The sequence below is a fragment of the Barnesiella sp. B2-R-119 genome, assembly GCF_023656675.1.
GTDB lineage: Bacteria > Bacteroidota > Bacteroidia > Bacteroidales > Barnesiellaceae > Barnesiella > Barnesiella intestinihominis.
In genome coordinates this window covers 1-57,671 of the sequence record NZ_JAMOKL010000004.1, presented here as the reverse complement: position 1 = coordinate 57,671, position 57,671 = coordinate 1, and the positions used below count along the sequence as shown (strand labels likewise).

The 57,671-nt window shown below is 44.2% G+C and carries 45 protein-coding genes (1 of these 45 running past the window's edge); 23 read left to right on the top strand and 22 right to left on the bottom strand.

Features of this window, described 5'->3' with window-relative positions:
• The 6 genes in view from murC to serS are tightly spaced (at most 28 nt apart) and all read left to right on the top strand, a layout consistent with a single transcriptional unit that may run on beyond the window.
• Positions 1-267, top strand: the 3' end of a protein-coding gene (gene murC / locus NBH06_RS08665) for a UDP-N-acetylmuramate--L-alanine ligase (RefSeq protein WP_250793855.1). 1,104 nt of this gene lie to the left of the window's left edge; the window shows 267 of its 1,371 coding nt (coding positions 1,105-1,371); its start codon lies beyond the left edge, outside the window; it ends in the stop codon at positions 265-267.
• Complete coding sequence (locus NBH06_RS08660) at positions 264-998, top strand: cell division protein FtsQ/DivIB (RefSeq protein WP_250793853.1); 735 nt, start codon at positions 264-266, stop codon at positions 996-998. Before murC ends, NBH06_RS08660 begins: the two co-directional genes overlap by 4 nt.
• Before the next feature lie 19 nt (positions 999-1,017).
• Positions 1,018-2,430, top strand: coding sequence for a cell division protein FtsA (locus NBH06_RS08655; RefSeq protein WP_250793852.1), 1,413 nt, complete (start codon positions 1,018-1,020; stop codon positions 2,428-2,430).
• Positions 2,431-2,442: 12 nt separating this feature from the next.
• A complete protein-coding gene (gene ftsZ, locus NBH06_RS08650; protein WP_021892382.1) occupies positions 2,443-3,669 on the top strand; it encodes a cell division protein FtsZ in 1,227 nt (408 codons plus the stop codon).
• Between the two features lie 28 nt (positions 3,670-3,697).
• Positions 3,698-4,147 carry a GatB/YqeY domain-containing protein gene (locus NBH06_RS08645; RefSeq protein ID WP_021892381.1) on the top strand — a complete coding sequence of 150 codons (450 nt, stop codon included), beginning with the start codon at positions 3,698-3,700 and terminating at the stop codon, positions 4,145-4,147.
• 26 nt (positions 4,148-4,173) lie between these two features.
• Positions 4,174-5,445, top strand: a complete 1,272-nt coding sequence (gene serS, locus NBH06_RS08640) for a serine--tRNA ligase (protein WP_008863200.1) — start codon at positions 4,174-4,176, stop codon at positions 5,443-5,445.
• Positions 5,446-5,558: 113 nt separating this feature from the next.
• Here the strand turns inward: serS and NBH06_RS08635 are convergent, their stop codons facing one another.
• Entirely contained in the window at positions 5,559-6,200 is a 642-nt protein-coding gene (locus NBH06_RS08635; protein WP_250793851.1) for a ribonuclease H1 domain-containing protein, read from the bottom strand.
• A 139-nt stretch (positions 6,201-6,339) separates the two neighbouring features.
• Here NBH06_RS08635 and NBH06_RS08630 point away from each other — a divergent pair, with 139 nt between their 5' ends.
• From NBH06_RS08630 to purN, 7 genes are all read left to right on the top strand, one after another.
• Positions 6,340-7,020: a tetratricopeptide repeat protein gene (locus NBH06_RS08630; RefSeq protein ID WP_250793850.1), complete on the top strand. Its 681-nt coding sequence runs from the start codon at positions 6,340-6,342 to the stop codon at positions 7,018-7,020.
• The gene (locus tag NBH06_RS08625) at positions 7,017-7,574 is read left to right on the top strand and encodes a shikimate kinase (RefSeq protein WP_250793849.1); all 558 of its coding nucleotides are present in this window, start codon (positions 7,017-7,019) and stop codon (positions 7,572-7,574) included. The genes NBH06_RS08630 and NBH06_RS08625 overlap by 4 nt, the downstream gene beginning before the upstream one ends.
• Before the next feature lie 68 nt (positions 7,575-7,642).
• The gene (locus tag NBH06_RS08620; protein WP_250793848.1) at positions 7,643-8,839 is read left to right on the top strand and encodes an alanine dehydrogenase; all 1,197 of its coding nucleotides are present in this window, start codon (positions 7,643-7,645) and stop codon (positions 8,837-8,839) included.
• A gap of 167 nt (positions 8,840-9,006) precedes the next feature.
• Entirely contained in the window at positions 9,007-10,851 is a 1,845-nt protein-coding gene (locus NBH06_RS08615; protein WP_008863205.1) for a 2-oxoacid:acceptor oxidoreductase subunit alpha, read from the top strand.
• A 3-nt stretch (positions 10,852-10,854) separates the two neighbouring features.
• Positions 10,855-11,871: a 2-oxoacid:ferredoxin oxidoreductase subunit beta gene (locus tag NBH06_RS08610; RefSeq protein WP_250793846.1), complete on the top strand. Its 1,017-nt coding sequence runs from the start codon at positions 10,855-10,857 to the stop codon at positions 11,869-11,871.
• Positions 11,872-12,100: 229 nt separating this feature from the next.
• On the top strand, positions 12,101-13,966 hold the full coding sequence (locus NBH06_RS08605; protein WP_250793844.1) for an SLC13 family permease: 1,866 nt from the start codon (positions 12,101-12,103) through the stop codon (positions 13,964-13,966).
• A 10-nt stretch (positions 13,967-13,976) separates the two neighbouring features.
• Positions 13,977-14,549 carry a phosphoribosylglycinamide formyltransferase gene (purN, locus tag NBH06_RS08600; protein ID WP_250793836.1) on the top strand — a complete coding sequence of 191 codons (573 nt, stop codon included), beginning with the start codon at positions 13,977-13,979 and terminating at the stop codon, positions 14,547-14,549.
• Between the two features lie 608 nt (positions 14,550-15,157).
• On the opposite strand, the gene NBH06_RS08595 is transcribed toward purN, so the two are convergent.
• From NBH06_RS08595 to NBH06_RS08575, 5 genes are all read right to left on the bottom strand, one after another.
• On the bottom strand, positions 15,158-16,261 hold the full coding sequence (locus NBH06_RS08595; RefSeq protein WP_250793835.1) for an Mrp/NBP35 family ATP-binding protein: 1,104 nt from the start codon (positions 16,259-16,261) through the stop codon (positions 15,158-15,160).
• Positions 16,262-16,270: 9 nt separating this feature from the next.
• Positions 16,271-17,047: a tRNA (guanosine(46)-N7)-methyltransferase TrmB gene (trmB, locus tag NBH06_RS08590; protein WP_250793833.1), complete on the bottom strand. Its 777-nt coding sequence runs from the start codon at positions 17,045-17,047 to the stop codon at positions 16,271-16,273.
• A 27-nt stretch (positions 17,048-17,074) separates the two neighbouring features.
• The gene (locus NBH06_RS08585) at positions 17,075-18,577 is read right to left on the bottom strand and encodes a leucine-rich repeat domain-containing protein (protein ID WP_250793831.1); all 1,503 of its coding nucleotides are present in this window, start codon (positions 18,575-18,577) and stop codon (positions 17,075-17,077) included.
• A 240-nt stretch (positions 18,578-18,817) separates the two neighbouring features.
• Positions 18,818-19,162 (bottom strand): hypothetical protein, encoded by a 345-nt coding sequence (locus NBH06_RS08580; protein ID WP_021892369.1) that lies wholly within the window; start codon positions 19,160-19,162, stop codon positions 18,818-18,820.
• Positions 19,163-19,211: 49 nt separating this feature from the next.
• Entirely contained in the window at positions 19,212-19,907 is a 696-nt protein-coding gene (locus tag NBH06_RS08575; RefSeq protein ID WP_008863213.1) for a LexA family transcriptional regulator, read from the bottom strand.
• Positions 19,908-20,190: 283 nt separating this feature from the next.
• Here NBH06_RS08575 and NBH06_RS08570 point away from each other — a divergent pair, with 283 nt between their 5' ends.
• Entirely contained in the window at positions 20,191-20,511 is a 321-nt protein-coding gene (locus NBH06_RS08570) for a hypothetical protein (protein WP_021892368.1), read from the top strand.
• 143 nt (positions 20,512-20,654) lie between these two features.
• Here NBH06_RS08570 and gap read toward each other — a convergent pair whose 3' ends face one another.
• On the bottom strand, positions 20,655-21,665 hold the full coding sequence (gene gap, locus NBH06_RS08565) for a type I glyceraldehyde-3-phosphate dehydrogenase (protein ID WP_008863215.1): 1,011 nt from the start codon (positions 21,663-21,665) through the stop codon (positions 20,655-20,657).
• A 324-nt stretch (positions 21,666-21,989) separates the two neighbouring features.
• On the opposite strand from gap, the gene mscL reads away from it, so the two are divergent.
• The gene (gene mscL / locus NBH06_RS08560; protein ID WP_250794220.1) at positions 21,990-22,433 is read left to right on the top strand and encodes a large-conductance mechanosensitive channel protein MscL; all 444 of its coding nucleotides are present in this window, start codon (positions 21,990-21,992) and stop codon (positions 22,431-22,433) included.
• An 82-nt stretch (positions 22,434-22,515) separates the two neighbouring features.
• Here the strand turns inward: mscL and NBH06_RS08555 are convergent, their stop codons facing one another.
• Both NBH06_RS08555 and panB read right to left on the bottom strand, forming a co-directional pair.
• On the bottom strand, positions 22,516-23,568 hold the full coding sequence (locus NBH06_RS08555; RefSeq protein WP_250793829.1) for an acyltransferase: 1,053 nt from the start codon (positions 23,566-23,568) through the stop codon (positions 22,516-22,518).
• Positions 23,569-23,649: 81 nt separating this feature from the next.
• Positions 23,650-24,468 (bottom strand): 3-methyl-2-oxobutanoate hydroxymethyltransferase, encoded by an 819-nt coding sequence (gene panB / locus NBH06_RS08550; RefSeq protein WP_250793827.1) that lies wholly within the window; start codon positions 24,466-24,468, stop codon positions 23,650-23,652.
• A gap of 232 nt (positions 24,469-24,700) precedes the next feature.
• Between panB and NBH06_RS08545 the strand changes: the two genes are divergently transcribed.
• Positions 24,701-24,994, top strand: coding sequence for a hypothetical protein (locus tag NBH06_RS08545; RefSeq protein WP_250793825.1), 294 nt, complete (start codon positions 24,701-24,703; stop codon positions 24,992-24,994).
• Between the two features lie 7 nt (positions 24,995-25,001).
• Here the strand turns inward: NBH06_RS08545 and NBH06_RS08540 are convergent, their stop codons facing one another.
• From NBH06_RS08540 to NBH06_RS08480, 13 genes are all read right to left on the bottom strand, one after another.
• A complete protein-coding gene (locus NBH06_RS08540) occupies positions 25,002-25,271 on the bottom strand; it encodes a hypothetical protein (RefSeq protein ID WP_250793823.1) in 270 nt (89 codons plus the stop codon).
• 133 nt (positions 25,272-25,404) lie between these two features.
• Positions 25,405-27,684: a family 20 glycosylhydrolase gene (locus NBH06_RS08535; protein WP_250793821.1), complete on the bottom strand. Its 2,280-nt coding sequence runs from the start codon at positions 27,682-27,684 to the stop codon at positions 25,405-25,407.
• Between the two features lie 35 nt (positions 27,685-27,719).
• The gene (locus tag NBH06_RS08530) at positions 27,720-30,302 is read right to left on the bottom strand and encodes a glycoside hydrolase family 3 C-terminal domain-containing protein (protein WP_250793819.1); all 2,583 of its coding nucleotides are present in this window, start codon (positions 30,300-30,302) and stop codon (positions 27,720-27,722) included.
• An 80-nt stretch (positions 30,303-30,382) separates the two neighbouring features.
• On the bottom strand, positions 30,383-32,578 hold the full coding sequence (locus NBH06_RS08525) for an alpha-N-acetylglucosaminidase (RefSeq protein ID WP_195634446.1): 2,196 nt from the start codon (positions 32,576-32,578) through the stop codon (positions 30,383-30,385).
• Between the two features lie 25 nt (positions 32,579-32,603).
• A complete protein-coding gene (locus NBH06_RS08520) occupies positions 32,604-33,440 on the bottom strand; it encodes an endonuclease/exonuclease/phosphatase family protein (RefSeq protein ID WP_195634447.1) in 837 nt (278 codons plus the stop codon).
• A gap of 105 nt (positions 33,441-33,545) precedes the next feature.
• A complete protein-coding gene (locus NBH06_RS08515; protein WP_250793817.1) occupies positions 33,546-34,637 on the bottom strand; it encodes an endonuclease/exonuclease/phosphatase family protein in 1,092 nt (363 codons plus the stop codon).
• Positions 34,638-35,769: 1,132 nt separating this feature from the next.
• Positions 35,770-37,068 carry a T9SS type A sorting domain-containing protein gene (locus tag NBH06_RS08510; protein ID WP_250793807.1) on the bottom strand — a complete coding sequence of 433 codons (1,299 nt, stop codon included), beginning with the start codon at positions 37,066-37,068 and terminating at the stop codon, positions 35,770-35,772.
• 179 nt (positions 37,069-37,247) lie between these two features.
• Complete coding sequence (locus tag NBH06_RS08505) at positions 37,248-39,053, bottom strand: RagB/SusD family nutrient uptake outer membrane protein (protein ID WP_250793805.1); 1,806 nt, start codon at positions 39,051-39,053, stop codon at positions 37,248-37,250.
• A gap of 21 nt (positions 39,054-39,074) precedes the next feature.
• Positions 39,075-42,554: a TonB-dependent receptor gene (locus tag NBH06_RS08500; RefSeq protein WP_195492375.1), complete on the bottom strand. Its 3,480-nt coding sequence runs from the start codon at positions 42,552-42,554 to the stop codon at positions 39,075-39,077.
• A gap of 191 nt (positions 42,555-42,745) precedes the next feature.
• Positions 42,746-44,335 carry a beta-N-acetylhexosaminidase gene (locus tag NBH06_RS08495; protein ID WP_250793796.1) on the bottom strand — a complete coding sequence of 530 codons (1,590 nt, stop codon included), beginning with the start codon at positions 44,333-44,335 and terminating at the stop codon, positions 42,746-42,748.
• A gap of 10 nt (positions 44,336-44,345) precedes the next feature.
• Positions 44,346-46,757: a hypothetical protein gene (locus NBH06_RS08490; protein WP_250793794.1), complete on the bottom strand. Its 2,412-nt coding sequence runs from the start codon at positions 46,755-46,757 to the stop codon at positions 44,346-44,348.
• Between the two features lie 70 nt (positions 46,758-46,827).
• On the bottom strand, positions 46,828-47,856 hold the full coding sequence (locus tag NBH06_RS08485; RefSeq protein WP_250794218.1) for a FecR family protein: 1,029 nt from the start codon (positions 47,854-47,856) through the stop codon (positions 46,828-46,830).
• Between the two features lie 64 nt (positions 47,857-47,920).
• The gene (locus tag NBH06_RS08480) at positions 47,921-48,562 is read right to left on the bottom strand and encodes an RNA polymerase sigma-70 factor (protein ID WP_008863235.1); all 642 of its coding nucleotides are present in this window, start codon (positions 48,560-48,562) and stop codon (positions 47,921-47,923) included.
• 263 nt (positions 48,563-48,825) lie between these two features.
• Here NBH06_RS08480 and NBH06_RS08475 point away from each other — a divergent pair, with 263 nt between their 5' ends.
• The 7 genes from NBH06_RS08475 to NBH06_RS08445 all read left to right on the top strand — a co-directional run bounded on the left by NBH06_RS08475 (position 48,826) and on the right by NBH06_RS08445 (position 57,466).
• Complete coding sequence (locus NBH06_RS08475) at positions 48,826-52,578, top strand: GH92 family glycosyl hydrolase (protein WP_250793792.1); 3,753 nt, start codon at positions 48,826-48,828, stop codon at positions 52,576-52,578.
• A 239-nt stretch (positions 52,579-52,817) separates the two neighbouring features.
• Positions 52,818-54,236, top strand: a complete 1,419-nt coding sequence (locus NBH06_RS08470; protein ID WP_046411095.1) for an MBOAT family O-acyltransferase — start codon at positions 52,818-52,820, stop codon at positions 54,234-54,236.
• Between the two features lie 10 nt (positions 54,237-54,246).
• Complete coding sequence (locus tag NBH06_RS08465) at positions 54,247-55,224, top strand: SGNH/GDSL hydrolase family protein (protein WP_195342586.1); 978 nt, start codon at positions 54,247-54,249, stop codon at positions 55,222-55,224.
• Positions 55,202-55,804 (top strand): SGNH/GDSL hydrolase family protein, encoded by a 603-nt coding sequence (locus NBH06_RS08460; protein ID WP_195492354.1) that lies wholly within the window; start codon positions 55,202-55,204, stop codon positions 55,802-55,804. The genes NBH06_RS08465 and NBH06_RS08460 overlap by 23 nt, the downstream gene beginning before the upstream one ends.
• Positions 55,801-56,421, top strand: a complete 621-nt coding sequence (locus NBH06_RS08455; RefSeq protein ID WP_046411089.1) for a hypothetical protein — start codon at positions 55,801-55,803, stop codon at positions 56,419-56,421. The genes NBH06_RS08460 and NBH06_RS08455 overlap by 4 nt, the downstream gene beginning before the upstream one ends.
• The gene (locus NBH06_RS08450) at positions 56,421-56,987 is read left to right on the top strand and encodes a GNAT family N-acetyltransferase (RefSeq protein WP_046411087.1); all 567 of its coding nucleotides are present in this window, start codon (positions 56,421-56,423) and stop codon (positions 56,985-56,987) included. Before NBH06_RS08455 ends, NBH06_RS08450 begins: the two co-directional genes overlap by 1 nt.
• A gap of 17 nt (positions 56,988-57,004) precedes the next feature.
• Positions 57,005-57,466 (top strand): alanyl-tRNA editing protein, encoded by a 462-nt coding sequence (locus NBH06_RS08445; RefSeq protein WP_250793782.1) that lies wholly within the window; start codon positions 57,005-57,007, stop codon positions 57,464-57,466.
• Positions 57,467-57,671 lie beyond the last annotated feature (205 nt).

The window sequence follows — 57,671 nt, the reverse complement described above, 5'->3', positions numbered from 1 at the left end:
GATTTCGCTCCACAGTTTGCCGAGGCGCTGTCCCTTGCCGACGAGGTTTTTCTGTTAGACATTTATCCGGCGAGAGAGTTACCGATACCGGGCGTAACTTCGAAACTTATTTTTGACAAGATAACATGCAGAAATAAAGAACTTTGTTTGCGTGAAAAGTTGTTAGAACGGATAAAAGAGTGTAACTTTGACATTTTATTGACGATGGGGGCCGGCGATATAGACCGTTTGCTTCCTGAAATAGCGGCAATCGTAGAGTCGAAATGAAAGTACTGTTGAGATTTTTGTTGATGGTAGTGTTGGTATCCTATCTGTTTGTCTCGTTCTTTTTTTTACGCTCCTATGCAGCGGAGGATAAATGCAGGGACTTACAAGTGGAGATAACCGACAGTGCTGTATTGCATTATATCTCACCGGCCGATGTATATAACTATATCGAGGATTTCGAGATGGATCCTTGCGGGAAGCCTTTGGGAGGAATCGATACTGAAAAGATGGAGCGCACACTTATGTCGAACGGGGTGTTGGGCTCGGTCGAATGTTATAAGAAAGTAGGCGGAACCGTGTGTGTGGAAGTGACACAGCGTGTCCCGGTCATGCGGGTGATGGCTGACGACGGAAATTACTACGTCGATGCAGAGGGGCAGCGCATGGCTGTCAGGACTCAATATCAAGCGCATCTACCTCTGGTGACGGGACGAGTGGACAGCGTGTTGACCTATCGGGATATGTTGCCGTTGGCTCGGTATATTTATAATCATCGGTTTTGGAATGCTCAAATTGAACAAATTTATGTCAATGAGCGTCATGAAGTAGAGTTGGTTCCCAGAGTGGGAGGCCAAACCATTTTGTTGGGCTCGGTACAGGATTTTGAAACGAAATTGGATAACTTGATGCTGGTTTATAAAAAGGTATTCAGTAAAGCCGGTTGGGCGATGTACGATACGGTTTCGTTGAAATTTAAGAATCAAGTTGTTTGTACTCGAAAGAAAAAATGAAATAAAAGTAACAATATATATGGATACGGAAAGATACATAGTAGCTGTCGAGATAGGAAGCTCGAAGATTACAGGCGCGATAGGAACTCGTTCTCTGAAAGGAGTCGTTACTGTGCTGGGAGTAGATACCGAACCATTGACCGGGAGTGTGAAGCGGGGTTTCATCGTTAATCCCGATGAAGTTTCATCGAAAGTGAAACGTTTGATACGGAAATTGAATAACCGTATAGGCGCTTCGAAAAAAATCAAACAGGTGTATGTGGGAATCGGGGGACAATCTTTACATGCCGAAGACCACATGATAAGCCGAGATTATCCCGAAGGAACTCCCATTACGGAGGACATTATCAAACGCTTGCAGGAGGAAGCCCGGGAAATGCCTATTGCCGGAGCCGATATATTGGAGGTCGTTCGTACCGGAGTACTTGTCGATGATAAACCTAAATCGGGCAGAGAAGAAATCGAGGGCTCGAATCTGAAAATGAGTTTGAAGTTGATCGTGGCTCGTGACGATTTGAAAAAAAATGTGTCCCGTTGTTTCTCTGGCGAGCCTTCGGTAGTGCGCTATGTTCCTACTCCGTTGTCTACTGCTTATGTGGCGTTGAGTAACGAAGACCGCCAAGCCGGAGTCATGTTGGTCGATTTCGGTGCGGAAACGACGACAGTTTCGATTTATAAGGACGGGCTTTTGCGCTATCTTTCTACGATACCGTTAGGAGGGTATAACATTACCCGCGACATTATGACATTGAAAGTTACCGAACCGGAGGCCGAGTCGTTTAAAGTGCGGTTAGGCTCTGCTAAGGTAATGGGCGAAGAATCGAACATTACGCTTCGGGGAGAGAGTTCGTCTGAAATAAAAAGTTTGGATTTGTCGAAGGTCGTCAAAGCTCGTATCGAGGAGATCGTGGCCAATGTCAATGCTCACTTCGAGTATGCGAAATGTGACCGTAAAAGTCTAGGAGCCGGTATGGTGATTGTAGGAGGCGCATCCAAACTGTCCAATCTGGCGGAACTTATCGCAGAGAAGTGCGATATTCGTGTGAGGAAAGGAGCTCTTCGTCAGGATATGTTGTTAGATGTAGCTTCCCAATCGAAGAGTGCCGACTATTTGCAGATTCTGGGGTTGCTTTATTGCGGAAAAGAGAATTGCGTCGAAGTCTTACCTAAGGTTGTCGATGAGCCGGAAGACGAGCCGCATGAAGAAGTAAAGCCGTTGAGCCCAAAGGAGAAAAGGGCGCAAGAGAAGGCACAGGAGAAAGCAGAACAAGAGCGTCGGAAACGGGAAGCCGCAGATGCAAAGCGAGAAGAAAAGGAACGTAAGAAGCGAGAAAAAGAGGAGAAAGTGAAGGGGCCGGGGCTCTTCGGAAAATTGAAAGAGATGGTGAAGAAGGCCGAAAACCTGCTCGATGATGAAAACGATAATTTTTAAATGGAGAACATCATGAACGAATTAGATATAAATAATCCTCAGTTACCCGATTTTATTGTTCCCGGAGCTGATGAAAAAAAACAGGACGAACCGGCAAAGATTAAAGTAATAGGTGTCGGCGGAGGCGGAGGAAATGCCGTGAACCATATGTACCATCAAGGTATAGGTGGTGTCAGTTTTGTTCTTTGTAATACCGATGCGCAAGCGTTGCGAAATTCGCCTGTTCCTGTAAAAGTGCAGTTGGGGGCTAAGGGTGAGGGAGCCGGAAACATTCCGGAGGTCGCTAAGAAATTGGCCGAAGAGAGTGCCGCCGAAGTCGAAGCCTTGTTCGACGATAATACACGCATGGCCTTTATTACGGCCGGAATGGGCGGAGGAACCGGAACGGGAGCCGCTCCCGTGGTTGCCCGTATTGCTAAGGAGAAGGGTGTGCTTACAGTGGGCATCGTGACAATACCGTTTCTCTTTGAAGGAGAACCGAAAATATTACAGGCTTTCGCCGGTGTGGAGGAAATGCGGAAGCATGTCGATGCTTTGTTGGTGATCAATAACGAGCGGTTGTGTAAGATATATCCCGATCTTTCTTGGACGACCGCTTTCGCCAAAGCGGACGATTCGTTGTCGAATGCAGCCCGGAGTATAGCCGAGCTGGTGTCGAAAGATGGAAAAATCAACCTTGATTTCGCCGATGTACGCACGACACTGAAAGACGGAGGAGCTGCTGTAATCAGTACCGGATCTGGCGAGGGTGAGCACCGCATGAGCCGTGCGATCCAAAACGCACTGACTTCTCCTCTTTTGAAAGAGAGCGATATTTATGGAGCGGAACGAGTACTGTTCAATCTCTATTTTTCACCCGAAGAGGGGGAGGAGCTTCGTATGCAGGAGTCCAAAGAGTTGAGCGAGTTTATGTTGCGTTTCAAGAAGAAAGTAAATGTTATTTGGGGATATACTCACGATTCTTCTTTGGGCAAGGCCGTGAAAATTACCATTTTGGCTACGGGATTCGAGGTATCTGACTTGACGTTCAAAGGAGAATATGGCGGTGATGCCGACGAGCATATCGCTCAATCGCAATATATTGTTTTGAAACCCGATCAACTCGATGATAACGATTTGTTAGAAAAGTTGGATAAGACACCCGCTTATGACCGTCCGAAAGATTTTCGCGATAATTTCGACGGTTCGGAGAAAAAAGAGGAGAGTAACGGTAGTGGCCGTCGTACCATAAGGTTTTAATCGAAAACTATAAAATAGATATAGGATTATGAATTTATTCGATCAGGTCAGCAACGACATTAAAAGTGCCATGCTGGCAAAAGACAAAGTGAGATTGGAAGCCCTGCGGGGAATTAAGAAAGAGTTTTTAGAGGCAAAAACAGCCAAAGGCGCCGACGGAGAATTGACGGACGACATGGCGATGAAGATATTGGCAAAGATGGTGAAGCAGAGGAAGGAAAGCGCTCAGATTTATACCGAGCAGAATCGTCCCGATTTGGCCGAACCGGAATTGGCCGAAGCTGCTGTCATAGAAACCTATTTGCCTAAGCAGATGACCGAGGAAGAGTTGACCGAAGCGTTGAAAGCGATTATCGCTCAGGTAGGAGCTACTACTCCGCAAGAGATGGGAAAGGTGATGGGAGTAGCTACCAAACAGTTGGCAGGGCGTGCCGATGGCCGCGCTATTTCTGCGAAAGTAAAAGAACTGTTGGCTTAATACAGAATAAATATTAGAATTGAACTATGCTTACACTAAGTGTTATTAAGGAGAATCCCGAAGAGGTGATTCGTCGTTTGGCAATTAAACATTTCGATGGCAAAGAAGCTATAAATCGGGTTCTTGAATTGGATAAAATACGTCGGGCATCTCAGGCCGAGTTGGACGGGAAGTTGGCCGAATTGAAAGTTTTGGCGGCTCAGACCGGACAACTTATGAAAGCCGGCAAAAAAGAGGAAGCCGAAGCTGTGAAAATGAAGACAGCAACCATTAAAGAGTCTACCAAAGAGTTGGAAGAGTCGATGGTGTCGGCAGAAAAGGAGATTACCGATATTTTATTGACTGTTCCCAATTTGCCGTATGCCGGAGTGCCCGAAGGCCGTACTGCCGAAGACAACATTGTGGAAAAGACCGGCGGAGTGATTCCCGAACTTCCCGCCGATGCGCTTCCACACTGGGATTTGGCCAAGAAATACGATTTAATCGATTTCGAGTTGGGTGTGAAGATTACCGGTGCAGGATTTCCTGTGTATAAAGGCAAAGGCGCTCGGTTGCAACGGGCTTTGATTTCGTTCTTTTTGGATGCCGCTCGCGAGGCCGGTTACCTCGAAATACAACCTCCTTATGTCGTGAATGCCGCTTCCGGTTACGGTACAGGGCAATTACCCGACAAAGAGGGTCAAATGTATCATTGCAACGAAGACGATTTGTATCTTATTCCCACAGCCGAAGTTCCGGTGACGAACCTCTACCGTGACGTGATTTTCAATGAATCGGATCTACCGATTAAGAATACGGCTTATTCGGCTTGTTTCCGTCGTGAAGCCGGTTCGTACGGAAAAGACGTGAGGGGATTGAATCGTCTGCATCAGTTCGATAAAGTGGAGATTGTGCAGATACAACACCCCGACCATTCGTATGAAGCTTTGGAAGAGATGAAAGCTCATGTACAGAGTTTGGTGGAACGTCTCGAATTACCGTGGCATATTTTGCGTTTGTGTGGCGGCGATATGAGTTTTACCTCGGCCATAACATTCGATTTCGAAGTATATTCCGCCGCACAGAAGCGTTGGTTGGAAGTCAGCTCGGTATCCAATTTCGAAAGCTATCAGGCCAATCGGTTGAAATGCCGTTATCGTGGAGCCGATAAGAAAACGCATTTGTGCCATACGTTGAACGGCAGCGCTTTGGCATTGCCCCGTATCATGGCAGCCTTATTGGAGAATAACCAGACCCCCGAAGGTATAAAGATACCCAAAGTGTTGGTTCCTTATTGCGGGTTCGATATTATCGATTAAGGATCGATTAAATCGTATATAAAACGGGGCGGTATGATTTTTTCATACCGCCCCGTTTTATTGAATCCGGAAAATAACAGGGTTCTTTTGTTTGTATCTTGTAACCGTTCCTTTTACTTTCTGCCGAAATCGGCGGGGATTTCGCCCCACTTCTCGGTATCCCATTTGATGATGGCATTGGCATAGACGTGAGTATGTAGCCAGCGTTCTGCCCGTGCGATAAGGTCGAATATGGGAGCATTGGCTGCGTTGGGGGCTAGTTTGGTCTTGCATTTTTTTTGTTTAATCCATAGTATGGCATTACGGCTGTCGGAATAGATGGGTATATCGGAGTCTCGCTGTTGCAAGTAGGCCAACCCATGAACGAGGGCGAGGAACTCTCCTATGTTGTTTGTCCCTTGCTCCAAAGGGCCTACATGAAACAGTTCGATTCCCGATTTCGTGTCTACTCCCCGGTATTCCATTTTTCCGGGATTTCCGCTACAAGCCGCATCGACCGATAGACTGTCGGCGATAACCGAAGGGGGTAAGATGGGAGCAGACAGTTTGTCTCGGGAGTGTTCGCCTATTTTACGAATGACATCGAAATAATCGTCGGGGGCATTGCGGAAGGCTTCGGTAGCGGCTTCCAGACTGTCGAAACTTTTGTATTTCGCTCCTTTGAAATTGTCGACTTGTTCTTTGCATTCCTCCCAAGAATCGAAAATTCCACGGGCACGCCCTTCCCATACGACATAATATTTGTATTTGGCCATGATTCGGTTATCGTTATAAATGACGGGTACAAAAATATAAAAATTGTCGTATCTTTACGCACGTTAGCGGAGATAAGCCGGTGCGATGTTTCTTTTATATTGCCGATAAGCCGATTCTCCGTGGCATAATCGAATAGCGATGAGAAGAATTGGTATATACGGAATTTTATCGGTAGTCTTGTTTGGCCTGATCGGGTGTGCTCCCGGCAAGAGCGACAAGGAGGAAAGTGTGCGTTTATATAAAGAAGCGATAGTTTTGCTGGGGAGCGATTCCGTGACTATCGATGATTGTCTGGCAGCCCAGAGATTATTGGAACAAGCTCTTGATGCCGATAGCGAAAATATAGATGTATATTTCGGGAAGGTGTTGAACGAGTTGAATTTGTGGCGTCCGGACAGTGCTTACCGGACAGCTTCGACCGCTATCGAAAAAATAGGAGAAACGGGGAAAAACCGTATGAAGGCTTATTTTTATACGGTAAAAGGGTTTATCGCTTATGACCGGGGTGACGAGGCAGATGCCGAGAAACAACTGTCGGAAGCCTTGTTTTTGTATGAGAGTTATTTAACGGAGGATCCGGCGAATATGGACTATTTGTTGAACAAATCGGTCTTGTTATCGGGATTGGAGGGGAAACAAACGGCTTTGGACTTTATTGCAAAGTCGCCTTTGAAAGAAGCAGATAAACAGGCGTTGATTCACTCTTTGTCGGAGTTTGAATTTCGACAGTTCGGAGAGACTTGGAGAGCGAAGCATGATGCTCTGGTCGCTAACGGACTGACAGAGACAAATACGATATCGAATACTTTTAAGAAATGAAGCCTTTGTTTTTGGTTGGATACATGGCGGCAGGCAAGACAACATTGGGACGCCGGGCGGCTCAGCTTTTGAATGTCGAGTTTATCGACCTCGATGATTATATCGAATCTAGATACAGGAAACGGATATCCGATTTGTTTGCCGAACGGGGAGAAGAGGGTTTCAGGGATATAGAGCGTCGTATGTTGCATGAGGTAGCGGAGTTTGACAATGTGTTGGTCGCTACGGGCGGAGGTACACCCTGTTTTTTCGATAACATGGAGTACATGCGTCACCGGGGAGTCACGATTTATTTGGCCGCTTCTGTACAGACGTTGTGCAGACGCTTGTCCCATGCAAAAGTAAAACGCCCGTTGGTGGCGGGTAAAACGCCGGAGGAACTGTATGAGTACATTACCGAGATGTTGAATCGTCGCGAGTCTTATTACCGGCAAGCCGATTATCGTTTCGATGCCGACGGGTATGAATCGCTCGATTCGGTCGACGAGGCTGTGCATCGGCTGGCTGTCTTGATGCAAAATCCTGCTTATGGAGATGGAGCCGATGAAATATAAATATATAATTCTGGTTTTTACCGAAGTATATTTGTAAATTCGTCTTTATAAATTTAAACTTCGTGGTTATGGCTGGTAGCTTTGCTTGTAAATCGAATGTAGGGGTCGCACCCCAAGAACAATTGTTGGGAACGATGGCCGGTAACAGACGTTTTTCCATAGGGTTACCGGCGGAACATAACGGAGGGGAAAAACGATTCCCTCTGACGCCCGAGGGGGTTGCCTTGTTGACCAAAGAGGGGTATCGCATTTTTGTGGAAAGCGGAGCCGGCGAGGGTATCAAGTATTCCGATTTACATTATACCGAGGCTGGGGCGCAAGCGACAGCAGCCTCAGAAGTTTTCAGATGCGATGTCGTTCTTAAAATTACTCCGTTGAATGAACAGGAGGCTGCTATGATACGTCCGGGGGTGTTTCTGCTCACGTTGTTGCAGCCTCAATATCAATCGGCTTCGGTCGTGCGCATATTGATGCAAAAGAAAGTTACGGCAGTTGCGATAGATTTGATAACCGATGAGCGAGGCCGTTATCTTTTTGCCGATATATTAGACGAAATTGACGGTCGTGCAGCCATTGTGTTGGCTTCGGAATTGTTGAGTAACCGGAGTGGAGGAAAGGGTGTTCTGTTGGGGGGTATCCCGGGGGTCGCCTCTTCGGAGGTTTTGATTATAGGAGGAGGTCTTGCAGGCCGTGCGGCGGCTCGTGCCGCTTGTGGATTGGGTGCTTTGGTGAGGGTATTCGATAATGATTTTTATCGTTTAAAAGCTACTCAGTTGGAAGTGAGTCCTTCTATCTTTACTTCCAATATGCACCCTCATGTTTTGGAAAACGCCATGCGCTCGGCCGATGTGGTTATTGGCACGGAAGTGCCGGAGGGAGGCCGTTTAGGAGTAAGCTATATCGAGATGATGAAACGAGGGGCATTGTTGTTCGATTTGTGTATGGATAAAGGAGGCTGTTTCGAAACGTCGAGTTGTAGCGAGGCTCCTTGTAATAAAGTGTATGAGCAATGCGGCGTTTTGCATTATTGCTTGTCGAGCGTTGGATCTGCCGTTGCCCGAACGGCATCGATGGCGTTGAGCAATTTATTAGTTCCGGTATTGATCGATTTGAATGACCCTGCCATGCTCTATGGCCATATAAAGTCGGACGAAAGGCTTCGGAATGCCGTGTATTTGTTCGGTGGAAAGTTGACTTATAAGGAGTTGAGCATACGGTTGGGATTGCCTTATTATGATATGGCTCTTTTTATGTCGATGTTTTGAAAAGATGCTTTGTTTTTATCGGAACAGCTTTTAAAATAATGAATAGATAGGGAACTTACATATTTCTATGAAAATATTTCAAATGCTTACAAAAAAACACTATCTTTGCTAAAATAGTAATATTGGAATTGAAATATATCATGTTGGATTAAAATTGTAATATAAACATGACGGAAAAAACAAAAGTGAAAGTATTGGAAGAAGTCGTGGTACGATTTTCCGGCGATTCCGGTGACGGAATGCAATTGGCCGGGAATATCTTTTCCAATGTTTCGGCCGGTATCGGTGATGAAATTTCTACATTCCCCGATTATCCGGCAGAGATACGTGCTCCGCAAGGAACGTTAGGGGGAGTGTCTGGTTTTCAAGTTCATATAGGGAAAGGTGTTCACACTCCGGGAGACTTGGCCGATGTATTGGTTGCCATGAATCCGGCAGCTTTAAAAACAAATGCTCGCTATGTGAAAAAAGGCGGTGTGGTGATTATTGACTCGGATAGCTTTCGGGCCAGCGATTTGGAGAAAGCGGCGTTTACGACGGACGATCCCATTCAAGAGGCGGGCCTTTCTCATGCACAAATCGTTCCGGTAGCGATTACCCAAATGGTGAAAGATTCATTGGCCGATTCAGGCTTGGACAACAAGTCTATCGTACGGTGTAAAAATATGTTTGCCTTAGGGCTTGTCTGTTGGTTGTTCGACCGTCCTTTGGAACAAGCTCAACATTTATTGAAAAATAAATTTGCCAAGAAACCGGCTATTTACGAGGCTAATGCCAAAGTTATGCGCGACGGGTATAATTATGGGAACAACATACATGCTTCGGTTTCGACTTATCGAGTGGAGTCTGCACAAGTGAAGCCCGGTATTTATACCGATGTGAACGGAAATACGGCTACCGCATGGGGTTTGATAGCCGCATCTGAAAAGTCGGGATTGCCTTTGTTCTTAGGAAGTTATCCCATTACCCCGGCCACAGATATTTTGCATGAGTTGGCCAAGCGGAAAGATTTAGGGGTAAAGGCCATTCAAGTGGAGGACGAGATAGCCGGTGTTTGTACGGCTATCGGGGCTTCGTTCGCCGGAAATTTGGCAGTGACTTCCACGTCGGGGCCCGGTTTGGCATTGAAGAGCGAGGGTATAGGTTTGGCCGTTATGGCGGAATTGCCTTTGGTCATTATCGATGTTCAGCGAGGTGGGCCGTCCACGGGATTGCCGACGAAAACCGAGCAGACCGACTTGTTGCAGGCTCTCTACGGTCGCAATGGGGAGAGTCCGGTGGTAGTGGTGGCAGCCTCTACACCGACCGATTGTTTCGATATGGCATTTCAAGCGGCTAAAATCGCTTTGGAGCACATGACTCCCGTTATCTTGTTGACCGACGGATTTATTGGAAATGGCTCTTCGGCATGGCGTATTCCGGAAATCGATGAATATCCGGAGATAAAGCCCAATTATGTCATGCCGGAACAACAAGGTACGTGGAAACCATACGACCGTAACGAAAAATCCGTACGTTATTGGGCGAAACCCGGAACAGAGGGATTCATGCACCGGCTCGGAGGATTGGAAAAGGATTATAAGACTAGCGCAATTTCTACTGACCCCATCAACCATGAAAAGATGGTTCGTGCCCGGCAGCAGAAAATCGACGGTATAGCCACCGATATTCCTTTGTTGAAAGTGTCGGGCGATTCTTCTGCCGATTTATTGGTTGTCGGTTGGGGCGGAACCTACGGACATTTGTATTCTGCCGTGGAAGCTATGAATGCAGAAGGGAAACCTGTGGCTTTCGCTCATTTCAATTATATCAATCCGTTGCCCGCGAATACCGAGGAGATATTACGGCGATATAAAAAAGTGGTCGTTTGCGAGTTGAATAACGGGCAGTTTGCATCGTATTTGTCAGGGAAAGTTCCGGGTGTGAATTTCTTGCGATATAATAAAATTCAGGCACAGCCGTTCATGGTGAGTGAGTTGATGGCGCATTTTTCAAAGCTTTTGGAGGAATAGGATATGGAAGAACAAAAGGAATATACGGCAAAGGATTTTAAAAGCGACCAGTATGTACGTTGGTGTCCGGGTTGTGGAGACCATTCTATCGTGGCTGTGTTGCAGAGAGCTATGGCGACATTGGGAGTGCCTCCCCACGAAACGGTGGTGATTTCGGGTATCGGCTGTTCGTCGCGTTTGCCTTATTATATGAATGCCTATGGTTTTCATACGATTCATGGTCGTGCCGCAGCTGTGGCTACCGGGGTGAAGACGGCTAATCCCGATCTGATGGTATGGCAGATTTCGGGAGATGGCGACTGTCTGGCTATCGGTGGGAACCATTTTATTCATTCGGTACGTCGGAATGTGGATATCAATGTGGTCTTGATGAATAATAAGATATACGGTTTGACGAAAGGCCAATATTCCCCGACGAGCGATCGAGGTTTCGTTACTAAATCGTCTCCTTATGGAACGGTGGAAGATCCTTTCATTCCGGCAGAACTCGTTTTTGGGGCGAGAGGAACATTTTTCGCTCGTTCGCTCGATGTGGAGATGTCTGTTTCGCAAGAAGTATTGGTAGAAGCTGCCCGCCATAAAGGAACGTCGGTGGTGGAGCTGTTGCAGAATTGTGTGATTTTCAATAATAATATTCACAGTTATGTGGCTGATAAAGAGTTCCGTGCCGACCGGACTGTTCATTTGCGTCATGGTGAAAAGATGATTTTCGGGAAAGACAATAATCGAGGCCTCGTGTTGGACGGTTACAAATTAAAGGCTGTGACTATCGGGGAGAACGGTGTGACTCTCGATGATATTTTGGTACATGATGCCAAGTCTCCCGATAATTTCTTACATCAAAGTCTTGCGATGATGGACGGACATGAACTGCCTTTGGCGATAGGTGTGATTCGTAATGTGGAGGCTCCCGTATATGACGAAGAGGTGGATAGACAAGTAAAAGAGGTAACCTCGAAAGTACCTTATTCCTCCTTGCGTGAATTTTTGTTGACCGGGGAGACTTGGGAAGTGAAATAATGTATTTTCTCCAAAAGGGTAATAGCACCCGAAAGACTGTCTGTATAGCCTTTCGGGTGCTATTGTTATATGTTTGAGAGACAATTCTTTTTAAGAAATTCAGAGCTTGACTGCCTTGAAAAATTTTCTTAGATTTGTGTGGATAAATTGTGAAATAAGGGAATATGGATTGATTCATGATTGTTATTCCTGTCAAGAAAAGATATAGGTGTATTAAAAAATTGGTTGAATGGTTGTAACGTTAGTAATTTTAGCTTTATCGGCAGTGTTTTTCGTGAGTGGTAAAATTCGCTCTGATGTGGTAGCCTTGTGCGCTTTGGTTTTATTGCTGCTTTTCCACATTCTTACTCCCGATGAGGCGTTGTCTGGATTCTCCAATTCGGTCGTGATTATGATGATCGGTCTTTTCGTAGTAGGTGGTGCGATATTCCAAACCGGGTTGGCAAAGATGATAAGCGGAAAGATATTGCAGTTGGCAGGCAAGAGCGAGACAAGGCTTTTTATTTTGGTCATGCTGGTTACTTCGGCTATTGGAGCTTTTGTGAGTAATACGGGTACGGTGGCCTTGATGCTGCCTATTGTCGTGAGTCTGGCTGCCAACGCTCATATAAATTCGAGTCGCTTGCTTATGCCTTTGGCTTTTGCCAGCAGTATGGGAGGTATGATGACGTTGATAGGTACTCCACCGAACCTTGTTATACAGAATGCCTTGACCAATGCCGGTTTTGAACCGCTTACTTTCTTTTCTTTCTTGCCGGTCGGTTTGATTTGTGTTTTTGTAGGAATGGTCGTATTGATGCCTTTGAGTAAAATTTTCCTAACCAAACGGGGAACCGAAAAGTCTGATAGTAAAAACAAGAATAAATCTCTGAACGAGTTGGCAAGGGAATATCAGCTTTCCGAAAATTTGTTTCGGATACAAATCCCCGAAAAATCGATAGTCGCCGGTAAAACGATTGTCGAGTTGAATATTCGCCAACAATATCATTTGAATATATTGGAGGTACGGCGTACTGTTTCGTCGCAGTCCCGGTTGTTGAAAACGGTCAATCAGAAATTGGCCGATCCGGGTACTGTATTACGCTCCGGCGATGTGTTGTATGTGAATGGCGATTTCGAAAAAGTGAGGGAGTTTGTTTCTCGATTTTCTTTGGTATTATTGGATGCCCATACCATCGAAGACGGTAAGGGTAACTTGACTTCCGATTTGGCTTTTTATGACATAGGTATCGCCGAGATTGTCTTGATGCCCTCGTCACGTTTGTTGAAACAGACGGTCGGAGATTCGGGATTTCGGGAAAAATTCAATGTCAATGTATTGGGCATAAGGAGAAAGAACGATTATATATTGCATGATTTGAAAGATGTGAAGATGTTGTCGGGCGATGTTTTGCTCGTGCAAGGTACATGGAAGGATATAGCTCGGTTGAGTTCGGAAGATTCCGATTGGGTGGTACTCGGCCAGCCGTTGAGCGAAGCCGCGAAAGTTACTCTCGATTATAAAGCACCGATTGCTGCTGCGATTATGCTTTTAATGATTCTTATGATGGTGTTCGATTCTATACCAGTAGCTCCGGTTACGGCTGTGATGATTGCTGCGATACTTATGGTATTGACCGGTTGTTTCAGGAATGTGGAGGCAGCCTATAAAACAATTAACTGGGAGAGTGTCGTTCTTATCGCCGCCATGCTTCCCATGTCGTTGGCTCTGGAAAAGACGGGAGCATCGGAATATATATCGAATAGTTTGGTTAGCGGTTTGGGCGGTTACGGGCCTTTGGCTTTAATGGCTGGTATCTATTTTACGACTTCATTGATGACGATGTTCATCAGTAACACGGCAACAGCCGTTTTATTGGCTCCTATCGCCATGCAATCCGCATTACAGATCGGAGTGAGTCCTTATCCGTTTTTATTCGCTGTTGCCGTGGGGGCGAGCATGTGTTTCGCTTCTCCGTTTTCTACGCCACCCAATGCGCTGGTTATGCCTGCCGGTCAGTATACTTTCATGGATTATGTAAAGGTGGGTTTGCCTTTACAGATTATTATGGGGATAGTTATGATTTTTATTTTACCTTTGTTATTCCCATTTTAAAGAAGAATTTATGTCCCGAAAAAAGTGTCTTGCCGTATTTGCCAGTGGAACCGGCAGTAATTTCGAAGCGATTGTGACTGCTTGCGAGCAGGGTAAGATCCCGGCCGAAACAGTGGCTTTGGTTTGCGATAAACCTTCGGCTCGTGTCGTAGAACGAGCTTCACGTCATGGTGTGAAGTCTTTCACTTTCGACCCTAAGTCTTTTGCTTCTAAGGTCGAAATGGAGACCGTCATTGCCGATTTTCTCGATGAGAACGGGGTGGATTTGGTTTGTTTGGCCGGGTATATGCGGATTATTTCGGATACATTGTTATCGCGTTACGACGGTAAGATTATTAATATACACCCTTCTTTGCTCCCCGCTTTTCCCGGAGCTCGTGCCGTAGAACAAGCTATGGAGTACGGGGTGAAAGTGTTCGGAGTAACTATTCATTATGTGGACCGTACGGTAGATGGCGGACGGATTATCGCCCAACGGGCTATCCCGTACGAAGGAAACGATATCGATGAGTTATTCGGACTCATTCATGCGGTCGAACATGAACTTTACCCGGAGACGATCGCTCGGTTGTTGTCTGTTTAATGTTTGCAACGAGTCTATGTTCAGTAGAAAATTCATGGGGATAGACTTGAATGTTGATGAATGAGAGGGACTTAATCCGCTAGCTATGAGGAGAAACGTTTCCGGTTAGGTTGAGCTTGTCCGGCTTTTGGAGAGGATAGTTTGCTATTGACCTCCTCCATTGCCGTGCCCCGTAGCCTTACGGGGTGTGGCATTAGCCATATAGGTGAGGTGTCACGAAGTGACGGAGGAGCTGGAAACAGTATTTCATCAGTCGGTTTATGTCGGGTCTTTAACCTCCTCGCCCTGTGGGCACTCCCCCTATATTCCCTTACGGGAACACAGGGGGGAGAGGTTGAGATGTATTCCTTTTTCTCCCTTGCTTCGATTTTATGAGCTACACAGAGAGAAAGGGGTGAAAGTGTCGTTTTGAACAGCTTTTTACCCTTTCGGAACTTTGTGGGTATTCTCCCTTCTCCCCAGCCGTGTTTCGTAGCATTATGGGGTGTTCTGTGAAATAGTATAGGGGGAAACACTGAACAATCCCCATTGATTATCGATTGAGCCCAAATCTATATAAACAAAGAGCCGCTATAAATTTTATAGCGGCTCTTTGTCGTATGGGCTTTTTATTTATGAACTTCTACCCGTTGTGTAGAGGGTTTAGTTGCATTGCGCTCCTCTGTGGCTTTTACGACGGCTTCGGCAAGTTGCTTGAAAGCTAATCCGGTAATGGTATCGTCGAGTGCCACGGGGTGTCCCGCATCACCGCTTTCGCAGATACTTTGTACAATAGGTATTTGTCCCAAAAGAGGAACTCCGGTTTCTTGGGCCAGTCGTTTTCCTCCGTCTTTACCGAACAGGTAGTATTTGTTTTCCGGGAGTTCGGCAGGAGTGAACCAACTCATGTTCTCGACCAATCCCAGTATAGGGACGTTTACTTTATCTCCGGTAAACATACTGATACCTTTGCGGGCATCGGCCAAAGCAACCTCTTGCGGAGTGGTTACTACAATCGCTCCGGTGATAGCGAGTATCTGTACCAAAGTGAGGTGTATATCGCTGGTTCCCGGTGGCAAATCGAGTACAAAATAGTCGAGTTCGCCCCATGCGGCATCGGTGATGAGTTGTTTCAAAGCGTTACTTGCCATTCCTCCTCGCCAGAGTACGGCATCGTTTTTACGAACAAAAAAACCGATGGAAAGAATCTTCACGCCGTATCGCTCGACCGGGAGAATGAGATCGCGTCCTCCGATATTCTCGGTATAGACTTCGGTGTCTTCGATATTGAACATCGTGGGAGCCGAAGGGCCGAATATGTCGGCATCCAGCAGCCCGACTTTATACCCTTGACGGGCCAACGCCACAGCTAAATTGGAGGCTATGGTAGATTTACCAACGCCGCCTTTTCCCGATGAAACGGCAATGATATTCTTTACATCGGGCAAGGGATTCTCGGGGTTCGGACGAGCTGTTTGTCTTGCCTTTACAGCTATATTTCCTTTGATATTTACTTCTGGACTTACGAAAGTGAGAATGGCAGTTTCGGCGGCTTTCACGACCGATCGGATAAAAGGATCGGTCGGCTTGTCGAAAATGATGGAGAAACTTACTTTGTTACCGTCGATACGAATGTCGTCTTCGATCATTTCATTAGCGACCAAATCTTTCCCGTTGCCCGGGTAACGCACTTTGGCGAGTGCGTCGAGTATTAGTTTCGGATATAGTTGCATATTGTCGTGTTATTTTGATGTTGTATTTTCTTGACTACTTTGTTTACCGTTACGTTTTCCCCGGTTGAAGCTCCGGTATGTGTCGTAAGGAATATCAACGTCGGGTTCGATGAATTGTTCACGGGGTTGGCAGACGAAACGAATATATTTGATATTCATGCCCCGTTCGAGCCACTGTTGCTCGTAGAAAGTTTTTATTTCCAGTATGTCGTCGGTTATTCCCGAATGGTAGAGATCGTCGGTCGAAACCTGTACGGGATAGCCGTTTGCTTTTACCATTTCACAAGTATAGGTGTACATGAACGGACTGTCGCTTTTCAGATGGATCAAACCTTCGGGCGATAGAATATTTTGGTATAGTTGCATAAACCGGGTAGAAGTGAGCCGCTTTCTCACTTTTTTCATTTGCGGGTCGGGGAAGGTAATCCATATTTCTGATACTTCACCTTTGGCAAAAAAACGATCGATCAACTCTATGTTGGTACGAAGAAAGGCTACGTTATTTATTCCTTCTTCGAGGGCCTGTTTGGCTCCACTCCACATGCGGGCTCCCTTTATATCTATTCCTATAAAGTTTTTTTGCGGGTAACGTTTTGCCAGACCTACGGCATATTCGCCTTTTCCACAGCCCAATTCAAGGACTATCGGATTTTCATTTTTGAAGAATTGTTTTCCCCATTTGCCTTGCATCTCAAATCCTTTTTCTTGTAGTGCAGAGAAAGGATATTGGAATACATGTGGGTAGCCTTGCAGGTCGTCGAATTTTTTCAGTTTATTTTTTCCCATTTTGAAATGAATATCGACAGGTTCTGGTTAATTGACTCTTCCTAATTTTAAATGATAGTATTTTCTTGATTCTATTTGTACAGAAAGGATAAATACTTCTCCCGAATACGATTGAGTATCAATTTTCGCTTCGGTCGTTTTGCCTTGTTTTTGATATATTGTGCGTCCGTCGATTGTATACAGGGTTATGCGGTGCATGGGTTCGTACGAATTTACGATGAGTATTTTTTGTTCGAAATATGCTTTCAACGCCTTGTCGTCGATTTGTTGCTCATCTACCTCGGATAAATAACGAATGTCAAACTCTTTCCATTGAGGCGTGTTCAAATAGAGAGATAGACTTTCGTCGGGGATTCCCAGCCGGCAATCTTTTTGCGGAACATTTCGAAAGACATTTTCTCCCAGTATCGGAGGCTCGGTCGGATAGGATAACATAACATTCAATCTCGTGCAATTATCGAAGGCGTGGTCTCCGATGGTCTTGACTGTCGACGGTATTTTTGCGGAAAATAAATATTTCATGCCATAGAACGGCCATCGACCTATTTTTTCAGTTCCTTCGGGCAGGAAGGAAAGTCCTGCTATTCTACTGCATCCGGCAAATGCATAATCGCCTATGGTTCGGACAGACTCTGGTAGAATACAGTCGGTGAGCGATGTGCAATAATAGAATGCGCCTTCTCCTATTTCTGTTATGGTATTGGGGGCTTGTATGGAGAGTAGTTTTGTACAATGGTCAAAGGTGTAAGGGGGCAGGTTTTCCAATGGACATTCTTTTATATCGACCTCTGTTAACGAGATACAGTGGGAGAAACAACCTTCGCCCATAGATTCTAGTTTTTGAGGGAGTGTTATTCCCGTCAGAGACGAGCATCCGGCAAAACATTCTTTGCCGATAGATTGTAACGAGGCGGGTAGGGTTATCGAGGATAAGGCGGTACAGTTGAGAAATGCTTGGTTTCCTATCGAACGAAGGACAGACAGGGAGAGGTCTATTCCAGTAAAAGAGGTGCATTGTTTGAATGCATATTCGCCTATTTTTTCCAATGTCTGTGGTAACGATGTGTTCAAAGAGAAACAGTCGCAAAAAGCGAATCCTGCTATTTCTTGTAAATTGTTTCCCCAATCTATGTTTTTTAGTTTAGGACAGCCTGCGAAAGCGCCTTTTCCTATTTTTTCGGTATTCCGGGGGAGCCGTACGGTCGTTAACTCTTGAAATCCGAAGAATGTGTTTGCCGGAATACAGTTGGCATCGAAACGGGTTTGATTTCCGAGGTAAATATCTCGACTTTCGAATGCATCTATCGTACAATCTGCAAGGTCTATGCCGGTTAAGTGAAATAGGGAGTCGTTTATGAAAGCAAAATCGCGAACGTCGATTGTTCCTGAGACGGTTAGATTCGTGATTGTCCGATGCTGTTCTCCGATGAGAGATTGTAGTTGTCCCGCTTCGGTGTGACAATTGTAATTTGTCGCCTGCAAATGTTTCCCGACGGATAGGAACAGAACGATATATAACAACTTTCTCATTGGAGTGACGGCGGGTTTGATTGTTTTATAAAAATAGAGAGAGATAGGAATAAGATAAAACGGACAAGCTCGTTTTTTATACCAAGTCGCACCCTATTTTTGTATTTGCAAAGATAGTATAAACGAATGTAGAAACAAATTTTATTTGTCGGGTCGGTATGTTCGGGTGTTTTTGTTTTGACAGACAGAATGTTGAGCCTGAATTTTTGAAAAAATGGAGACTATATTTGGGGGTAATCTTTAATCTCTTGATATGCGATAATGTGCGCCGCAGTCGAGTATGAAATCCAGTACATCTTTGAAAAGTTCTTCTACATGAGACGGCACAAATACATACGACGTGTCGCCGCAATGTTTGCATATGGTTTGGGGTAAGTCGGTTAATTTTACATTGAGTTGTTCCGACATAGCCATTGCTTCGTCTTTTTCGATTATCGCATAGGTATGATGTTGTACATTTTTATAATCGTAAAAGGTCAGACAGATGACCAGACTTTTAGTGTAGTTGAATCCGACCGTAAGTGTCGACCAAGTGTCGAAGTCCTCGTGGGACATGGCGATGGTTATTTCTTCCAATGTTGACATAATTTTCGTGAATGTATTGTGGGCGAGCTATATATATTTCTCGTAGTCATTAAATGCGGCTGTCTATGCGTATAATGTTTTCGACAATGAACAGATCGCAAATTTCTTTTTTCTCGATTTCGATGTCGTCGTATTCTTTGTTTTCACTGCGTAGGATAACCCTATCGGGATTATCGTGTTTACGAATATATTTGACCATGCGGTAATCTTCCAGCAATATGACGTAGATTTGCCCCCAGAAGATAAGCTGGGGATTTTTTATTTCGCGGATTGCGATCATGTCACCATTGTTAATAACGGGTTTCATGCTGTCTCCGCTTACTTTGACAATGCTGCAATCGGGATTGATGAAAGGAACGTCTATACTGCCGATTACCAAATCCTCGGTAAACATGCGATCCCGCGCCAAATTACCGGCGGTTACGTCCAGACCGTATACTTTCGCCCCATTTCTTGCTTCTGGTATAATCGCTTCCGAGGGAAGAGTTAATGTGCGTATATGAGAGTGTGCATCGTTGTCTGAGGGACGAAACATATATCCTTTACCCGTACATAGCCATTCTTTCGATACGCCCAAGTCTGCGACGATTCTGTTGATAAGTGAGTCGCTGACAGGTAGTTTTCCGGTCAGGTGTTTCGAGAAGTTGGACGCATCGATCGATATGCGTTTGGCAAATTCCGACTGGGTTACTCCAAAGTTTTCCATCAATGTCTTGATTCTCTCTATTTTAGCTTCATTCTCCATAGTCGTTCACTTTTTTATTTTCATAATATGGTAAAATTACCATAAATAATTTGCTTTTCAATAAAAGTGGTAGTATATTTGTGTGGTTTTATTACCAAAGCAAAGGTATAAACTTTTTTTGAAAAACAAAATAATAGATTAGTAATTAACATAGTTAGCCATGTTCCATCGGGGTATATTGCCTATAAAAATTGTAAACAAAAGGAGGAGATACACAGACAAAACGGGTAAATGCAGTGTGAATATACCCTGATGGAAGTGTGCTAACAGAATAGGAGAAGTTATGAGAACGATTGAATGGGAAGCTCCGGCTTTGGCATCATTAGCGGCAGCACATTGGTTGGTAGCTTATGAACGGGAAAATTCGCCACGAAAGAGGGTGAGGTATGAGAATGAAATAGAGTTCGACGGAGTGGCTTATATGTTGATGTGTGAAATCGAATTAGTGGAAAGAGAACATAAAGCGGTGTCGATGATGTGCGGTATAGAGCCTCAATATACCGATATGCCGGTAAGAATTATTGGAAATATGGGAAAGGCCATCGGCGAGATTTTGCCTGTGCTGAATAACTTTTTGGATAGTTACGGTGTTATATATGTATGATATAAACAGAGGGGTGATCCGAAAGGTGTGGCGTGGTATAAGAAGGATACTTTCGGGGTATATGACGAGGGTGTACCTGTCGGATTAAAGAAAAAGGCTGAACAAACTGTTCAGCCTTTTTCTTTTTTATCGGAGAAATAGAATTATCCGTTAACTTTTGCCATGTGGGCAATCAAATCGAGTACTTTGTTAGAATAACCGATTTCGTTGTCATACCAAGAAACGACTTTTACGAATGTGTCGGTCAGAGCTATACCAGCTTTTGCGTCGAAAATAGAAGTGCGAGTATCACCCAAGAAGTCAGAAGATACAACAGCGTCTTCGGTATAACCGAGAATGCCTTTCAATTCGCCTTCGGAAGCCTCTTTCATAGCAGCGCAGATTTCTGCATAAGTAGCCGGTTTAGCCAAGTTAACTGTTAAATCGACAACCGAAACGTCCAAAGTCGGAACACGCATAGACATACCTGTCAATTTTCCGTTCAAAGTGGGGATTACTTTTCCTACGGCTTTGGCAGCTCCCGTAGAAGAAGGAATGATGTTGCCAGAAGCGGCACGACCACCACGCCAGTCTTTCATAGAAGGACCGTCAACCGTTTTTTGAGTAGCGGTAGTAGAGTGAACGGTAGTCATCAAACCATCGAGAATACCGAATTTGTCGTTCAATACTTTGGCGATAGGAGCCAAGCAGTTGGTTGTACAAGAAGCATTGGAAACGAATTGAGTACCTTTAACGTAAGTATTTTCGTTAACACCGCAAACGAACATAGGAGTATCGTCTTTGGAAGGAGCGGACATAACTACGTATTTAGCACCGGCTTCGATATGAGCTTGAGCTTTTTCTTTGGTCAAGAAAAGACCGGTAGATTCTACAACATATTCAGCACCTACTTCATTCCATTTCAAATCGGCAGGATTTTTTTCGGCTGTAACACGAATAGTTTTTCCGTTTACAATCAATTGACTTTTTTCAACATTCGCTTCGATAGTTCCATCGAATTGTCCGTGCATAGTGTCATATTTCAACATGTATGCCAAATAGTCAACCGGGCAAAGGTCGTTAATACCTACGATTTGGATGTCGTTTCTTGTTTGTGCTGCACGGAAAACGAAACGTCCGATGCGGCCAAAACCATTGATACCTACTTTAATCATTGTAATAAAACTTTAAGTGTTTATTGAATAAAAAATAACATCTTACTTTTTTCTTCTTTTTTTGTTCTGCTTTCTTAAAAACATTTACATTTGTAATATTGTTTAACAACCACAAGGTGTCGCACAACAACTCATCAAAGCAAGCAGCGCAATCAAAAAGGCAATTTTGTATTTCATACAAGTATATTTTGTTCCTAAAATTGCGATGCAAAGGTAAATATTTTTTTTGAATACAATGTATGTGAATGTGAAAATAAAAGAAAAATTTCTTTATTTGCATTGTGTTGAGTTTGAGTAATCTATCTAATATTAATAACTCGTACTATTATGAAAAGTTCATTTTTAGCAGACTTTAAAAAATTTGCCATGCGAGGCAATGTCATCGACATGGCTGTCGGTGTAATTATCGGTGGCGCTTTTGGAAAAATCGTATCTTCGGTTGTCGCCGATATCATCATGCCACCTCTCGGGTTACTGATCGGCGGTGTCAACTTTACAGATTTAAAATGGGTGATGAAAGGGCCTGAAGTAGTCGATGGGGTAGAACAGGCTGCGGTTACACTTAATTATGGTAATTTTTTACAAGCAACCTTCGACTTTTTGATTATTGCTTTTTCTATTTTCTTGTTTATTCGACTTTTGACGAAGTTAACGGAAAAGAAAAAGGAAGAACAAACGGCTCCTGCTCCTGCTCCTGCCCCGGCTCCTTCCGAAGAGGTGAAATTGTTGTCGGAAATTCGGGACTTGTTAAAGAAAAACGAAGAATGAGAAGGAGCTCGTTCTCTGCGAAAAATAATAATGCCGCTTTCTTATCAGAAGCGGCATTATTATTGATGACAGGTTTTATAAATTATCCTATGATATACTTGCTTTTGGGCAGGTAGGATAACAAATATACGAATATGTAAACCGTAATAAATGTACACACGGCGATCAAGGGAATTGTGACATAGGCCGCATCCGAGATAGACTTGAATAGTCCATAATAGAAATTTAGAAACAGAATGTGGGCTAAGTACATTCCATAGCTTTTTATCGATATATCCGACAGCAGTTTGCAGGCTGCATTTTTCCCTTTTAAAGATAATCGGCCGATTAGAGAGAAGAGGCCTAATGTCATCAGGAATACATTTACCGTACAGAATCCCCAACTAAGCTCCAATTCGGGCACAGTGGGAACCGTATCGATACGTGAACAGAAAATCCCGGCCGAGAGAGCGAAACCGCCTATGAGTATTATCCAAGATAATGCCGCAGAAGGATAGCCGAATCTTTTCAAATAATATCCTAAAATGAAGTATCCGATGAATCCCGTGAAGTAATAGAGCAACGGTGTGTCGTTCCAGAATGCTTCGCCAAGCACTTCGGGATAAACTAAATGAATATACGGGATAAAAGTTGTGATTATCCACAAGCCGAGATATCCTTCCAATTCTCGTTTAGATGCTTGTTGTAACCAAGGGGAAATAATCGGGGTTACCAGATAGAGCCCGATTAACATGTAAATATACCATAAATGGCCTATTTCACACCCGAAGTTCACGGGAATGTGTAAAATATTAAGTGCCATTTGGCTAAAAGAATCCCCACGGCTTAACACGTAGTATCCGGCATATAATACACACCATGCGATGAATGGATATATGATTCGGGTGAAACGTTTGCGAAAAAATGTGGAAATTTTGTCTTGCATAGGGAGTAACAAGAATCCCGACAGCATGACGAATAGAGGTACAGATGATCGGCATAATGTGGTTATGATGCCAATCCAAAAAGTATTGTCTCCGGTAACAACCGTTCCTCCTTCTCCTATATAGTAAAATTCGCTGGCATGTTGTTGAATGACCAAGTAACAGGCAATAACTCTCAATAAATCGAGCGAATAATTGCGATTCTTAATCATGAAAATAATTGTTTATGAAATGTTGGTGATGAATTTTATTGAATAATTAGTTGAAACGTAGTTTATCTCCAATGACAGTAGTTAGTATTGTTCTTTTTCGTTGGGAAAATCTTGTGTTTTCACGTCTTTTACGTAGGCCTGTACCGCTTCGGTGATCGTTGTACTTAAATCGGCGTATCGACGAAGGAACCGTGGGGAAAAACCTTTGTTGATGCCCAACATGTCGTGCATGACGAGGACTTGTCCGTCTACACCACCACCGGCTCCGATACCGATGACCGGAATGGTTACTTCCTGAGCTACCCGGGTGGCCAATGTTGCCGGAATCTTTTCGAGAACGAGGCTGAAACACCCTATCTCTTCGAGAAGATGAGCATCCTCGATGAGTTTATTAGCTTCTGCCTCTTCACGAGCACGGACGGTATATGTACCGAATTTGTTAATGGATTGCGGAGTCAGACCTAAATGCCCCATAACGGGTATCCCGGCACTGAGTATGCGCTCGATAGATTCACGGATTTCGGCTCCGCCTTCCATCTTTACACAGTCGGCATGCGTTTCTTTCATGATTCTGATTGCCGAGGCAACAGCTTCTTTGGAGTTGCCCTGATAGGAGCCGAATGGCATATCGACGACGACTAAGGCACGTTTAACGGCTCGGACAACCGACTTCCCATGATAAATCATTTGGTCGAGAGTAATAGGTAAAGTCGTTACATTTCCGGCCATTACATTGGATGCCGAGTCGCCTACCAGAATGACATCGATTCCGGCTTGGTCTATAAGAGTCGCCATTGAAAAGTCATAGGCGGTTAACATCGAAATTTTTTCGCCGCGGAGTTTCATTTCCATCAGGCGGTGAGTCGTTACTTTACGAGTATCTTCGGTATATGTAGACATAATTTTGATTGTTTGAATTTCGGGACAAAGGTACACTCAAATTTTTATATTGCAACCTTTTTCATTTTTCAATCTTGTTTTCTGTATATTTGCATAAAGTGTAGAATGGATTGATTGTACGGGGCGATCCTCTTTGCACCCGGAGGCGGTAACACAGATCGTGCAGATATGATTGCGGTTTTTCTGTGATTACAGCCGGTCGATTCTGCTTGTTTGAATGAGTGTTGATAGTATGGAGAAAGAAAAGTCGTCTCGGGAAGTTCCCGGTTGGTTCAAGATTTTAATCCTTATAACGGCTTTGCCGGTTTTTGCGTGGCCGTGGTTGATGAGCCGGGTAACGTTTGTATTTGTCGAAAAAGCCGCTGGCGATGCTTTGCCTTGGGCTTTGGTCATGTTGTTGCCTTTGTATGTGGTTTTGTCTACGTGGATTAGTTATCGGGTGTATAGTACCCGACGAGAGATTTCGTGGATTTTACAGGGCTTGCAAATGCTGGTGTATTTGGCCTTGTTTGTTTTGATTTTGTAATTTGTGATTACGGATTGTATAGATCGGGGTTGGAAAAATTGATAATGTCCATTACCATTTCATAGGCTTGTTTGGCCGGGCTTTCTGGATTGATTTCTATGGCTTTCAGATAATTTTCGATTGTGAGTTTCCAGTTTCCTTGTTTCCAAGAGACCAGTCCTTTCAAGTAGTATGCCTTGTCGTCTTTCGAGTGGGTCGAGAGCCATTCGTCGATGTATGCAAGAGCTTTTTCCAAGTTGTTTTCTGCGATGAGCCGGTTTATTTTTTCTGAGTCCATTTGCTGTTTTCTTTTGGGCAAAGATAGTGTAAACCGAGGGCAGAAACAAATATACTTGTTGACGTATGGATAATGTGACAACGGGGAAGTCCTAAGAGCAGGACTTCCCCGTTGTTTCAATTTGCATCTTTGATTAATGGGTTAGTTTTTCGGGTTTGGGTAGTTCTAATTCGTTCCCTTCGGGAGCCCAGATAAAGCCTTTGTTGTTCCATGTGCGCAGATAGCCGCCGATGTTGTTGTTAATCATCAGTAGCTGGAATGCATGTTTGCCTTTTTGCAAAGCGATGGAATTACGTGTGCGAGAATGGCGTATGAGTTTACCGTCGTTACTGATGATGACCTTTCCGTCTATTCTCAGTTCGTCCATTTCGGAGGAAAAATAGTATATGCCATCGGCGGGAACTTCGAAGTAGCCGGTGTAGCAGTATGCTCCTTTGTCTTCGATATCCGGTTTGAATTCAAAATCTTTGACAATCTTCGGTGCACTCCAATGCGCTCCATCGAGGTCTTTTACAAAATAGAGGTTTCCCTCGGTACGTCTCAACTCGATACCGGGTTGGGTGCTTTTTTCGGTAGCCGGCATGAGCTTTTCGCGAACTACTTCGATAGAGCGTACCGGACTTAATTTCCCTGAGGGGAGCATAGTGGCTATTTTGACTGTTACATCTTTATTGATATGTAACGGATTTTCGTATTTTGTCGAACTTGTTTGAGGCTCACTTCCATCGGTCGTATATACCATAGGATAGTTGCGGCTGTTTTGGAATGTCAGCGTGGTATTTTCGGTATATGCAATACGGTCGGCCATAGGGCCTTCGGGCATGGGTATGTGGTAGTTGATGTGGTGCATATCGAGTCGGATCAATTGATTGTCGAGCCGACGAGTGAAAGAGTTGTAATCTTTTTTCTCTTTGGGTGTCCAATCCAATTCTGCCAAAGCCAGCATGCGGGGATATAACAGGTATTCGGTATACTCGGGGGTTACGGCATATTCGGTCCACATGTTGCATTGTGCTCCTAAAACGTGGTGCCGCAAATTTTCTGGAATTTTTGGAGATTTGGGGTCGTAGCTATAAGTTTTTTCGAGAGGCAGTCCGAATTTAATGGCAATGGGTTCGGCTTCGACGGCTCCTTGTCCATGATCCATATACATCCATTTGGAGGGTGTCATGATAACATCGTGTCCCATAGAAGCGGCGGCAATGCCTCCTTCTTCACCTCTCCAAGACATCACAGTTGCTGATGGAGCCAGTCCTCCTTCGAGAATTTCGTCCCAGCCGATCATCGATTTTCCATGAGCAAGGATTATCTTTTCGATACGGTGAATGAAATAGCTTTGCAGTTCGTGGGCATCTTTCAGGTTTTCGTCTTTGATTCTTTTCTGGCATTTGGGGCATTCGTTCCATCTTACTTTGGGGCATTCGTCACCGCCGATATGGAAGAATTTGCCGGGAAACAGAGGAATGACTTCTTCGAGAATGTCTTGTAAGAATTCAAAAGTTTTGTCATTCCCGGCGCAATATACGTTGTCTTCCACGCCCCATTTGTTGCGTAGTTCAAACGGGCCTCCTGTACATGAATATTCGGGGTATGCGGTCAAAGCGGCAAGTGCATGTCCGGGAAGTTCTACTTCGGGGATAACGGTAATGTACCGCTCTGCTGCGTAAGCAACGACTTCTTTGATTTGTTCCTGTGTGTAGAAGCCCCGATGTATGCTTCCATCGGCATTCCGGCGTACAGAGCCAACCTCGGCGAGACGGGGATATTTTTTTATTTCTATGGTCCACAGATGGTCGTCGGTCAAGTGCCAATGGAAATAATTCATTTTGAACATGGCCATGATGTCGAGTTGTTTTTTTACAAATTCCACGTCGTGGAAGTGGCGACATACGTCGAGCATCATACCTCGGTATCCATAGGCGGGTTCATCTTTGATTTCCACACAAGGGATTTCCCATGCTACGTTATCGATAATCGTTTCGCTCTCGATTTGGGGAGGAAGCAACTGCATAACCGATTGCATGCCATAAAAGATTCCTTGCGGAGTTTTGGCTTTGACAATTACCTTTTTGGGGGTTACTGTCAGTTGGTAGCCTTCGTTCCCTATTTTTAGTGACTTGTCTATTTGCAGACTGATAGCGTTTGAGCTTCCGCTGTTTTTTATATTTAGATTGTATCCTGTGGAGTATAGGATTTTTGACTGGAAATAGGCCGCTACTTTTTTTAAATCAGCTCTTTGGTTTTTCCCAATGGCAAAAGAGGTTTTGGAATTTAAAGTAAAATGTCCGTTTTTCTGAACCAAACTTTGGGGAGTGGGAGTGATGTCCAAATGGTTGTCTTGACCCATGATTACAGAACTCGATAGGACGAGAAGACAAATCCATAGGCAAGAAATAGAAAGAGCTCTTTTCATTATAAATAATTTTTATGAGATGAATAATAGGGTCGTTAGTTTTCTCCGTAGTTTACAGTAATGTTGATTACATTCATGTTGTTTACTTCTATTTCGACAGTTTGGTATCCCGATTTTTTGAAGATGAGATATTCGTGATTGCCGGTAGTGAATTTGAACTGACCTTTTGCGTCGGTAACAGCAATGGTTTCTCCGGTGCTTTTTTCAATAATCTGCATATCGGGAACGAGGGTAGCCTGCACGTCACGCACTTCTCCTTTCACTTCCATTTGGCGGGAACTTTTTTTGTTTTTAGGTTTTACGATTTCGTCATTCCCGATCGTCGATGGTTCTCCCGCCACGATAGTTTTCGACAAAATGATATTATTCGATGCTTGTCCTACTTCCAAAATGAACTCGCCGGCTTCGACGAAGCGTTGGTTTTTCTCGTCGACCAAATAGAGATCGGAGATGGGTACTTGAAGTTGTACGGTGCGGGTTTCACCGGGCGCTAATTCTATTTTTTTGAAGTCGCGCAGTTGTTTTACCGGTGTCACATAGGTACTGGCTTTGTCTCGGACATATAATTGAACTACTTCTTTACCGGTGTATTTCCCCGTATTTTTTACTTCTACTGTGGCGTGTATCGTGTCGTTCAATTCGTATTTGTCTTTGTCGGTGGAGAGATTCTTATAAACGAACGAGGTGTAGGAAAGTCCGTATCCGAAACTATATAGAGCCGAAGGAGCCGAGAAAACATAGTCCCGTCCGGGTGAGTCGTAGCTTCCGGGGTTTTTGTAGAATCCACGGTCGGACGGCAGATAGTTGTAGTAGACAGGCAAATGTCCGGTGCTGCGAGGGAAAGAGAAAGTGAGTCTTCCCGAAGGAACGACTTCTCCGAATAGGATATCGGCAATGGAGTTTCCGGCTTGTTCACCGGCATACCATTGGACGAGTATAGCGGGCAAATTGTTCTTTTCCCATTCTATGACAAAAGGTTTTCCTGTTACCAATACAAGTATGACGGGAGTGCCGGTTTGATATACTTCGCGTATTAGTTGCGATTGCGCGCCCGTGAGGTTCAAATCGTTCAGGTCGAACCCTTCTCCGCAAGTGGAGCTTTTGTAGTCACGGGCCAAAGCGGCACTGGCGCTACCGCCGAAAATTACGGCTACTTCGCTGTTTTTGGCGGCTTCGACCGCTTCGGCTATTCCCGATGTGTCCAATGATGTGAGACTGCAACCTTTGGCGTAGTGTATGGCGGTGTTTTTGTTTACCCGGTTCTTGATACCTTGTAGCGGGGTGACACCGTCTTTGTTGTTGCGGCTCCAAGTGTAATCTCCGAATTGGACTTGGTCGGCATTGGGCCCGATAATGGCGATCGATTTCAGGCTTTTGGCATCGAGCGGCAGTAACTGGTTTTCGTTTTTCAGCAGGACGGTCGATTCGTCGGCAATCGTTTTGGCGAGTTTGACGCTTTCCGGGGAGTGTCGTTTACGGTTTTTGAAGGTTTTTCCGTAAGGGTCTTCAAAGAGTCCCATAGCGAATTTTGCGAATAAAACCCGGCGGACGGCCGTGTCGAGAATTTTTTCATCGAACTGGCCTTTTTCGATCAATCCTTTCAGGAAGGGATAGCATTTGCTCGATGCCTCGGCATCGAGCCCGGCGGAAATGGCTTGAATGGCGGCCTCAGAGGAGTTGCGGGCTGTGAAATGCAATGTTTTGAGCATTTCGATAGCACCCCAGTCGGAATATACATATCCTTTGAAGCCCCATTCGTCACGAAGTATATCGGTAAGCAGATAATGTGATGCTGAGTTGGGTATATGGTTCCAAGAGTTATAGGTTGACATGACTGCCAATATTCCGGTGTTTTTAACAACCATTTCGAACGGTTTGAGATAGATTTCGTGCAAATCTCGCAATCCGCATTCTACCGAGGCTAAATTTAATCCGCTCAACGGGTTGCCGTGCGGGCCGTAATGCTTCAACATGGGCGATATGCCGTTTTCGAGATACCCCGAAACCTCCTCGATGCCGAAAAGGCCGCATAGATATGGGTCTTCCCCATAGGACTCTTCGACCCGTCCCCAACGTAAATCGCGTACTACGTCTATACAGGGGGATAGAACTTGTCGAAATCCCATGCTGTGGAGATCGTCGGAAATCATTTGCGTTTTCTTTCGTGCCAGTTCGGGATTAAAGGTGCTCCCCAAAGCGATGTTTTGGGGATATATGGTGGCTCCGTCGTGCACAGCACCGTGCAGAGATTCTGCAACCGTGAAGATGGGTATTCCCAACCGGGTTTTTTCTACCATGTATTTTTGAATGAGATACATGCTTTTAGCGCAATTGTCGCCGGTGAGGGGAAAGCCTTCGACAAATCCCCATGAAGTATTACCTGCCCAATCGGTCAGTTTTTTCATATCGAGCTCTTGCCTGTTAAAAATTTTCGAAGAGTGTATGTGCCGTATTTGTGCGATTTTTTCATCGACAGTCATGCGGTTCAGCAAGTCTTCTACGCGTTCCTCGATGGGGAGATTTTTGTTTTTGTATGGCAGGGATTGGGCTTTTGCCATATCGAGGGTCGATGTGGCGGTGAGAAGGGATAAAAAGGCTATAAAAATTTTGTGTCGCATAATGTGGTATGTTTTTAAGGATTCTGTTTCTGTAAAAAGACAACCGACATAGGCTTTTTTACATAGGAGAACCGGGATATTTAAATGTTTTTATAGGTTTGTTGTAATTCGATGAAGTATTTTTTATAGATTTCTTCGACAGCAGAAATCGCATTTCCGGTAGAGGTACTATCGTAGCGTGTATCGGAGTCGACCCAATTTTTTTCGATTTGGAAATAATCGGGTTCTTGTGCGGTTTCTCCTCTCAATAGAGCCAGTTTGTAGTCGACCCATGCTTCCCAACGAGGCAGATACATGTCTCTCATCAACCCGCTCCATTCTTTAAGGGCGTAATCATGGAGTTTTGAGTCGTGGTTTGTCCAAGTGGTAATTTGTCTTTTTGCGTTTGCAACGAAACGCTCCTGTTCCTGAGGCGTACAAGCGGCGTTGCGTGCTTGGTTTATCCATGTTCCTACATTGAACTCTTTGCGGGTGGACAGCAGTTTGTCTTCGTCTCGAATGAGAGCGAGGAATTTGGAGGAATAGGTTTGAAATCCTTTTAAATCGTTTCGATAAAAGGCGTTTACAGCCTGTTTGTGAAGATATTTTGCGTAGTCACCCAAAACTTGTCGTGTGAGATCTACCAAATCATATTGATAGGTTTCGGATTGTGCGAATTCGTGTCGGACATTATACATGCATTCCCATGCTGTAACGATTTCTGCGGGATCATAGAAAATCTCGGCAGTACCCCATGACGAGGCGTGTTTGATTGTATCGGAGGGGCGTGCACATATATAAGATTCGACGGGCCCTCCTATTTCATTGTGACATTCGTAAATGGTTTTCGACAGAATTTCCCAAGCTCGATTGCAGTTTGGATCGGCTTTACCGTACCGATATTGCGTATATTGGTTCACCCAGTCTTTTATATCGATGCTATCTTCTCTCCAAGCTATGTCGTATACCATGTCATATACGACGGGAATCGTACCGATTCCCTCGGGAGCTGTTCCTATTCCACATAGGTTTTTTCCCAACGGGTGGTTTTTGGCAAAGACTACACCAGAGGCATAACTGCTCATTTTGCCATGCAGCCCTGTTTTCCCGCCGAAATTGGGCAGTGCGCACCAAATCCAGTCGTGGTGCATGTGTCCTTCGGCTTTATAAAACAACGAGTTTTTTATGCCGCCCCATTGGGGACGCTCGCATGCCATGAGGTCGAGAATGATGGCCTCGCCATGTTCCAGCCCTTCCAATAGGTCGCGCATGGGGTTACGTTGCCAGCCTTGTATGATCCATATAGCTTCCGGGGTTTTGCGTCTCATGGCTTGCAGTATTTTTTTAGCCGCGGCTTTTACATCGATACCTTCCGACTGACCTCCTTCGTGGAATGGGTCTCCGGCGAAATAGACGGCTTTACCGAACAGTTTTTCCTGTTCGTCGTAGTATATGTCGGCGATTTTATCGAAAAGGGGATCGTTCGGGTCTAAGAACGCAGGACGCTGATAGGTTTGCCATTCACCTTGTTCCTTGATGTTGGCTTCGGGGAATTTTTCTTTCAAACTGTTGGGAACCATGCCATAGAATCCTTGAAAGACGGGAGCCATACCCAACTCTCTCATGCGACGCAGCATTTTTTGTTGGAGGTCGGTTTGCCGGTCTATGAATTTTTGGGAAACGGGGCCACCGAAGCCTTCGAGATTACCCATGAGCCACCACGCTTCATAGCCGGCTCCGGGAAGGAATTCCGATATTTCTTTTTCGTTATATCCCAGTCTTTTGAGCGTATTTTGCCAAACGGCGTACTGGCTGTTGACAGCCATGAGAGGGAGATTGACACCTTGCAGGGCCATGCGGTCTATTTCTTTTTCCCATTCTTCCCACCCCCAAAAAGCCATAGAGTAGCTATATGTGCAATAATTCAGATAATACCGCAGGGGTTGAGAGGCTTCGATATGAACCGGTTCACCGACTGCGGGCAGTGTGTCGGGTATGGAAGCCAGATTATCGCCACACCAAGAAACAGAGGCATGGCAATAGTGGCGCAGATAGTGGTTTAGTCCGCGTGCCATAGAGATTCCGTTATTCCCTTGTATCTCTATTTTATCGCCATTCTGCCTTAGTTCGAAGAAATCTTTTTCGGCAGGAACGAGCGTAAAGATGAAATCATCGGAGTGCGATGGCACAATGCGTCCGGCGAGCCGGGCGGCAGAGTCGGTGTATTCCGGAGTCCGGGAGCAAGAGGTAATACATAAGGCTATGAGTCCTATGAATAAGAAACAGTGTCTTGACATGGCTTTATGAAAGTTTCAATTAAATTTATTTACATATAATGTCTGTGAATACAGGATAGTGGTCCGAAATTTCACCCAAATCTATCGTTTTTCCCTCGATATTTATTTCTCGCACGATTTTGCTGCCGACTATCTTTATCTTATTCTTCCCTTTTTTGCTCAATAAAATGAAGTCGATCAATGCGCCGTTGTCGGTTCTTCCGGGGATCGTGTTGCCGACCGTGTCGCTTGCAATGATAAAATCTTTTTGGTATAGAGGAAAAGATACATTGCTTCGCGACCAGCGGAAAGAGTCGTTGAGGTCTCCGGCCACGAATACGGGTTTTTTCATTTCGCGGGAGTCGTTGCAAATGATTTTAGTTCCTTGTCTGCGTTTTTCGTTATTGAGGTCGGAATGTGTGGCGATGAATACAAATTTTTCGAGTTCCAGTTGAATGGCCGCTCTCGGCTCGTCTCCCGGGAGATAAGCGATGTACCGGCTGACAATCGGCAGATTTTTTTTAACCAATGCGCCGCAACCGATGCTTCCCTTCTTGTCAAACCGAGCCGCATTGGCATACACATCGGTATATTCGATTCCTGTATGTTCGGCTATTTCGCGCAGCAAATAACGGTTTCCACGGCTTTGAGAGGCACTGTCCAATTCTTGCAAGGCGATGACATCGGCATCCAGAGCTTTGATGACTTGTGCAAGTTTTTTCACGTTGCCTTCGTTGATTTCTCCCGGATCATAGCCTCCTTTGCAATAATGGGTGTTGTAAGTGAGTAGTCTGATTGCTCCCGGGGCTTTGGGATAGGACTGCGGTTTTACCGAGAACAATGTCCCGGCCAAAACAATGGAGAGTAATATCGCTTTCTTCATGATGTGTTTTATGTGTTTGTCGGCTGTTTTTATAGGGATAAAAAGAACTCGAAGTTCATTGATATGGACTTTGATAATTGTATAAATAAGTTTAATAAGAATGACTTATCTCTTGATAATCTTTCCTTTGAATGCCGTGCCGTTATCTGCGAAAATTTCCACGATGTATATTCCGTTCGATAAAGAGGAGATGTCGACCGATGCCGTGCCGGGGTTGTTTGCCTCTAATTGTTTTTGACCGGTCATCGAGTAGATGTTTATTTTTCTGACGGGGGATTCGCTTTGAATGTTTAATGTGTTTTGTACTTGGGTGGGATATATTCGAATCGAATTGCTTCGGGTGGCATTTTCGATTCCGCTTAGCCCGGGAATCTCGATGTCTACATAAACGGGGTAGTGGTCGGATATCGATCCCAAGTCAATGACCGAACCGTTTACTTTCAATGTGCGGACAATGTGTGTCTCAACGATTTTAATTCCCGAGTTTTTATAATCTTTGAACAAGATATAATCGATGAGAGCCCCGTTGTCGGTCCGACCCGGAATGGTGTTACCTTCCGTATCGCTGACGATAGAAAATTTATCGGCCAGTACGGGGAATGCGATTCCTCCGTTGCCCCATCGGTGAGAATCGTTCAAATCGCCGGCGAGGAAACAGGGTTTATGGATAAAGTCGGTTTCATTGACCAATGTACTTGCGCTTTGGGTTCTTTTTGCATTGTTCAGGTCGAGGTGGGTTCCCATGAATGTGAATTTCTCGAAATCCACCCGTACTGCGCTACGAGCTTCATCGCCTGCCAACGGGATAATCTTTTTCTTTACTACTTCCAAATCTTTTTTAAAGAGTAGTCCCGGACCTACTTTACCGCCATTGATGGGGGCTAAGCCTCCGAAGAAGTGCTGATAATCGAGTCCGGTGAATTCGGAGATTTGTTTTAACAGATCTCTTCTTCTACGATCGCTCATGGCGCTGTCCAGTTCTTGCAGGGCAACTACGTCGGGGTCGAGGGCTTCGATAACCGAGGCAAGGCGCCGAGTGTTGTAATCGTCGATAGAGCCGGGGTCGCTTCCTCCTTTGCAATAATGAGTGTTGTAGGTGAGCAGACGAATGACATTTTCTTTTTTGGGGTATGTCTGAGCGTTCAAACTGATGTTCAGACAGATAAAAAACGCGAGTAATAGAGTAATTTTTTTCATGATAAATGTTTTTGTTTTGAAAGCCGACGTGTTGTCGAAAATCTTACGGCTATTTATATACAAGACAAATATATAGTGGAAAAGGGTAGTCTGCAAATTATTTTTTTTGAGAGGAAGCCGTCGGTCGTATCGGGGAATAATCGTTATTGGCGTTCTATGGCTGGGTGAAAGTATTGTGTTTTTGTTGGTGTTGTGGGTTCAGTAGAAAATTCATGGGGATAGACTTGAATGTTAATGAATGAGAGGGGGTAAAAAGATCGGGGTTTGTGCTTTTGTTTGTATTCTAACCCCCTCGCCCTTCGGGCACTCCCCCTATATTCCTTGCAGGAACACAGGGGGAGAGGTTGAGATGTATTCCTCTTTCGCCTTTGCTCCGATTTTATACAGAATACCCCGCCATGCTGCGGGATACGGCAGGGGGAGAGGAGGCTTACCTCTGTCATTACCGCTACCGGTATTATTTAACCCTCCCGTCACTACGTGCCACCTCCTCTATATTTTGCTGGGCAAAACACCCCGTAATGCTACGGGACACGGCAGGGGAGGAGGAGAATACCCCACAAAGCTCCGAAGGGATAAAACGGTTCAAAGTGATACTTTCAATCCTCTCCCTTTGCTCATCGCAGATGAGATAGGGGGAGTGCCCGAAGGGCGAGGGGGTTGAAAATATCATATAATCTTTGATTGAGGGGGTAGAGGTATAAAAGGAGGATCCCCACTAAGAAGCTGTTTTAAATTTATTGAGAAATAATATTATCATTGCAAGCAGGTGGGTTCCGGCCATGTTGAGCCCCTGTCTCGCATCTTGAATCCCTTGATTTTTGTCAATAGCCCGCTATTGGCTGCCTATCTCGGACTCCAATCTGCTTCAACATAGGGCTCAATCTGTCTCGGAATAAATTTAAAACAGCTTCTAATTATCAACTGAGCCCCTAATATCGCTAACGCAACGAACTATATTAAAAAATTCACAAAACGAGTAAAAATACAGGACAAACACGAACACTCCCCGCTAATTATCGGCTGAGCCGTGTTGTGTTCGGTTCGGTCTCTTTATGGGAAAAAGAAAACCGGCAAGATATGGAAAATATCTTGCCGGTTATTGTTATTGGAAGAAAAAATTGTTTTCTACTTACTTTTTAATAAACTTGGCTACCTTTTCACCGTTGGCGGTTACTACTTTGATGGTGTAGATACCGGGTGCGAGGTCTGCTATTTCGATAGTTTGAACATTGTCTTTTACGCTTTTTACACAAGCTCCCGTAAGCGAGAAGATGTCTACGCTCTGTACTTCTTCGCCTTTCACCGTGATGTAATCGGCTGCCGGATTCGGTCCTACTGCAATGCCGTTGTTTTCTACCTTGTTTATACCAGAGGTGTATTCACTGACTACTTTAACGAATACTGTTTTTAATACCAAAGCCGGGTATTTTTCGTTTGTCATTTCACAGCGGTATTCTTGATTCAGGTTCGATTCGTCGAAGCAGAACCAACCGTCGGAAGCATCGGGAGGCGTAATTTCTTCTCCATCGATGTTTTTCCATGTGTAGGTCGTGATATTACCATCTACGTCATATTCGCTGGAAAGGTCGATATCTTCTCCTACGGCGATTTCGTATTCACCGTCGGCATTCATCTGTCCGATGGGATATCCGCCGGCAGCTTCCCATTGCAATTTGTATCCGCTACCTAATACTTTTCCGGTAGTAGGGTGTACCGGCAATGTAGAGAATGTGTAGTGATTGTCTTCAATATTGAACAACCAATCGAGGAATTCGGCCGGACGACAATCTGTGAACAAGAGGGAGTTCTCGTCGGAGAATGCGTTTCTGTAACCGGCCAATTGACGACATTTTCCAGTGGATCCGCTCATATCCAATTGTTTGCAGTTTAAATTACGACGAACGTGCATATAGCAATCCTTGTCTTCGTTCGTCATTTGGATTCTTACAGTATCCAATTGGGTATTGGAGATGTGGACAACGGTAGCTTTACAATTGGTTAGTGAGAATTTTCCTTTCAAATTTTTAACGGCAGGCAGTACCGGATACCATTTATTATCTCCTTCGGAGTTTGTCCAAGATAAAGAACTCGTTTTTCCATTGAACGGAGCGCTGGCATTTGCACATACCCCAAAAAGGGTTTCAACATATCCATCGCTGTAACTAAGCCAAATTTTTCCCTCGGAGTTTTTCCACGTGTTCATGTCGTCCCAAGAGAATCCTTCGCGATTGATGTCGATACCCATTACTTCGGCATTGCATTTTCCTTCAATGGCAGAGGGTTGTTTGAAGAATGCCGCATACTCTTGGGTTTCTGTTGCGTCGAAATTGAATGTTTGAGTATCTTCTTGGGCGAAGCCAACCAAAGAAAAACAACATAAGAAAGCAGACAGAGCGACTTTCTTACCTAAAAAAGTAAACTTTTCCATACTTAGAATTTTTTAGTTAATGATAAATTAATATTTGGGTGTTTATTATAAAGACAGATGCTTTTTGCGAGAGGGTAGTCTGTCGGTCTATTTTTTTTAATAGATTGTGAATTTTATATTTGGATAGAGAATGCAGGTGCAGAAGTTATGCTTCTGCACCTGTATTCCATGTTATACACTTAGAAGTCCAGCCCGTCGTTCCAACCGGGGTTCTGTGTTAAAGCTCCGTTGGTGAGCGATCTTTCGGTGGTGGGTATCGGGAAGAAATAGTCTCTTTCTTCGTTCCACTGGCGGGGTTCTTTCTCGATGTCGTGGCAGATGATGTTGCCTTTGTCTCCATCGGTCAAGACGAACTCTTCGCCCAGCTTGTAGAATTTACGAATGTTCTTCACCGAAGGTTTTTTGCCTGTGTAGATGCAGATGTCCACTTTTTCTTTGTCACCTGCGATTCCATCGTTCATGTCGAACACGTCGTAGCGGTTGTCTCCCGATCCTTGTGTCAAACCGGGGAAGTACATGCCGAGGAAAGGCTGCTCGAACATTTTTCCTTCTTTCCATCGGATAATGTCGTAATAACGGTGTCCTTCGAGGCAGAGTTCGATGGTGCGTTCGCGACGTATTTCGAGGATCACGCCTTTGTTCGGGCCGGTGACATTTCTATAACCGGTCTCGGGTGCGCACAAATAGGGGTCGGGGTTTGCGTTGGCGGCAAGCATGTCGATGTTGGGCATGCCCACGCGGTCGCGGATTTTCTTGATGGAGATTTCGAGGTCTTCCTGTGTCAAGGTTCCTAACTCGGCTTTCGCTTCGGCGTAGTTCAAGTAGACTTCGGCGGCGCGGAACAGAATGTAGTCGTTGGAAGATCCCATGTATCCGTCGCCCGATGCATCGGTTACCCATTTGATGATTTGGTATCCGGTGGTCGACGAGGAGAAGTTGGGCGATTCCACTTTGTCGCTATTGATACGCATGTAGCCCGGACCTACGACGGTTTGAGTGAGGCGAGGGTCGCGGTTCTGCATTTCATCGTAGTATTGCATGGTCTCATAGCCGGGTTGGTCGGTGAAGCGGTCACCGTTGGTCATGAGGTAGCTGTTTACGATTTTCTTGTTCATGCCGGGACGTCCGTAGGTTTGTGCCATGGTGTTGTAATTAGCCTCGTGCTTCACACCTTTTGTGTAGTCGTAGTCACGAGCCAATATAACTTCTTGTTGTATGGCGTTCATCGAGGCAAAAAGGTCTCGATAGGGTTTGTCTCCCGACGTGTAGATGCTGTAAGGGCTCTCATCGATAAACCGCTTGGAAATGGTGGCGCATTCTTCGAGGAATGTCTCGTATCCTGCGATTCCATGGTATTTACGGAATGTTCCTTCGAACAGGCATATTCTCGATTTGAGGGCCATAGCCGTCCATTTGGTCACGCGGTACAGTTCGGAGTTGTCGTCACAGTAGTTGATCACATAGTCGATGTCGGACATGATCGAGTCCATGACGAGTTGGCGGGAGTCGCGAGGCTTTTTCAAGTCGGGGTCGTTCGATTCCAACGGTTTGTTATACCAGGGTACATCGCCGAATCTTTTTACTTTCTCGAAGTAGAAATAGGCTCTGAAAAAACGTGCGATACCATCGTAGTGCTCCCGAGCTATTTTGTTGTTACAGCGATGGGAGTATTTCAAATAGAGATTGATTTCACGCAGGTAGTCCCAGTTCCAGCCGCCTCCTTTGGTGGGGACTGTGCGGGTGAGCCCGATCGTCGTTGCGGGTAGAGTAAAGATGTTAACTATGTCTTCGGATTCTCCGTAACCAGACGCTGCTCCCGGGAACTGGCTGTAAAAATGGTTCGTGAAAGTCTCCAACTCTTCCTCTGTGTTGAAATAGGTTTCGGGAGAAAGAGAAGAAAGCGGGAAGCGGTCAAGGTCGTCGGTACAGCCGGTCAACCATAAACCTGCAACAGCCGCAACTATATATTTAATGTTCTTTTTCATGAGAATAAGTAATGAAAGTTATTAGAATGTAATATCAAGACCGAAAGAGAATGTTTTGGCAAACGGATAGACCCGGGCGCTACCATCGGTAGAGAATTGTTCGGGGTCGATGTATTTGCTTTTGAGAGCCGTCCAAGTGACCAGATTGTCACCGCTGAAATAGACGCGCACGCGGTCGATCCGGGCTTTCCGGGTGAGGTCGACCGGAAGGGTATATCCGACAGTGAGGTTTTTCAAACGGCAGTATGCGGTATTTTGCAAATAGCGGTTGTTTACTTTTGCCAAATGGCGGTCTCCCTGAGCTGCATAACCTCTTAATTTAGGGAAGTAAGCGTCGGGATTGTCCTCGCTCCAAACATCGTCCAAGAAGTGCTCGGGCACGAACGAAGAGTAGGGACGGGCATATCCACCCCAGAAGAGCATGGCGTTGCCGTCGGGGTAACGGTGCTGACGACCTACACCTTGAAAGAAGGCCGAAATATCGAACCCGTTCCAGCCGAGGTTGATGCTTCCGCTGTAATTGTAACGGGGGCGGGAGTTGCCGATGACACGCATGTCACCACGATTGTTTGCCGTTTTTTCACCGTCGTCGATGCGACCGTTTCCATCGAGGTCTACGAATTTGGGGTCACCGGCTTTCAATCCTTTATATTTGCCCGTTGCCGTTTGCAAGATGTTTTTGGCGATGAGCGAGTGGTCTATTTCGGCTTGGTATGCGGCAGCCTCTTCATCGGTTTTGAACAAGCCGTCGATTTTGTATCCCCAGATTTCGCCGATGGTCATGCCTTCGTAGTATTGAGAAACGTTGAAATCTTTGGTGGGGTTATCGTATTTCGTGATTTTGGAGATGTTGTCACCCAAAGCGAAAGATACGCCATAAGTGAAAGGTTTGCCGGCTAGGTTGAATTTGTCGTTCCAGCTCAAAGTCAGTTCATAACCTTTGGTGCGCAAGTCGGCGGCATTTTCTTTCGGTGAAGCGGCTCCGTATACTCCGGGTAGTGTCTTACCGGGGACGAGCATGTCCTTCGTGTCGCGAATATACAAGTCTCCGGCGAATGTCAACCGGTTGTTGAAAAATCCGAGGTCTAGACCCAAGTTCCCATGAACAACGGTTTCCCAAGTGAAGTTACCTGCTGTGGGAGCGGAGACGGATGCGTAGGTGAGGAATTCGCCGTTTACCAGATAGTTTTGTTGCAACAAATCCAATGTCTGTATATAGGGGTAGGGGCTGGATATGGCCTGATTGCCGAGCGACCCGAACGATCCGCGGATTTTGAAATTGGAGAATGTGTTGCGTATGGGTGCGAAGAAAGGTTCTTCACTTACACGCCAACCGGCCGAAACCGAGGGGAATACCGCTGCTCTCTTGTCCCTGCGGAAACGCGAAGATGCATCCCAGCGGAGGTTTACTTCTGCCAAGTATCTTCCTTTCCAGTCGTATCCTACACGTCCGAAGAAACTTTCGAGTGCCCATTCGTATTGTCCTCCTTCCAAAGAGACACCTTCGGTGTGGTTACCCAAGTTGAAGTCGTTCAGGTTGTTGGATTGTATATCCATCATTGTGGAGTAAAGATTCTTTTGATAATCTTGCTCGTAGTTGAAACCAACGAGTCCTCTTATGTGGTGGTGGTTGAATGTGTTGTCGTAGCTTAAATAGGCATCGACCATGTGGTAGTACTCGCTATTATTACGTTGACGCAATTTGTTTTTGAACAGGTCTCCTGTTACCGGGATAATGACTCCGGGCTCCGTCGAATATTCTGCGGGGGCTGTACGTACGACTTTGTCTTGTGTGTCGTATCGGAAACTGTAATTGGCGTGCAATGTGAGCCCTTTATAGAGTTTGAATGTAGCGTTCACCGAGGTTGTCAACCGTTTGAATTTATTTTCAGAAAAAGTCTCGCCATCGGCAGTCATGATGTGTACGCCATCGGTGGGTTGTTGCGCGATAATCGGGGTACTGAACACATGGGAACCATCGGGGTTATAGGGCATAAAGAATGGCATGGCATGGAACGTGTAGTTCGCGATGTTGTTACCGTTGTCCAACCCGGGCGCTTTGTAGCGGGAGTGATACAAGTGGCTGGTAACCGTCAGATTGAACCAGTCTTTTACGTCGCCGCTGATGCGGGCACGGATATTGGCGGTCTCGAATCGGTCGGTGTTTTGTTTGTATATACCGTCTTCGGTATGGTAGTTGGCGCTAACGAAATAGTTCAACTTTTGTGTTCCACCGGTAATGCTCAAATTGTTGTCCCAAGTGGGTCTTGAATTGCTAATGAGGTAGTTGTACCAGTCAAAGTTGGCGTAATGCATGTATTGGTCTACGCCACCTACGTTTTTGATAACTGTCCATGGGCGTTCGGGGTTTTCGGTCTTGTCGTACCGGCGGGCTTCCAATTCGGCGAAGTCTTCCTCGCTGTATTTGGTGTAGCGAGTCCCGTTGTAGGACATCAAGTATTCATCGACCAGTTTTGCAGCATCGTATCCTGTGGTAAGGAAATTGGTCTTGACAGTCGAGCTCGAGAAGCTGAATCGTCCGTTATAGCTGACTTTGGCGGTGCCGTCTTGTCCTTTTTTCGTGGTTACCAAGATTACACCGAACGAGGCTCTTGCACCGTATATGGCCGCCGAGGATGCATCTTTCAACACCGAGATGGATTCGACGTCCCGTGGATTGATATTGTCGAGGTTGCCTTCGACACCATCGATAAGAACCAAAGGTTTGGCATCTTCGTTGATCGAGCCGAAGCCACGGATATTGATGCTCGTCCCTTCATTGGGTTTTCCCGATCCATAGGTGATATTGAGGTTGGGCACGGCTCCTTGCAGGGCACGACCGAGGTTGGAAACGGGGCGGTCTTCGATTTCTTTCGAAGATATGGCATCGACAGCTCCGGTCAGATTGGCTTTTTTCTGAGTTCCGTAACCGATGACTACGACTTCGTTCAGTGCTTTCGTGTCTTCGGTCATTTGGACGTTGACCGTCTTTTGTTTGTTTACTTTGACCGATTCTTGCAGATATCCGATATAGGAAAACACAAGAGCGGTACCCGGTGCGGCTTTGATAGAATAGTTTCCGTCGATGTCGGTCACCGTGTTTCCATGCCCTTTCGCAGTGATGTTTACACCGATGAGCGGCATTCCTTTCTCATCGGTAACTTGCCCTACGACTGTAAAAGTCTGGTTGTTTTTTGTACTGTTTCTTTTGGATAAGACGATGTGATTGTCTTTTACTTCATAATCGATGTCTTGACCTTGAAGAATCTGAGAGAGTGCTTTTCCGAGGGGCGCATCTTTTAAGTCGATATTTACCCGATGGTTTAGATCTACATCATTCACATTGAAGAAGAATGATTTGCCTGTTTGCTTTTTCACTGCTTCGATGGCTTCCTTTACGGTTACGTTATTCAATTTCAGAGAAACGTTCTGAGCTTGAATGACAACCGTATTACAGAATAGCGCAAACACGAGTAGCAGGGTTCTGTAATGCTTAATCATTGATTGGTTTGATTAAAGGTTAGTATTAAAGTTTTTTAGTTAATAGTCATAAAACAATATTCTTGTTATATAATTAGGACAAGTCTGTATGTTTATCGGGTAGTCGATAACGAAATATTTTTTCGTGATTTTTTTGTTACCGAATGAAAAACTATCTAAAACTATATGAGTGGATACGCACCTGTATTGATTTATTCGGCTTGCGGTGTCGATTCTTTATGCCATGCGATGTTCTTTTGTTTCCATCGAGGAATCAATATTTGGGATAGGGAGGTCGAGAACCGGGTGAAATTTTTTTTATTTTCGATGGTCCAACCAGATTCGGCATAGGCTGCTATGCGGGGAAACACTTGGCGTTGCATGTCTTCGATGCGAGGTATCCATTCGCTCCACATTTGACAGCCCGATCCCAACAGCAACGGTTTGTATTTTCGGTCCATGCCTTTTGGAAAAGGAGAGAAATCGTAGGCTTTTTCCAAAGGAATTTTGGTATGATTATAATCGAGGTAGGTATCCCTGTGCGATGAGTTGATGACTCGATGGCCTTGTTTCAGGGCTTCGGCTATGAGGGCGGTGTCTCCTTTCCAAAATTGAACGATGGCGTAAGGGGCGAGGGCATGGGCACTTTCGTTGTCGGAGTCGGCCCACTCGTGAATGTTCTTGCCCATGATGTCGTTCCACCCGATCATCGTGCGTCCTTTGCTGTGTATGAGCGAGGCGACCCGGTTGGTGAACAGCATTTGCACTTCGCTATAATTGTCGAGATTCTTTTCTTTCATGAAGCGGCTGATGTCGCTGTTGGCTTCCCACGATTCGGGGTGGACTTCGTCTCCGCCTATGTGTATGTAGCGACTTGGAAACAAATCGAAAATTTCGTCGAAAACATCTTGTATGAATTGTATTACACGCTCGTCGGCTACATTGAATACTCCCCACGTGGGGTTGAAATATGTGGCCACGGTAGGGGGTGTTTTCAAGGAACCGAGCTCGGGATAGGCGGCTATGGCCGCCGAGGTGTGTCCCGGCATTTCGATTTCGGGGACGATTTCAATGTGCCGTTCGGCCGCAAAGTCTACGATTTCCCGTATGTCTTCTCGGGTATAGTAACCGCCATGAATGTTGACATCGTAGAGGGGACTGTTCCAACCTCCTATTTGGGTGCTGTCCCGATATGCTCCTATCTGGGTGAGTCGCGGATATTTTTCGATTTCGATACGCCACCCTTGATCGTCGGTGAGATGCCAGTGGAATTTATTCATTTTCAAATAGGCCATCTCTTCCAGAAGTTGCTTTACGACGACTTTCCCTTTGAAATGGCGTGCTTCGTCGAGCATAAAGTCTCTCCATTCGTATTCGGGTTTGTCGAATATTTCCATGCAGGGTATAGCCAGTCTGTTTTGTGCCGCTAGTTGCCGTAACGTTTGGATTCCGTAAAAAACGCCGGCATTTTCAGCTCCTTCGATGACGATCGAATCAGCCGAAATGTTCATGCGGTATCCTTCGGCTCCCAGCGATTCTTTGAGTTTTCGGTTCGTGATTAGGAATATATTGTTGTCGCCTCGTTGTTCGTGGAGGTTAATATTGATATCTTCTTCTATATAATGTTTTAACAGCCGGGCGTTATTCTTGTCGCTGAGGTTGATAATGCCTGTTTTTGCGGTGAGGGCGAAATATCCTTCCCGCATCTCTATCGATCGGGGATATGGGATTAATAACGGTTGTGCCGTAGCCGTCACCATATACAAGAAGTTGATTACTAAAAAAATAAGTTTTTTGTTCATAAGGTAAGACTTAATTTAGTTCGATCCATTTACACCCGAGAACCGATTTCTCGCGAATCTTTTTGCCGGTCGCCTGTATGGAAATATTTGTTTTTCGGGCGGTATTCAAGTGTACCTTAGAGATGATGGCTTCATCGGGTATAATATGCAAAGTGCCGTTTTTCTTGTGAACCTGACAATTGTAAGCCAGAATAGAGCCGTCTTTTCGTATGAGGACATAGGCTGATGTGAGAGCGCACTCTTCCATGACTTTGAAAATTTCTTGAACCGTATTGTCTCCGGCTCCTCCTCTTTCTTTAAATTGACAGATTGTATTTTCATCGTCGGGGCGCAACCACGGACTTATCATATCTAAATATTGTTCTCCCACGATAGAGTCAACGACTAATCCGTGGTGTTTTTGCTCGGGATTTTCTACATATAGTTTGGCTTCTATATAGGGGTCGGGAATGAATCCCCAGCGCAAATTACCGTCTTCTCTCATGATTTGGGCGCAGGCCCCGAGCGTGTCCATGAAATCGGTTAGATAAAATTCTTCACCGGTCAGCAGATACAAGTAGTAAGAGGCGTAGATTTTCCATGCCGTCCAGCCATGCGGAGAGTTCATGGCTTGATTGGGAATAAAGTAAACGTCGAGAGCTTCCCAGTATCGCAGTGTGGCTCCCCTCATGCGGCAATCGGGGATTAATAATTGTTCAAGACATTTATGTTTGTCCATCAGATATCGGGCGGCTTCGCTGTATTTCTTCTGCTGTGACGGTTCGGTAGTTTGCAATCCATACATGCCCAATTGCAGGGCGCTGCAAGTGATCATGCCGTCTTCGAAAGTCATGTCGCCTTCGGTCTCTATGTCGTCGAGCCGTCCGCACAAATCGTCTACGGCTTTTCGGGCCGAGTTTAAATGTCGTTCGTGGCGTTCTTTCCAAACGGGATTCGCGATGAGCTTTTCTTCGGCGGCCACCAATTCGAGCATCGATTTGGCTGTATAGATAACAGCCGTGTAATGAGTTCCTTGCGAGCGATAAGCTCCGTCGGGCCCTTGTATTTTATCGGAACAGAGATAATCTGCGATGTGGGCGGCTTTTTCCAAGTAATGTTTTTCTCCCGTATATTCCCATAGGTCGACCAGCATTCCCATTAGGGCAGAGAAATTTTGTATGCGGTGAGGCAGTGATTTCGGGTTAGGCAGCCATGTGGTTGTGTCGATAATTAGAGGTAGAGTGTTGTCGAACCGTTCTTGCAAGGCGTTGTCTTTTGCCATGTCGGGGAAGTGTTTTGCCGCAAGAAAGGCGGTGTAGTATCCGTAAAATGTTTCACAGGCGTTGGAGAATAGGGGTTGGTTCTCGGCTACGAAGTCTCGGGCATTTTTCATGTACCACGACCACGGTTGCCGAACGAATATGCGGGCTTCTGCCGTTTTCCCCGATCGGGTTGTCGCTGTAATTTTATATTCTCCTTTTTGAGTCGGGCGGAAACAGGTCGTGTACAGATTGCCTTTTTTGTCGGTCGTGAGGCTTTTTTGATTTTTTATGCCGGGTCCTTTTATTGCGATGCTTATCGAGTCGGTCGAATACCCCCGTACGGATATGCTTTCTTTCGATGTTATGGTGTAGCGGTTACACTCGATCATGGGAACAGCAGCCCATTCCGAAAGTTTCGATTTTACGTCGGGAAGGGACTGTATTTGTCCCATGTGTATATGCCAGCATTTCGTCTCTCCGGGAGCCAGCTCCGTTAAGTTCTGGGGATGCCTTTCCGGCAGAGGTAAGCAATGTAGCATATCTAAACTGGCAGTTCTTATTTGATGTCCCCATTTCCATTTAAGCCAACCCTCGTAAATGTAGTTTATGGTGTATGAGGCAACCGGTTCGGCCGTTGTAAAACCGAATATGGTTTGTTTCGGAGACATGAAATAGCCCCATGCGAAGTCTTTTTCACAACGTAGCAGAGTGGGGAAAAATTTAGTGTCCCATTGAGGGTAGGCGTGCATTTCACTATCGATACCAAGAATCAGCCTGCTTTGTTTCGGGGCGTATGGTGTACTCCCCGTGTTGGTCATGGAGCATTTGACGATGAGATGGTCTTGCGCCGGGACGTACGAGATATTGTATAAAATATGGTCTTTTTCGCCGATAAACGATCCCGGATTTTTTTTATCGTGAGCCAGCATGATACCGTCCCAAGCCGGTCCGGCCATTCGGTCGTGGCGAAAGGGTATGGTTTTCCATACGCCATGTTCCCGAAATTCATATCGGTCTACTGTACCGTCCGAAAGACGAATAAAGGCTTTCCAGTTTTCTCTTTCGATGATATATTCTTCTCCGCTTTGCTTAGCAAAAACATTGAAAGAGAATAGAATACCGAGTAATAAAATGAATCTTAACGGATAAACCGAACGACAAATAGTAACTGTTTTGAGCATGGTTTTAGGTATGAAACGGGTAGTTAGACAAATTGGATTTGTCTATTACACCAATAAATATCGAATGTGTTTATTGAAATATTTCTATTTCGTTTTTGCGGATTTTATAGTGGTAGTTGAATTTGTTCGTGGCAGCCATGATATTCATAATTTCATCGATATTGTTCGATTCGATAATGAAGTCGCCGTAGAATATCATTTTTTTCAGGGTATCGTCTTTGATGGTAATATTCACATCGAATGCTCGTTCCAAAGCCAAAGCGATGGTTTCCATGTTTTCCTCGTCGAAATACAGGTGACCGTTTATCCACGCGCTTGTATTTTCTGCCGCTATGGTCTTTAATGTGGTTTTTTTGTTTTGTTTGTCGTATTGTGCTATCTGATTCGGTTTTAATATCGTGCTTTCAAGAGAATCGTATAGCATCACCGAACCTTCTAACAATGCGACTTTGATATTCGGATCTTCTGGATAATTTTTGACATTGAATTTTGTCCCTAAGACCTCTACTTTTATATCGTCCGATACGACCTGAAACGGGAGATTTTTGTTTTTGCTGACCTCGAAGTATCCCTCTCCGCATAGCGTGACATCGCGGTTGTTGATACCGAAGTTGTTGTCATATAATAGTTTTGAATCGGCATTGAGCCATACCGATGTTCCGTCCGGGAGAGACAGTTTTAATTTCGATCCTCGTGGAGATTCTACCGAATAGGATAGTGTTTGATCGGAGAGTCTTTGATTCCCAGTAAAGTACATTACTCCTATTCCTGCAAAGAATGCAATAATGATACATGCCGCTATATAAAAAATCCGATTCCAATTTGGACGTGAGATATAAATGTCTTGTTCTTGGTTTTTTTGAGCGATCCGGTCTTTGAATTGTTGAAAAGCCCGGTCTTTTAATTTATCGAAGTTTTTCTTTTCGTAAATGCTGGAAATCAGCCAAATTTTTTGTATTTCCGAAAAATAGGCTTTGTTGTCTTCATTTTCGTCAATCCATTCTTTCAATACCTTTAAATCGGTAGAAGATATTGTCCGATTCAAAAATGAAAGAATCAGATTATTTATGTGCTCGGTATGTATGTCGGCTCTCTTCATATTCAAAGGAAAGACAGATGTTTTTTTTCTTTGGGGTAGTCTGTATGAGCGGTTTTAAATAATTTTAAGTATTTAGGAAATCTAATAGTTTCTTTATAGTGTTACAATAAAGTTCATTCGATAATAGAAATAATAAAAGTACGACAAGGTAGTCTTTTAATTCTGTTCTCAGTTTGGATAGGGCATTCTTGATATGATATTTTACAGTATTAACGGATATATTCATTTGGGATGCTATCTCTTCGTATTTCATATCGTGATAACGGCTCAATATAAAAGCCGTTCGACACTCGTCTGGAAGTGTATGGATAGCAGATTTTATCGTTTTTTCAAGTTCCGTTTCGAGCATTTTTTCCAAAGGGTGTTCTTCTTCTATAAAGTAAAAAGATTCTATCTCGGTGTAATCTTGTAGCGAATTGATAGAAATTTCTTTGGCAATGTACTCTTGCTGTAAATAATTGATAGATCTATTTTTTACACTACGTATGAGGTATGATCGTAACGAAGTATGAATATTCAGATTTTTCCGTATTTCCCAGATGTTGTAAATTACATCTCCTACAACAGTTTCTGCCGCATCGTTATCGGAAAGGTAACCTTTTGCTATGGCACATAAATAACCGTAGTATTTGTCGTAAATGTATCGAAATGCTTGTTCTTCTCCAGATTTCAAACTTTCTATAATATTATTTTCGGTTATTTTCATGAATTTATTGAAAGAGAAGCATTGTGATATAAGTATGTAGTCGCAAATATAATATAATAAAATTTGTTTTTCAAAGGCTCTGTTTGGCGTGTCGTAAAAATCTTTAAAATCGGAAGAATTTTCTCCTTGTTTATGAGGCACTTATCTTAATATTATAAATTAATATTCCATAATTATAGATTTTATTCTTGACCTTTTAAGGGTTATTGGCTTTTTGCGTGTCATATAAATGACATGAATATTTAATCCTAAAATTTTTAAACATGAAAAACTTATCTTTTTTCATTTTAGTATTTTTCTTATCGTTTCTTAGTCCGGCTTTTGCCGCTTATGACAATCTTTATTTGGTAGGTAATGCTACGGAGGCAGGTTGGGATCCGGATGCCGCTATCCCGATGGAAAAGCAGGAGCCTGGTATCTTTACGTGGACAGGAACTTTATCGGATTATAGTATAGATGAAGGCCGGTTCAAATTTTTGGTGTCGAATAAATGGGAACCTTCCATTACTTGTCGTATAGATATAGCCGGACATTTGCTCGTCGAGTCGGGAAGGGAATACGATTTGTATGAGCGGGCTACCGCCAATGATGGCTTCGATAATGCATTTCAAGTGCCTGTTACGGGAGTCTATACAATCCGTGTCGATTTGAATACAATGAAGATGGTTTGTACCGGAGGAGATGTGATTGTCCGAGAGAATTGGGAGTATGTGAGACCCGAAATCGGAGCTGACGGCGAGGGGCATGTGTTCCCGGGAGTATGTGTGCCTTTCGGTATGGTGAAATTAGGAGCCGATTGTGGAGACCGAACCAATAACTCAGGTTGGGGAAAGGGTGGCAATATACAAGGTTTCAGCCATTTGCATGTGAGCGGAACCGGCGGTGGTCCCAAGTATGGAAATATTTTATTTCAACCGATGACCGGAGATTTGAACCTTTCGGATTATTCGTCGGCACGTTCTAACGAGAGATTCGGTTTGGGCTTGTATGAAGTTTCTTTGAGTAAGTATAATGTGGGAGTGAGACTGACGGCATCTGCTAAGGCCGGATTTCATGAATATACTTTCCCCCAATCGGAGTCTTCAAAGATATTGATCGATGCAGGAAGTTGTCTGACACTACATGTCGAATCACAGGAATTGGTAGCCTCGGGGGTAAAAATTCTTTCGAATAAAGAAATCGAGGGTTATTCGACCGTCAAAGGAGGCTGGAATTTAGGTGGTCCTTATACGGTGTATTTCTACGCTTTGTTGGATACCCCCGCCGATGAGTATACTGTTTGGAAAGGGACGTCTGTCCAATCGGGCGAGCAGGTAGATGCAACGGGAACAGAGAAAACCGGGGCTTATTTCGGGTTTCATACGACAGAGGGTCAAAAAGTGAGAGTAAAAGTAGGAATATCGTTTATTAGCACAGAGAAAGCCAAAGCGAACATTTCGGAACTTTCGTCTTGGGACTTTGACGAAATTCGCAATGCAGGAATCGCACAATGGAAAGAGGTGTTGAACACTGTGGAAGTCGAGGGGAACGATAACGACAAGACTATTTTCTATTCGGCTTTGTATCATGCCTTTTTACAACCTACCGACCGCACGGGTGAGAATCCGCTGTGGGAATCGTCCGAACCTTATTTCGACGATTATTATGCCATCTGGGATACATTCAGAGCTACACACCCGTTGTTCGCTCTTTTGAAACCTTCTCGTCAGGCCGATATCGTACGGTCTATGATAGATATTTATGAGCACGAGGGATATATGCCGGACGGCCGTAGTGGGAATTGTAACGGTCGTGTACAAGGGGGCTCGAACAGCGATGTACTGATTGCTGACGCTATCGTAAAAAATTTGCCGGGTATTGATTACGAAAAAGGATTGGCCGCAATGATTAAAAATGCCGAGGTAGAACCGGAGAACCCGAGAAATGAAGGTCGTGGCGGTGTCGAGGAGTATAATACCAAAGGATATATTTCCACGGTGACCGAGCGATCGGGAACTCGCACATTCGAATATGCCTATTGCGATTATGCAATCGCTACCGTAGCAAAGAAATTGGGTAAACAAGATGTTTACGAAAAGTATCTCGAACGGTCGAATAACTGGAAAAACTTGTGGAACGACAACATCAATAGTCTTGGATTCAAAGGATTCTTGTGGCCGAAAAATGGTAGTGGCGACTGGGTGAACGAGAAAGATTACAATGTTTTTCGTCGCGATGGTTGGGAAGGAATCGTATATGAATCATTCCCGTGGGAGATGTCATTTTACGTGCCTCACGATGTGAACGGGCTGATTGCGAGATGTGGCGGTAAAGAGGCTTTCTTGAAGCGGCTGGATACATATTTTACGCATGTCCAAGACGGGTTCGACCAAAACAGCTATATGGGATTATTCCAAATAAGCAATGAGCCGGCATTTTTAGTGCCAAGCCTGTATAACTATGTGAATCGTCCCGACAAGGCGGCGGAGATTGTCCGTAGGGTTTTGAAAGAGCGATATAATACGACTGCTACGGGGTTGCCCGGAAATGACGACTCGGGGTCGATGTCGGCTTGGTATATATTCCATTCAATGGGATTTTATCCTAATGCGGGACAGGACATATATCTTATTTCAAGTCCGGTATTTACGAAAACGACAATTAATCTCGACGGAGGAAAAGTGTTTGAAGTATTGGCTCCTAATGCAAGCGATAAGAATATCTATATTCAATCGGCCAAACTGAACGGTCAAGAGCTCGGTCGGTGCTGGTTGAAGCATGAAGAAATCGTTAATGGCGGGACTTTGGAGCTTGTCATGGGCGATAAACCGTCCGATTGGGCTATCGATGGAGAAATGCCTCCATCGTCGCCGATAGGAGTTGAAGAGGTTTCTCCCGAAATAGATTCACCGCAAGTGCGTATACACTCTTACAGTGCACAGGTAAGCAATAACGAAGCGGCTTATTGCCTTTTTGAGGAGCCGGGAAAGGGGGTGAAATGGTGCGACAATAAGAGTACCAATCCCTGGGTGATCTTTGAGTTGGCCGATGTGTATATGGTCGATCGTTTTGTCTTTCGGGATTCGAAAACGGTAGAGGGAAATAACAATGTTCATTCCTATCGTATTTACGTCAGTAAGACGGGAAACGACGGTGATTGGGAAGAAGTGGTGAATCGCAATGATGCGGAAGCGGGAAACGCCAATGTAAAGGATCATCGTTTGGCCGAGCCTAAGGAAGCCCGGTTTGTTAAATTTTCGATGGAACTTCCTACCGGTGAAAATGCCGTGCGTATCTATGGGTTCGATATTTACGGTAAGTTGAAAGAAAGAACGGATAGGGGCAATTTGGTGAGTGTAGGTAAAACGTTTTTGAAGTCCTCGGGGGCTAAATCGTTTTATACCAATGCCCGGCATATTTTTGACGGGTTGAATGAAAATACCGAGTATCATTGGGATTTCGATAGGTCTGCCGCCGATAAGCATTATTGCATTCTCGATTTGGAATACGAATATGATGTAAATGCATTCAAGGTATATGATGCGAATCAAATCGAAGGGTATAATATCTATGTGGCCACAGAGACCCCCGACCTTAATAAAATAAATAATAGTGCAGATGAGAATAGCGTTTGGACTCTTGTTTCATCGGGCGATTTGAATAAAACGAATAAGTCGGTGACCGTGGATAGGGTGAAGGCTCGTTATGTGAAAATTGAAATTCCAAGCGGAAATATAGACGGAGAGTCGGCAACCGTTACCGAGTTTGAGGTTTATATGGACGGTACTTCTACCGGTTTGACGGGAACCGAAAGAGAAGTCACCTTACTTTATCCCAATCCTGTGAAACGGGGGGAGCCTTTGAACGTGGCGGCTCAGGGTCGATTGAAGATATATACTATCGACGGCGTGAATGTATGCGATGTAGTTGTTGACGGAGAAGCGAGTGTCTCGACTCAGAATTTTATACCGGGTATTTATTTGGCTGTGGTGTCTGGGAGCGCTGGCGATAAATCGTTCAAATTGATTGTAGAGTAAGTCGTTGTTTTAATGACGTTTATTGTTATTGACATTGAAAAATAAAAAGACTGTTCTTGATTCGCAAGGCAGTCTTTTTTGTATGCCCGATTTTGGGAAGCAAGAAAAGTTTTTTCTCCGATTTGATTAATAGGCTGTTAAGAGAGCTGCATTTTTGTAATAAATTATCTGTTCCTTTTTAAAATAATATTACATTTGTGTGCAGAATAATCTACTTGTCGAATTAAAGAATCAATGTTGTGCTGTTTAATTCCTTAGAATTCATTTTGTTTTTTCCGATTGTATGCTTGGTTTATTACCTGTTGCCGGGTATTAAAGGACGTACGATATTTTTGCTTCTGGCCAGTTACTATTTTTATATGTGTTGGGAGCCCGTATATGCGTTGTTGCTGTTGACAAGTACATCGATTACCTATATTTCGGCCTTGTGCATGGACCGTTTTCGGTCTCGTCGAAGGCGTAAGATTTCATTATTCTCGGGGATATTTATCAATTTGGGTATCTTGTTTTTCTATAAGTACTATGAATTTGCGGGTTCGTTGATTACCGATTTTTTCTCTCTCCTAAATATAGGAATCGATATACCTCGATGGAACGTGCTATTGCCGGTGGGAATTTCGTTTTATATATTTCAAGCTGTCGGTTATGCGGTTGATGTGTACAGAGGAACGATAAAGGCAGAAAAAAATTTTGTAGTATATGCCCTGTTTATTTCTTTTTTCCCGCAGTTGGTCGCCGGTCCTATCGAACGAGCTAAAAATATGCTTCCTCAGTTTAGGGAAAAACATAAGTTTTCGTATGAGAATTTTGATGCAGGACTTAGACTGATGATATGGGGCTTTTTCATGAAATTGTGTGTAGCAGACCGAGTTTCTACTTATGTCGATGCCGTGTACAATAATTATATGGAACATTCGGGAGTCAGTTTGTTGCTGGCGACCTTTTTCTTTACCTTCCAGATTTATTGTGATTTTGCCGGGTATTCTTTGATTGCCATAGGTTCTTCGAAAATGATGGGCTTTACTTTAATGGAGAATTTTCATCGTCCCTATTTTGCGAAAAGTATCAAGGAATTTTGGCGGCGTTGGCACATTTCGTTGTCGACATGGTTCAAAGACTATTTATATATTCCGTTGGGAGGGAATAGAGTGGGGCATTACAGACATTTGTGGAATTTGTTTGTAACCTTCTTGGTGAGTGGAATTTGGCATGGCGCGAATCTTACATTTGTTTTGTGGGGGAGTTTGCATGGGCTGTACCAGATTATCGGAATTGAAAAAAACAGATTGCTCCCGAAGGTAAATGTATCCAAAAGATTGCATGCGGTTTTTAATTGTTTGGTAACTTTTGTATTGGTTATGTTTGCTTGGATTTTTTTCAGGGCGAATGATCTTCATTCGGCATTCAGTATCATTGCAAAAATTTTTACCGACCGAGGTCCGTTATTTACGGGGGAAGGAATACCTTCGTTGCTGTTAGGATTTATGTGTATAGGTATTTTGATGTTGAAAGAGATAAAAGATGAGATGTCTATAAAAGTTCACGCTTTAAATTCTAAGAACTATTGGGTGAGAATCATATTTATATCTCTCTTTATTGCGTTTATTATATTGACGGCTTCATTCAACGGTGGAGCGTTTATCTATTTTCAATTTTAGATGACCGATTATGAACCGAAGTATATTTAAGTTAGTGAAAACATGTGTGTCGATTATTGTAATCGTACTTGTTTTCGATGTTATATTCGGGCAAGTCATGTCATTTTATTCTAAAAGGTATGGGCTTCCGGGAGATTATGCAAAGATAGAGTATCTGTTTCATCAGGCAAATGAAGATGTGGTGATTATCGGGTCTTCTGTCGCGATTAATAGTTTTATGCCGGATATTATGATGGATAGTTTGGGAATTTCTGTTTTTAATGGGGGGTGTAATGCTCAGAACATAATATTTTTCAGATGTATGATAGACGGGTTGCTTGAACACCATCGACCACGGGGAGTTATTTTAGCTTTGCAGCCCGATGATTTATCAGACGATCATATCGGTAGAATTGAGTTACTAAATCCTTATTACGGGAGAAATCCGGTTATAGATTCTGCGTTGGTCTTGCAAAACGATGGAAAGGGTTCTGCTTTTCTTCGATCTAATTTGTATAAATATAATACCGTGTGGTTCCGTATTTTCTTACAATCTTTTTTGCCGAGAGAAGAAATGGCAAATCATGGATTTGTAGCGAAACATAAACCCAATAATTTGCCTATCTTTGAAAATTATGGAGACGAACCTGATGATGATTTTATTTACTCGGTAAAATTAGAATATTTGAAAGCGATTATAACGCAGCTACGATCGAACAATGTAGAATTGGTGGTCGTTTTTCCTCCATATTATCGTAAATTGAGGCACGAGGGGAATCCCTATTCGAAAAGGGTTATTACAGAGTTGTGCCGAGAGAATGGAATTCGGGTGATAGATGATAATCAAATGGAGTATTTTTTTGATAGACCGGAGCTGTTTTATGATAACATGCATTTAAATGGCGATGGCGCTCGGATTTTTACCGATATGTTTATAAACCAAATTTTAAAGAGTGATTTTTACAAAAAAATAAAGAGTAAGAAAAATGAGACTGAATTGGGTGTGTAGAATGGGGAAAATAATGTTGCTTTTGATTTTGAGCTTGGGTGCATGTTCGGAAGAAAAAGAAGGTGAATTGTGTTTCGTGGGCGACTCGTTGGTCGCCGGGTGGGACGTAAAAGATGCTTTTCCCACATGGATTGTACGAAACGATGGTGTAAGTGGTGCGAAGTTGGAGGATATTGCTACTTGGAATCTGAATTATCAAGACAAAAATGTAGTGATGTTGATAGGAACGAACAATTTGGGCGGGAAACTTTTCAATGATGCTACGAGGCAAGAGTTCATTACCGATTTTGTCGATGAGTATAAGAGAACGATCGAAGGATTGGCTCCACGTCGGGTGTTCGTTATTTCTATTTTACCTAGAAATCGAGAGATCGATAACCCGCATATAAACGATTATATCAAAGAGCTGAATTTTGCATTATCTCAAATGGTCGAGACGTTGGATTATGGTGTATTTTTAGATGTGTATGACGATTTTGCCTATGAAGATAAAATGAATATGAACTATTCGTTAGATGGGTTACATTTGAATGATTTGGGGTATAATATTCTCAATGTGAGGTTATCGAAGGAATTATGAAAAAGAGAGTTTTATTGTTGTTTATAGGAATAATATCTTTTTTGAGTGTATGGTCGCAAAATGACTCGTTACAATCCAAGTCGATTTTTGTGGGTGTGAGAAATAATAAATATGCGTCGATCGGGTTTCAGGCAAAGAATTGGTCGGTGGGATTGGAAAATACCATATTTATACGCCATCTGAACGAGCAATATATCCGAGCGAACGGAACTTTCCGTTACTCTACGGGAGTTTGGGGCGTAAAGTTTTCTGCCGAAGCTTTTTTCGGGACCAATTATGCTGGGCGTTTTTATGATAGCGGATTGAAGATCGGCTTGGATAAGAAGATAGGGCGAGTGGAGTTTGGTGCTGGTGTTATGCCAATGTACGATTCTGGTATGGGATATAACACCTGCTATACGGTACATGCTGCTTGTCGTGTGATCCAAGAGGCAGCATTGGTTTTGGATATAACGAATATTCCGGAGTATCGTATGGTCGAATATCGTATTGTTCCGGGCATTCTTTTTCGAGCTCATAAGCTATGGGTTCGTCCTGAGTTGTCCATACCTTTGAATGATAATGTACAGTTTACCAGAGTGCTGATTTCTTTCCGATATGATTTTTTATTGAAATAATGTTACAATTCGACATTGATGTAAAGACAGGTATCCGATTAAGGGAGGTTACGTTGAACGATGCCCCTATGATTTATCGAGCCATTGCCGATCATAGGGATTATCTGAAAACGTGGTTGCCTTTTATTGCTAATCTTTCGGAACAAGATGAAATGGACTTCTTATCGCAAGTATTGTCTTTCCCGGAGGAAGAAAGAAATTTTACTTTTGTGATAGAATGTCGAGGAGAGTTTTGTGGATTGGTCGGGTTTGTGAATTCCGATTTTGTCAATCATCGTACCGAAATCGGTTATTGGCTGCTGCCCGAATATCAGCGACAAGGAATAATAACCCGAAGTGTTCAGACACTCTGTCGATGGGCTGTGGAAGCACGTTTGATGCATCGTATTCAAATTCGGTGTGCCGTAGAAAATTATTCGAGTAATGCTATCCCTCGGCGATTGGGATTTCGGTTGGAAGGGACGGAACGAGACGGAGAATTGATGTTCTCTGGCGAATATGTCGATACGAATGTATATAGTATTTTAGATTCGGAAATAATCTCTTGGTCAGGTAAAAATATTTGACTTTAAAGATATATGGTATGAAAGATATTCCCCAATTAAATGAGCATAATAAAGAAGAATATTCGCCCATGCACACGACGGAGCATATTCTTAACCAAACGATGATTCGCCTTTTTGGTTGTGGTCGTGCGGTATCGGCTCATATAGAAAGAAAAAAAAGTAAGCTTGATTTCCGATTCCAACGTGAACCGGAAGAATCTGAAATAAATCAAATAGAACAGCAGGTCAACCGAATTATACAAAGTGGTTTACCGATTACGACAGAATATATTACACAAGAAGAAGCGCTGGGACGTTTTGATTTGAGACGATTGCCCGATAATGCTTCGGAAACGGTTCGGGTTGTTAAAGTGGGAGATTACGATGAATGTCTTTGCATTGGTCGTCATGTTGAGAATACATTTGAAATAGGCGTATTTAAGATTATTAGTTATGATTTTAAAGACGGGATATTGCGTTTGCGTTTCAAATTACTTTGATCGCTTTATGCAGAGGTAAAAATATTTTAGTTATAACAATCTGAAAAAGAAAAAGTTTTCATTTCATAGAAAAATAATTCAAAAAAAACATTGAAAAAAATTTGGAATGTAATAGAGAAAGGCAGTATCTTTGCAGCACTTTCGCAAAACGGGGAGGCCACGAGGCCGCCGTTGGAGAGAGAAGTTCATTGAGGAAATTGAAGAA

What these genes read in the sequence shown, in the direction of transcription:
- NBH06_RS08610 (WP_250793846.1), top strand. Translation starts at nt 10,855, where the DNA reads ATGGAAGAACAAAAGGAATATACGGCAAAGGATTTTAAAAGCGACCAG.
- NBH06_RS08570 (WP_021892368.1), top strand. Translation starts at nt 20,191, where the DNA reads ATGAGAACGATTGAATGGGAAGCTCCGGCTTTGGCATCATTAGCGGCA.
- NBH06_RS08630 (WP_250793850.1), top strand. Translation starts at nt 6,340, where the DNA reads ATGAGAAGAATTGGTATATACGGAATTTTATCGGTAGTCTTGTTTGGC.
- NBH06_RS08505 (WP_250793805.1), bottom strand. Translation starts at nt 39,053, where the DNA reads ATGAAAAAGAACATTAAATATATAGTTGCGGCTGTTGCAGGTTTATGG.
- NBH06_RS08480 (WP_008863235.1), bottom strand. Translation starts at nt 48,562, where the DNA reads ATGAAAATAACCGAAAATAATATTATAGAAAGTTTGAAATCTGGAGAA.
- NBH06_RS08475 (WP_250793792.1), top strand. Translation starts at nt 48,826, where the DNA reads ATGAAAAACTTATCTTTTTTCATTTTAGTATTTTTCTTATCGTTTCTT.
- NBH06_RS08625 (WP_250793849.1), top strand. Translation starts at nt 7,017, where the DNA reads ATGAAGCCTTTGTTTTTGGTTGGATACATGGCGGCAGGCAAGACAACA.
- NBH06_RS08530 (WP_250793819.1), bottom strand. Translation starts at nt 30,302, where the DNA reads ATGCGACACAAAATTTTTATAGCCTTTTTATCCCTTCTCACCGCCACA.
- NBH06_RS08605 (WP_250793844.1), top strand. Translation starts at nt 12,101, where the DNA reads ATGGTTGTAACGTTAGTAATTTTAGCTTTATCGGCAGTGTTTTTCGTG.
- NBH06_RS08495 (WP_250793796.1), bottom strand. Translation starts at nt 44,335, where the DNA reads ATGAACAAAAAACTTATTTTTTTAGTAATCAACTTCTTGTATATGGTG.
- serS (WP_008863200.1), top strand. Translation starts at nt 4,174, where the DNA reads ATGCTTACACTAAGTGTTATTAAGGAGAATCCCGAAGAGGTGATTCGT.
- gap (WP_008863215.1), bottom strand. Translation starts at nt 21,665, where the DNA reads ATGATTAAAGTAGGTATCAATGGTTTTGGCCGCATCGGACGTTTCGTT.
- NBH06_RS08510 (WP_250793807.1), bottom strand. Translation starts at nt 37,068, where the DNA reads ATGGAAAAGTTTACTTTTTTAGGTAAGAAAGTCGCTCTGTCTGCTTTC.
- NBH06_RS08520 (WP_195634447.1), bottom strand. Translation starts at nt 33,440, where the DNA reads ATGAAGAAAGCGATATTACTCTCCATTGTTTTGGCCGGGACATTGTTC.
- NBH06_RS08615 (WP_008863205.1), top strand. Translation starts at nt 9,007, where the DNA reads ATGACGGAAAAAACAAAAGTGAAAGTATTGGAAGAAGTCGTGGTACGA.
- NBH06_RS08485 (WP_250794218.1), bottom strand. Translation starts at nt 47,856, where the DNA reads ATGAAGAGAGCCGACATACATACCGAGCACATAAATAATCTGATTCTT.
- NBH06_RS08450 (WP_046411087.1), top strand. Translation starts at nt 56,421, where the DNA reads ATGTTACAATTCGACATTGATGTAAAGACAGGTATCCGATTAAGGGAG.
- NBH06_RS08545 (WP_250793825.1), top strand. Translation starts at nt 24,701, where the DNA reads ATGGAGAAAGAAAAGTCGTCTCGGGAAGTTCCCGGTTGGTTCAAGATT.
- NBH06_RS08595 (WP_250793835.1), bottom strand. Translation starts at nt 16,261, where the DNA reads ATGCAACTATATCCGAAACTAATACTCGACGCACTCGCCAAAGTGCGT.
- trmB (WP_250793833.1), bottom strand. Translation starts at nt 17,047, where the DNA reads ATGGGAAAAAATAAACTGAAAAAATTCGACGACCTGCAAGGCTACCCA.
- NBH06_RS08535 (WP_250793821.1), bottom strand. Translation starts at nt 27,684, where the DNA reads ATGAAAAGAGCTCTTTCTATTTCTTGCCTATGGATTTGTCTTCTCGTC.
- panB (WP_250793827.1), bottom strand. Translation starts at nt 24,468, where the DNA reads ATGTCTACATATACCGAAGATACTCGTAAAGTAACGACTCACCGCCTG.
- NBH06_RS08580 (WP_021892369.1), bottom strand. Translation starts at nt 19,162, where the DNA reads ATGTCAACATTGGAAGAAATAACCATCGCCATGTCCCACGAGGACTTC.
- NBH06_RS08515 (WP_250793817.1), bottom strand. Translation starts at nt 34,637, where the DNA reads ATGAAAAAAATTACTCTATTACTCGCGTTTTTTATCTGTCTGAACATC.
- NBH06_RS08455 (WP_046411089.1), top strand. Translation starts at nt 55,801, where the DNA reads ATGAAAAAGAGAGTTTTATTGTTGTTTATAGGAATAATATCTTTTTTG.
- NBH06_RS08465 (WP_195342586.1), top strand. Translation starts at nt 54,247, where the DNA reads ATGAACCGAAGTATATTTAAGTTAGTGAAAACATGTGTGTCGATTATT.
- NBH06_RS08555 (WP_250793829.1), bottom strand. Translation starts at nt 23,568, where the DNA reads ATGATTAAGAATCGCAATTATTCGCTCGATTTATTGAGAGTTATTGCC.
- NBH06_RS08490 (WP_250793794.1), bottom strand. Translation starts at nt 46,757, where the DNA reads ATGCTCAAAACAGTTACTATTTGTCGTTCGGTTTATCCGTTAAGATTC.
- NBH06_RS08620 (WP_250793848.1), top strand. Translation starts at nt 7,643, where the DNA reads ATGGCTGGTAGCTTTGCTTGTAAATCGAATGTAGGGGTCGCACCCCAA.
- purN (WP_250793836.1), top strand. Translation starts at nt 13,977, where the DNA reads ATGTCCCGAAAAAAGTGTCTTGCCGTATTTGCCAGTGGAACCGGCAGT.
- ftsZ (WP_021892382.1), top strand. Translation starts at nt 2,443, where the DNA reads ATGAACGAATTAGATATAAATAATCCTCAGTTACCCGATTTTATTGTT.
- NBH06_RS08525 (WP_195634446.1), bottom strand. Translation starts at nt 32,578, where the DNA reads ATGTCAAGACACTGTTTCTTATTCATAGGACTCATAGCCTTATGTATT.
- NBH06_RS08460 (WP_195492354.1), top strand. Translation starts at nt 55,202, where the DNA reads ATGAGACTGAATTGGGTGTGTAGAATGGGGAAAATAATGTTGCTTTTG.
- NBH06_RS08645 (WP_021892381.1), top strand. Translation starts at nt 3,698, where the DNA reads ATGAATTTATTCGATCAGGTCAGCAACGACATTAAAAGTGCCATGCTG.
- NBH06_RS08660 (WP_250793853.1), top strand. Translation starts at nt 264, where the DNA reads ATGAAAGTACTGTTGAGATTTTTGTTGATGGTAGTGTTGGTATCCTAT.
- NBH06_RS08575 (WP_008863213.1), bottom strand. Translation starts at nt 19,907, where the DNA reads ATGGAGAATGAAGCTAAAATAGAGAGAATCAAGACATTGATGGAAAAC.
- NBH06_RS08445 (WP_250793782.1), top strand. Translation starts at nt 57,005, where the DNA reads ATGAAAGATATTCCCCAATTAAATGAGCATAATAAAGAAGAATATTCG.
- NBH06_RS08585 (WP_250793831.1), bottom strand. Translation starts at nt 18,577, where the DNA reads ATGAGAAAGTTGTTATATATCGTTCTGTTCCTATCCGTCGGGAAACAT.
- NBH06_RS08655 (WP_250793852.1), top strand. Translation starts at nt 1,018, where the DNA reads ATGGATACGGAAAGATACATAGTAGCTGTCGAGATAGGAAGCTCGAAG.
- NBH06_RS08635 (WP_250793851.1), bottom strand. Translation starts at nt 6,200, where the DNA reads ATGGCCAAATACAAATATTATGTCGTATGGGAAGGGCGTGCCCGTGGA.
- NBH06_RS08540 (WP_250793823.1), bottom strand. Translation starts at nt 25,271, where the DNA reads ATGGACTCAGAAAAAATAAACCGGCTCATCGCAGAAAACAACTTGGAA.
- NBH06_RS08500 (WP_195492375.1), bottom strand. Translation starts at nt 42,554, where the DNA reads ATGATTAAGCATTACAGAACCCTGCTACTCGTGTTTGCGCTATTCTGT.